This window comes from Humiphilus diazotrophicus, from assembly GCF_059726315.1.
The window spans coordinates 4,480,172-4,537,842 of sequence record NZ_AP040870.1; the positions used below are offsets into that span (position 1 = coordinate 4,480,172).

Here is a 57,671-nt window from a genome sequence, read left to right on the forward strand (position 1 = left end):
TAGCCTTGCTGCAACATGCTATCCATGAAGGGAAGCAGTTCCTTGGCCTGCAACATCGGCTCACCGCCAGTGAACTCAATCAGGCGTACCGGCGCAAATTTGCGGATCTCTGCTTCAATCTCTTCGGGGCTCATTTTGTGCCCGCCGGAGAAGGTGTATTCCGAATCGCACCAGGAGCAACGCAAGTTGCAGCCTGCCAGACGGACGAAGATACACGGCAGCCCGGCAAAGCTGGATTCTCCCTGGACGGACAGATAGATTTCGATCAGATGCACAGCGCTACTCGAAGTACTTCGCGGTGGTCGTATCGGTCTCGTAGATGGTGCAGTCCTTGATTGTGACCCGGCCTTTGGTCATTTCTTCGAGCTGCTTCCTGGTTTCATCGTAGAAATAACGTGCCAGGTTTTCCGCCGACGGATTGATGACGGTAAAGGGCTCGAGATCGTTCAGCATCTGGTGGTCGATGCGATCGATGGCAGGGCGCATCACCTGCTTCAGAAGCTTGAAGTCCAGCAGCAGACCTGCTGCGTCCAGTTCTGTTCCGTGCAGGGTTACGCAAACTTTGTAATTGTGTCCGTGCGGGTTTTCGCACTTGCCGCGATAGTTCCGCAGGTAGTGTCCTGAGGAAAATCCGGCTTCAACGGTGACTTCGTACATGTTTTGTATTGGATCCTAAAGGGAAATCGCCCTGGAGCTTTTTAGATTTCAATGTGGGCCGAGGGGGGCGAAGGTCAATGTGATCGCTCCTCAAAAACGTTCACACTTCGCAATTTCTGAATCGACCAGCCTAAAACCTGAAATGCTCTAAATCTAATTGTAGCGTCTTTAGGCTGGAGCTTCAGAGCCGACGGCGGCTTTGCTTCCGACGTTCCTCCGCCCGGCGGTCTACTTGCTCGAACATCGAGGTCAAAACGCCTATCAGCGCCATTAATAACGCTCCTACCAGCAGCATCAGGCCGGTCGTGCGCCATAGGGACACATTTCCCGGAAGGCTGGAAAGAATAGAGTTCGGGATAAACGTCATCCCACAGGAGAGCAGGGCAAAGACAAAGAGTGTTGCGGCTAGAACATAGAGATTACGGGACATAGGGGAACATTCTGGCCTTCTTTCCTATGCTACCCTGCCTTTCCATCTTCCATCCAGATATTCCCGAGAAAGGAAACTTCGAGTGCCGTAGCGGATTTCTCAGCCCTCTTTTCGTTCCTTGGAGAAGAATTCCTCTACTTCCACGATGTCCCGGGTCATCCGGTAGGGCGGCAAGCTCTCCAGAAAAACGCGTCCATAGTGCTTCTGCCTGATACGAGGATCGAGCAGCATCAGAACACCGCGATCCTCCAAAGAACGGATGAGGCGTCCAAAACCCTGCTTCAGCGTAATGACGGCGTTAGGAATCTGATACTCGAAGAAGGGCTTCCCGCCTGCTTCTTCGATAGTACGCATCCGTGCCGCGACTACCGGATCGTTGGGGACGGCAAAGGGCAGGCGGTCGATAATGACGCAGCTCAGTGCCTCTCCCTGGACGTCCACCCCCTGCCAGAAGCTGGAAGTCCCAAAGAGAACGGCATTGGGCGTCTGACGAAACTCTTCAATCAGTGCCTGGCGAGGAGCGGTTCCGTGCAGCAGGATCGGGTAATCGAGCTGAGGCAGAAGCCGTTCATAGAGATCGCGCATCTGCTGGTAGCTGGTAAATAAGCAGAAGGCACGTCCTTTGGTGATGTCCAGAACGCGCAGGATGCGATTGGCGGCCTCCTCCTGAAATCTGGGATCCCTTGGGTCCGGCATCTCCGGTGGCAAATAAAGAAGTGCCTGTTCCTCGTAGCGAAAATGTGAGGGCACCACTAATTCTTTGCCATTGTTCATCCCCAGCCGCTTGCGGATGTGCTCAAAACCTCCCTGAACGGTCAAGGTGGCAGAGGTGAGGACTACCGAAGGGAAATTCTCAAAGAGCAGCTCCTTGAGTAACCCTGAGACATCGATTGGCGTAGCTTGCAGAAAGGTATTCCGGGTGGACTGGCGCAGACCTCCAGCCGGACGGCGCTCCAGCCAGAAGACAGTGTTGTGGCTGTCCGCCTCCATCAGAAACTTCAGTTGCTCGCGCATTTCGGTGGCGCGCTTTTTCAGTCCTGTAGCTTCCTCGATGTGCTTGAGCCTCTCAAGCTCCCCTTCCAGACGATGCAGTGTGTTAAGCACTCCAAGGTATGTGTCTCCGCGGGTTTCCAGAAAGCCTTCGCGGTCTTCGAAGGGCATCCGCCCATCATGGGTCAAGGGAAGAGCGGCAAAGAACATTCTGGAGCGCTCTCGCAGCAGCTCGGTAACGCCGTGGATGCCGCTGGAGAAGGATTCCTTTGCTCTCAGCGATATTTCGGTGTCGCGAGCCAGCTCCTCAAAGCGGATATTGCTCAGAGAGAGTCCGAAATAGCTGGAGGCTACGTCCTCCAGTTCATGTGCCTCGTCGAAGACCACTGCAGCGGCTTCCGGCAGAATGCCCACATCGGGAGCGCCTTTTGCCTGTAGCTTGATTGCCAGGTCAGCAAAAAACAGGTGGTGATTGACGATGATGATGTCGCTTTCCTGGGCCCTGCGGCGCATCTCCGTGATGAAACAACGCTCGTAATCCGGACAATTGGATCCCATGCAGGCTTCGCTGCGGGCGTCGAGCTTGGCCCAAAGCTGGCTGTTTTCAGGGAGAACTTTTATCTCGGCTCTATCGCCGGATTCTGTCGTCTTCTCCCATTCCTCGATTACATGGAATTGCTCAACTTCCTCCAAACCACTCAGAATCGGTTGATTACGCAAGGAATAGAGCTTATTGCGGCACAGATAATTGCTGCGGCCCTTCATATAGCAGACATGCAGAGGGCCCAGCAGCGACTCCAAAAAGGGCACATCTCGGAAAAAGAGCTGTTCCTGAAGGTTCTTCGTTCCTGTGGAGACGATGACTCTTCGTCCCGTGCGCAAGGCTGGCAGCAGATACGCAAGAGTTTTTCCCGTACCCGTTCCTGCTTCGACGATTAGATGATGGCCTTCTTCGAAAGCGTGTTCGACAGCGCGAGCCATCTCCAGCTGTCCCTTGCGGAACTCATAGAGCAGCTCAGAGCGGGCGAGGATACCTCCCGGGCTGAAGAAGTCGTAAAGAGAAGGCAGCGAAGCTGCAGAAACAATCGAGTCGGACACAGAGGGTTCCCGGGACTAGTTCCTATAATAGATAAGGCTGCAGAATTTTAGAGTAGCCGACCAGGAGAAGAATTGGCAAAGACAGCTAAGAAGACAGGAACCCCGGCGAGGGCTGGAAAGGATACCTCTGGGCTGCCGCTAATTGCCATTGTTGGCCGGCCGAACGTTGGTAAGTCTACCCTTTTCAATCGCTTAACAGGTTCGAGACGTTCAATCGTAGGTGATGAGCCCGGTATTACCCGGGATCGTATTTATGGCGAAATCGAGTGGGCCGGACGTCATGCGCGTCTGGTGGATACCGGCGGTATTATTCCGGATGACCCAGAACTGATCCCGGGAGAGATCTACCGTCAGGCCCAGATTGCATTGGAAGAGGCCGATGCCATCGTGATGGTCGTGGATGGTCGTTCGGAACTTGCCTCCCCAGACATCGATTTGGCCAGAATTTTGATTCGGAGCGGCAAGCCTGCTTTTCTTGCCGTGAACAAAGTCGAAGTCAAGCATCAGGAAGCGGAAGCTGAGAATTTCCGGCGCTTAGGCATAAAAGAAATTCAGGCCGTTTCTGCCGAGCATGGTTTGGGCATCGGAGAGCTGCTCGAAAAAGTTTTTGCCGTGCTCCCGGAAGTGCAAGTAGAGCCTGAACCGGAGGTCTTCGAAGAAGAGGTTGAGCAGGAGGAAGCTGCTCCCCTACACCGCACTCATGGCGAATACGAGCAGGCCGAAACCAAGATTGCCATTATCGGTCGTCCGAATGTTGGCAAATCCACTCTGCTGAACGCTCTGACGGGAACGTCGAGGGCTATCGTCTCTCCGATTGCCGGAACAACTCGCGACGCCGTCGATGAGGCGATTGAATACGAAGGTACGCAGTTTCGTTTTGTCGATACAGCCGGTATTCGTCGCAAGGGCAAGACGACCATGATGGCGGAGAAGCTATCAGTCGTGATGGCGCGGCGGCATCTTGAGGCAGCAGACGTTGCTCTGCTGATTATCGATGCGACGGAGGGTGTCACCTCCTCCGATGCAACAATCGGCGGTTATGCCCATGAGAGCGGACGCAGTGTCGTCATTGTGGTGAATAAGTGGGATGCGGTTACGACCGGAAGAACAGATGGACGTCCTCCTGCTGATCGGGAGATCTATGAACGTCAGGTTCGCAATGTTCTGAAGTATCTCGCCTATGCTCCGCTGGTGTTTATCTCTGCAGCAGAAGGGAAGAACATGCAACGCGTTTTGGAGGCTGTGAAGCGGGTTGCGGTCGAGAGACGAAAACGCGTCTCTACAGGACAGATGAATCGCTTCTTGGAGAAAGTCGATTTCCAGCGTGCTCCGGTACCGATGTCGAAGCGTATTCGTATCTTCTACATGACTCAGGCTGCCGTGGCACCGCCGACCTTTGTTTTATTCACGGATCGTTCCGTTAAGCTGCACTTTGCTTTTGAGCGCTTTCTGGAAAATCAAATTCGCGATTCCTTCGGTTTTGAAGGCGCTCCTATCTGGTTCAAGGTAAAAGCGCGCGGAGAGTAACTCCGCGCGTTACTTTTACTATCCCAATAACGGCGGAGCAATATCCGGTGGCGGCGTCGGCGGCAAAGAAGTTTCTGCTGTCGTGGCTGCCGGAGCCGGAGAACCATAGACGATAGTTGTTACTTCTGGATAGCGGGTCGAAAGCCATGTAAGCGCATACGTCTGCTTGAAGATTCCTCCCAATCCTAATCCTGCGGCAATTCCACCCAAATAGAGCACAAGCCAGATTCCAGCAGCCATAACCGCATAGGCAATAAACAGGAGTTGTCCTCCTGAACCAGTGCTCCACAACGAGTGGTATAGAACTGCACCTATCAGGACGCCCAGAACTGCCAGGATCACCATCGGAATCAAAACGACTAGAGTGGCAGCCCACTGGAAGGCCGTTCCCAACAACATGCGCAAAAGGACGTAGAGCGAGGTCTCGCCCGGCTCGCTACGAAATAGGCTAAAGAGTCGCCGGAAGCAGGTCTCAATCGGAGCATCGGTAAGGCCCATTGGTGGCAGCATCAAATCGCGAACGAGGGCATCCGTCACGTAGGCGAATATTCCCAATCCCATCATGATTGCGAACAGGGGGAAGAAGATGCTGAGGACTTTAGCAGCCGATTCCGGTTGCGAAGGATCGATGCCTCGCATTATGTGTATGCCCCAGGGAACAAGTGGGCCGGCAACGACGGTAGCTACGAGCAGCACTCCGACTGATAGGAGAATCGTCAGTCCGAAATAGCGCCAGGATTGACGTCCATATTTTCTCCAGCCTTCTCTGCAACTGCCGTGCCCATAAAGCACCCAGTCCATCACGACAAATCGCAAGCGGCAGATGAAGTACAGCAGAAGAGTAGAGACTATCAACACACCAATCCCGCATATCACGGCTATCGTGCCAATGAACACCTGAGGATTGAAGCTACCGCTGGGTAGTGCCTGGTCTCCCCTGTGTTGGGGCATGCCTCCCATTACGAACATCTGAATGATCTGCATGGGAATAGCAATGATCATGCTGAAGTAGCTGACCTCTGCGAATCCGGCAAGAATCGTCTGTTTCAGAAATTTGCCCAAGAAAAACGGCTTTGTCAGAAGAGAAAAAGTTCGTCTAAAAGCTGGACCAATAGCATCGACCGCCGTGATGCGATGTGAGCTGGATGGAATGGATGCCATAACTTTCCTTTGCCTTGAAGAGTAAAGGATTGGCTGAGGGAGAGGAAGAGGAAACAAGGGAGGGCGATGATCAGATGCCGAATCTCGTTACCCCATCCTTCCGGTTACAGCTGAATCGGAAGAATGGGGGACCCGAGAGCACTGCTGTATCGAAAGGTACTTATTTAGCCGTCAATGGATCAGCCGGAATCGTCCAGCCGACTTTTTCTCCACGGTTCTGTTCTTTCAACCAAGTCAACAACGGCTGGAAGTACTCAACCATGGCCGAGGCATCGGCTTTATCTTCGCCGGTCATAGCCTTGAGTGCTTCAGGCCATGGTTTTGACTGCCCTAATTCCAGCATGGCATTCAGCTTTGCACCGGCTTCCTTTGAACCAAAGAAGGAACAGCGATTCAGCGGTCCTGTGTAACCGGAGGCCTTGCACATCGCACGATAGAACTGGAACTGATAGATACGCGCCAGGAAGTAGCGTACATATGGAGTGTTCCCCGGGATGTGATACTTCGCGCCTGGATCGAAGTCAGCTTCCGAACGTGCGACCGGAGGAGCAACGCCCTGATACTTCTCGCGCAACTGCCACCAGGCCTTGTTGTAGTCCTCCGGCTTGACCTGTCCGGAGAAGACCTCCCAACGCCACTTATCGATTAGCAAGCCGAAAGGCAGGAAGGCTATCTTGTCCATTGCCGTACGCAGCAATAGCGGGATATCTGCTTCTGCCGGTGGGATCGTGTCGATCAATCCGAGCTTCTTCAGATACTCGGGAGTGATCGCAAGTGCAATGGAGTCTCCGATAGCTTCGTGGAATCCGTCATTCGCACCATTGCGGAAGAGGAAAGGTTGATGGCGATACGCCATTTGATAGTAGTTGTGCCCTAATTCATGGTGAACAGTTACGAAATCGTCTGCCGTGATGTGAATGCACATCTTGAGGCGGACATCCATGTCGTTGTCCACATCCCAAGCCGATGCGTGGCAAACCACATCGCGATCGCGTGGGCGGGTGATCATTGACCGCTCCCAGAAGGTATCCGGCAGTTGTTGGAATCCGAGGGAGTGGAAGAATCCTTCGCCGTAGCGCACCATCTGCTTGGCATCGGTATTACGAGCAGCGAGTACTTTGCCGAGATCGTAGGTTGCAGGTGCAGCAGGAGGAGCCACGATGTCGTAGACATTGCCCCACTCCTGAGCCCACATATTACCGAGAAGATGTGCCGGAATCATTCCATCAGGACGTTGTGCGGCAGCACCATATTTTTGAATCAGACGATGGCGGACATAGGTGTGCAGTTCCAGATAAAGAGGTTCGACTTGTTTCCAAAGCCGCTCGATATCGGCAGAGAAAGCATCGGGCGGCATGTCGTATCCTGCACGCCATAGCGCTCCCGTGTCGGCAAATCCAAGCTCGCGTGCACCTTGATTCGACAGTTCGACAAAACGCGAGTACTGCGGACGCATCGGGGTGCCAACTTTATGCCAGCCGGTCCAGAGATCTTCGAGCTCTTTGGGATCGCGGCTCTTGGCCATACGAACGTCGATTTCATCGATCCCTATGCATTTGCTCTTGTCGCTGTCCGGGCAGTACTTGCCGCGTCCGTAACTGGCATCGAGATTCGCTGCAACCTGAGTCAATTCGGAGCGCAACTTCGGATCGGAAGGCGCGGGCATCGAAAGTCCCAGCTTGAGCAGCAAAAACTTGCGGGCCAGATCGGGAGGCAATTGCAGCCCTTCAAACTGCTTGGACTCGTTTACCAATTCCGTTTGCCGGGCAATCAGACGCTCGTTCTCTTTCGCTGCCACCAAAATGGAATCGTCCGTAATATAGGTGGCCTGTACCCAGGCCGCACGTGCAGCCAAGTTCGCGAGGTCAAGCAGTTCGGCTTCTGCCCGGTCCACAAAAGCCTGGGCATCCTGAACGGTAGGTTTTCCTATGTGAGACATGGGAGGCTTTGGCTCCTGTTGTGCATAAATATTCGAGGCGGAAAGGAGCGCCGCGGTAGTGAGGATTAGGAGTGACCGTTTCTTCATTGCGAAGGCAGTGTAACCCAGCGGGAGGGGAATTTGCCTTCAATCCCTACTAAATTGGGCGAAGTTCATTATTTGAGGATGAAAGCGCCGCCCCTTTTATCGATAAGGACATGGGGAGGCACTTTTCTCCTCGCTGTCTTAAGCATTTGCCTAACCGACGGTCTGCAACTTGTAGGGACTGCTGTAGTGCGTTCCCCACTGTACGAGGTCGGAATTTAGGAATCGGATGTTGTGCGCAGCGGGATCGTACTCGATAAGCATGTAGGCATTGGCATCGTAGCGTGTCGATGCGACAGTGTAGTGCTGTGGTCCATAGCTATTCTTGAAATCGATCCATCGATGCACGTGTCCCGAGAGGACCAGAGGAATGCTCTCCTTGTATTTCTGCAGCAAGGAATAGACCCCATATTGACCGAATTCAGCCGATTTCACAGCCATGAGCGGATAGTGCAGGAAGACAAAGGTGGGCCGTTGCTGGCGTAGCTCAGCCTCAAACCAGTTCAGCTGTTCCTCTCCAAAGGAGCCGGAGGACTTGTTGTATTCGGGCGAATTTTTGTCCCAGGTGGCTCCCAGAAAATTGTTCAGGTGAACAAACTTCACGCCCCGGTAATCGACGGAATAGTAGGGCCTGGTATTGAGCTTTGCCTGAAAGAGTTTATGGCTCATTTCGCGCGAGACATTGGGGACACCGTAATCATGGTTTCCGAAGCCGACATGTATGGGCATCTTGAATCCATCGGTGATGGCCTTTGCTTTATCAATGCGGGTGGTATGGCTGAAATAAAAGTCGTAGTCCGTCGAGGGATAGTTATGAAAATAGTCGCCGATTACGAAGACCTGTTCTAGGGCTGGATTCAAGCTGTTAAGCAGATCTCGGGCTGAAGTCAGCCTCTCTGAGGAATGAAGAATGCTCTCTGTGTCTTCGGGACTGTTCTCCGGTCCTTTATAAAGTTCGTCGATGATGTGCGTGTCTGCGATTGCGCCGAAACGGACGACTTGAGTCGAGGCAGATAAAGCACCTTCCGCCCAAAGCTGGCGAAGCAGTGTTGATCCGGTAGCGAGCGCGGCGAGGCGTCCAAATTCACGTCGAGTAAAGTTCATCGTCTAAAACATCCTGGCAATCGGAGATGCTATGAAGTGTAGTCCAACTGGACTACAGAAAGATGAACGCAGAATAGAAAAGCTTGCGCGGCAGCTGCACTAGATCCAGGGCCAAGACGAACGAGGAAATCTTGGCATAAAGCTGATTTAAAAAGATTTACCTGGGCTTGCCGAGATCCACAAAAAACCTGATACAATCGATCTTGTTGTTCCTTCCACGCAGGCGCGTAGCTCAGTTGGTTAGAGCGCTACCTTGACACGGTAGAGGTCGTTGGTTCGAATCCAATCGTGCCTACCATTCCCAAGAGATGATTTCCTCGATAAGTTATCGAAGCTAATCTACTATTCCTCCTCTTCCGTCTTTGTCTTAGAATTCCTGGCATTTTTCAATCGAGGCATTTCTGCCTATGGCGATACCGCGTAGCTATATCCACGAGCCATGAAGCCCGAAGCCGCTTTTCGCCGAAGAAAGCAGCACTTAAAGCATTTCCCGAAATACTGTGAACTTTCCAAGTAGGGTGAAGAGCGGCTTTCTTTCCACCCCAGCAAACCAAAGACAAGTTTGCTAGGGACCCCGTCTTTGGCGGAAAGCCGCGCCAACTTCTATTGCTTCGGGCTACATCTTTTCGGGAAATGCTCTATGCCGATCTTTGATCGCACATGGTAACGCCGGAATTGCTGTAGCTCCATGATTTTCAAGCGCTAAGATAGGGAGTTCAACACAATTCATAGCGTCTATTGGAAGTTTGTCGATCATGAGCCTTTCCTCTTTTATCTGGGCCGTCGCGGATCTGCTGCGCGGCGACTATAAGCAGTCTGAATATGGAAAAGTGATTCTGCCTTTTACCGTGTTGCGCCGCTTGGACTGCGTGTTAGCAGGAACGAAACAAGCTGTTTTAAAGGAGCAGGAGGCACGGAAGAAATCGGGGATCAATCCGGAGCCATTCTTGCTACGAAAGGCGAAGCAAAGCTTCTATAACGTCTCCGAGATGGATCTGAAGACTCTCATGGGAGATCAGGACCATATCAAGGAGAACCTGTACAGCTATATCCAGGCTTTTTCTCCCTCGGTGCGGGAAATCTTCGAGCGCTTCGACTTCTATACGCAGGTTGACCGCCTGGATAAATGCAATCTGCTGTATCAGGTCGCCGAAAAGTTCGCTGGCATCGATCTGCACCCGGAGACGGTGAGCAACACCGAGATGGGAACGGTCTTCGAAGAGTTAATCCGGAAGTTCTCGGAAATCTCGAACGAAACAGCCGGAGAACACTTCACGCCTCGCGAAGTCATCCGCCTGATGGTCAACCTGCTCTTCGTCGAAGACGATGAAGTCCTGTCGAAGCCCGGAGTGGTTCGGAATATCTACGATCCGACAGCAGGCACCGGAGGCATGTTATCTGTTGCCGGAGAATATCTGGCGGAACATAACCCCCAGGCGCGCCTCACCATGTACGGACAGGAACTGAATGATGAGTCCTACGCCATCTGTAAAGCTGACATGCTCATCAAGGGACAGGATGTAAACAACATCGTTCCCGGGAATACTCTTTCCGAAGATGGACACCCGGGCGAAGTCTTCGACTATATGCTCTCCAATCCGCCCTTTGGCGTTGAGTGGAAGAAGGTCGAAAAGGTTGTTCGTAAAGAGCATGAGACGCAGGGCCATAACGGACGCTTTGGCCCGGGGCTTCCGCGAGTAAGTGATGGCTCCCTGCTCTTTCTTATGCACCTGCTCAGCAAGATGCGTCCGGCAGTGGAGGGCGGCAGCCGCTTCGGCATCGTTTTGAATGGCTCGCCTCTCTTCACAGGAGGCGCTGGCAGTGGGGAAAGTGAGATCCGCCGTTATGTTCTGGAGAACGACCTTGTCGAGGCCATCATCGGGCTGCCGACGGACATGTTCTATAACACCGGAATCTCGACCTATATCTGGATTCTCTCCAATCGCAAGCCTGCTCATCGCAAAGGTAAGGTGCAGTTGATCGACGCCAGCAGCTTCTGGCAGAAGATGCGTAAAAGTCTGGGCAGCAAGCGCAAGGAACTTAGCGAGGAGCACATAGACGAGATTACCCGGATCTTCGGTTCGTTCCGCAGGGTCACCAGAGACGGAGTTCCTATCAGCCGTATTTTCAAAAACGAAGAATTCGGCTATCGGACCATTACCGTCGAGCGTCCGCTACGGGATGAGAAGGGCAAGGTTGTCCTCTCGACGAAGGGGAAGAACAAAGGCGAGCCGCAGCCCGATCCAAGCTTACGCGACACAGAAAACGTGCCGCTCAAAGAAGAAGTAGAAGTGTACTTCGCGCGTGAGGTCTTGCCGCATGTACCCGACGCCTGGATCGATCATGACAAGACCAAGGTTGGGTACGAGATTCCCTTCAATCGTCACTTCTATGTCTTTAAGCCGCCTCGTCCTCTGGAAGAGATTGATGCCGAACTGAAGACTGTCACAAACCGCATTCTCGAAATGCTGGGAGGCTTGTCGGAATGAGTCCCAAACGGTCGCTTCCATCGAAGTCTTCCCAGGACGAAGAGTTTGCTGAAATCGTCCGTCTGATTGAAGCTGCGCGGCAGAAGGCGCTCAAGAGCGTCAACACCACACTGATCGATCTCTATTGGCAGATCGGAGAATACATCAGCCGCAAGATCGAAGCCTCTGAGTGGGGGGATGGAGTCGTTCCACAATTGGCCAGCTATATTGCCCGTACCCATCCCGGCCAACGGGGCTTTACTCGCCCGAACCTCTTTCGTATGCGCCAATTTTATGAGGCGTATCGAAATGAGCCAATCGTCTCGGCACTGCTGAGACAATTGCCTTGGACGCATCACCTCATCATCCTGGGACAGAGCAAGCAGCCGGAAGAACGGGAGTTTTATCTCCGGTTGGCGATTAAAGAACAGTGGTCGAGCCGCCAATTGGAGCGGCAGTTCAAGAGTGGGCTCTTTGAGCGAGTGATCTTGACCCCGCCAAAAGTCTCAGCGGCGCTGAGACAAAATCATCCCGAAGCAGTCAGCATCTTCAAGGATGCATATGCCGTCGAGTTCCTGGGCCTTCCAGCGATTCATTCGGAAAGAGATCTGCATCTTGGCTTACTGCATAAGCTCAAGGATTTTCTCCTGGAGCTTGGCAGGGACTTCTGTTTTGTTGCTTCCGAATATCCCTTGCAGGTTGGTGGAAGAGATTTTGCTCTGGATCTCTTGTTCTTTCATCGTGGGCTAAATTGTCTGGTAGCGATGGAGCTTAAAGTCGGACAATTCGAGCCGGAGCATCTCGGTAAGTTGGAGTTCTATCTGGAAGCTATAGATCGAAATGTGAAGAAGGAGCATGAAAAGCCTTCTATCGGTTTGCTTCTTTGCGCCAGCAAGGATGATGAAGTTGTGGAATATGCTCTTAGCCGTTCGCTGTCTCCAACCCTAATTGCGGAATATCAAACTCAGCTTCCAGATAAGAAGCTTCTTCAGGCTAAGCTTCATGAATTTTATCTCCAGAACACACCGAAAGAGGATCAGTAATGAGTTTTCCTAGATATTCAAAGTATAAAGATAGCGGTGTGGAGTGGTTGGGTGAGGTGCCGGAAAATTGGAAAATTATGAAGCTTCGATACCTTGCCGAGAAAATTGGGAGCGGAATTACTCCGCGCGGGGGCAGCGAAGTCTATAAAACAGAGGGGATCATTTTTCTCAGAAGTCAGAATATTTACGATGAAGGACTCCACCTTGACGATATCGTTTATATCACCCCTGAAGTTGATGAAGACATGTCCAATAGCAGGGTCAGGGGTGGAGATATTCTTCTAAATATAACTGGAGCTTCTCTAGGTAGGACATGTTTGGTACCAGATGAATTGGGTCCAGCAAATGTGAATCAGCATGTATGCATTATTCGTCTAGCATGTTTGAAAATGCGAAGTTACATTTCGTATGGAATGCAATCCAGTGTTGTTAAAGCTCAAATTGGTTCTCTACAAAATGGTGCAGCACGCGAAGGCCTCAATTATGAGCAAATTAGTCGATTTAGTTTGGCTATGCCTTCAGTGGATGAAGAGGCGCAGAAGATCGTTGATTTTCTATCGGTGGAGATCGGTAAAATTGATGCCCTGATCGAAGAACAGCAGCGGCTGATTGAATTGCTGAAAGAGAAGCGGCAGGCCGTCATCTCCCAAGCTGTCACCAAAGGGCTGAATCCCAATGTTCCGATGAAGGATTCTGGTATTGAGTGGTTGGGTGAAGTTCCTGTGCACTGGGATTTTTCTCGGCTGAAGGACTGCTGCTATGAGATCGTTGATTGCAAAAACAGGACTCCAGATGAGGATTTAGATGGAGAGTATTTTGTAGCCAGGACAACGTGTGTGAGAAATGGATCGTTTGATAGATCTGGTGGCTATCTTACGGATGAAAAGAGCTTCCTCGAGTGGACACAGAAGGGACGTCCTAAAGATGGGGATGTACTCTTTACCAGAGAGGCTCCTGTAGGTGAAGCGTGTTTGTCTCCTAAAGATTTAATGTTTTGTCTTGGGCAGAGAATGATGTATCTGCGCCCTAATCGGAATAAGATTCTGAGCGATTATCTCTTACATAGTATTTATGGTCCCCTTATTCGAGAGAAAATTGATTCCAAAGCAAAAGGAAGCACAGTTGGGCATCTGCGTGTTGGAGAGGTCGGAGAACTTCCTGTTCTTCTGCCACCGCTGAAAGAACAGTGTTCAATAGGAGATTATCTCTCGAAATCATTAAGTAAATGCTCAAATTTAATCAATGTAGCCAATCGGGCAGTTGAACTGCTGCAAGAACGCCGTACAGCCCTCATCTCGGCAGCCGTAACCGGAAAGATTGACGTACGCAATTACGGAAAGAAAGGTGCGGCATGAGTTTGCATAAGGAGATCAGCTTCGAAGAAGAGATTTGCGAGCATCTAGCGGATCATGACTGGCTCTATGTCGAAGGCGATACAGCTCACTACAACCGTGAATTAGCGCTGTACTCTCCAGATGTTCTAGCCTGGGTACAAGAGACACAGCCGCAGGCTTGGGAAGCACTTACTCGGAATCATGGCTCTAAAGCAGGTGAAGCCCTGTTGAGCCGCTTACGCGAACAGATGGATCTGCGCGGCACTTTGGATGTACTACGTCACGGCATCGAGATGATCGGGCTTCGCCAGAAGCTCCTCTTTGCGCAGTTCAAGCCAGCATTGGAGATGAATCCTGAGATCCTTGCTCGCTACACTGCGAATCGGTTGCGAGTGGTGCGTCAGGTCAGGTATTCCCTCCAGAATGAGAATTGTATCGATCTGGTCCTCTTCCTGAACGGGTTTCCGATGGCGACGGTGGAATTGAAGACAGACTTTACCCAATCTGTTGAAGACGCCATTGATCAATACCGCTTTGATCGGCTGCCCAATCCCAAAGGTCTGCCGCATGAGCCGCTGCTCTCCTTTCCATCCGGAGCTTTGGTTCACTTTGCTGTAAGCAATGCGGAAGTATGGATGACAACCAAGCTACAAGGAGTGGAGACACGCTTCCTTCCCTTCAATCAAGGGAATAGAGGCGCTGAGGGAAATCCTCCCAATCCAAAGGGTGGACATGCGACAGCTTATCTATGGGAAGAGATCTGGGCTCGCGATAGCTGGCTGGAGATTCTTGGCCGGTATCTTGTGGTGAAACGGGATAGCAAAAAGCAGATTCAAAATGTCATCTTCCCCCGCTTCCATCAACTGGACGCTACCCGCAAGTTAGTCGCCGATGTGAGTGAACATGGAGCAGGAGGCAGGTATCTTATCCAGCACTCCGCCGGTTCCGGCAAGACAAACTCCATCGCGTGGACTGCACATCTCCTGGCAGACTTACACGATGCGCAACGAGTCAAGGTCTTCGATTCTGTTCTGGTAATCTCGGATCGCAATGTTATCGATCAACAGCTTCAGGAGACTATCTTCGATTTCGAGCGCACCTCCGGCGTTGTCGCCTTGATCAAAGGAGAAAGCGCCAGTAAAAGCGGAGAACTGGCAGACGCGCTTTCTGGAGCTAAGAAGATCGTTGTTTGTACAATCCAGACCTTTCCTTTTGCCATTAAGGCCGTTCACGAATTAGCTGCAACGCAGGGCAAGCGTTTTGCCGTAATTGCCGATGAGGCGCATAGCTCCCAGACCGGAGAAGCGGCCTCCAAGTTGAAGACGGTTCTTTCCGCAGAAGAGTTGAAAGAAATTGCCGAAGGTGGCGAGGTTAGCACGGAAGATCTGCTAGCGGCGCAGATGGAGACCAGGGCAAAGGCTAGCGGTATTACCTACGTTGCTTTTACGGCTACGCCAAAAGCCAAAACGCTGGAGATCTTTGGGCGTCGTCCCAACCCCGAATTGCCTACCGGAGAAGGGAACAAGCCGGAGCCCTTTCATGTGTACTCCATGCGCCAAGCGATTGAAGAAAAGTTCATTCTCGACGTCTTGCAGAATTACATCTCCTACAAGCTGGCCTTCAAGCTCTCACATGAGGGAAAAGAAGTTGACGGGCACGAGGTTGAGCGCAGTGAGGCCATGAAGGGCATCATGCGTTGGGTGCGCCTGCATCCGTACAACATCTCTCAGAAGGTGCAAGTCGTTGTCGAGCACTTCCGGGAGAATGTCGAGCCTCTGCTCGCCGGTCATGCCAAGGCGATGGTGGTGGTAGGTAGCCGCCTGGAAGCTGTTCGTTGGCAACTGGCTATTGAGAAATACATCCGGTCAAATGGTTACAAGATCTCCACACTCGTGGCCTTCTCTGGCGAGGTAAAGGATTTGGAATCCGGGCAAGATCCTTTTACCGAGACGAGTGCTGCGCTGAATCCCCGTCTGCGTGGACGGGATATGCGGGAAGCCTTTGCTACCGATGAGTACCAGATTCTTCTGGTGGCCAACAAATTCCAGACCGGCTTCGATCAACCTTTGCTCTGTGGCATGTACGTCGATAAGCGGTTGGCGGGTATTCAGGCTGTGCAGACCTTATCTCGATTGAATCGAGCCTACTCCGGTAAGTTTGGAGTGAAGGACACGACTTTTGTCCTAGATTTCCAGAACGATCCGGCGGAGATTCTCTCTGCCTTCAAGACCTATTACGAGACAGCGGAACTGGAGAGCGTCACCGATCCGAATTTGGTCTTCGACCTGCGCTCCAAACTGGATGCTTCCGGCCATTACGACGATTTCGAAGTGAACCGCGTCGTAGAGGTGGAACTGAATCCGAAATCGAAGCAGAGTGAATTGATTGCCGCTCTCGATCCTGTACGCGAACGGCTGATTCGCCGTTATAAGCAAGCGCAGGAGAGACTCCGCGCAGCCAAGGCTCTTAAGGATAAACAGGCAGAGTCCGAAGCCCACGATGAGTTAGAAAGCCTCATTCTCTTTAAGAGGGACATGGGTTCCTTTCAGCGTGTCTACACCTTTCTGGCGCAGATCTTCGACTATGGGAATACCGATATCGAAAAGCGCTATATCTTCTTCAAGCGCTTGTTGCCTCTCCTGGAGTTTGGCCGCGAGCGGGAAGTCATCGACCTCTCGAAGGTCAAGCTGACGCACCATGCCTTGAAGAACAAAGGCAAGCAGCCGATGATCCTCAATCAAGGAGATCAGCCGAAGCTCCACCCGATGGTGGAAGTAGGTTCCGGTTCTGTCCAGGAAAAACAGAAAGCACTCCTTGCCGAGATCATTCAGCGAGTAAATACGCTCTTCGAAGGCGACGTTACAGATAACGATAAGCTCGTCTATGTAAATAACGTGATTAAAGGGAAGTTGCTGGAGTCCGATGTCCTGGTGCAACAGGCAACGAATAATACCAAAGAACAATTCTCGAACTCTCCGGACTTAGCATCGGAAATCATGAACGCGATTATCGATGCGTTTGAGGCTCATACTCTGATGAGTAAGCAAGCTTTGGATTCCGATAAGGTTCGCAACGAACTCAAAGATGTCCTTCTTGGACCTGCTCAACTGTATGAAGCGTTGCGAGCACGTGGAGAGGCTGCAAGACCAGGAGATCTGCAGGGATAATGGAGCAGCACTTATAGAACTAGGGGTCTGAGAATTATGAAAGACGTTGCTGAGTCAAATGGTGATTTTCAAAGCGTGGTTACTGTTGCTGCGGGATATCTCGGAATCACTTGGCTCCTGCTAAAAACCACATTGATTCAGACTGAGGTAGCACGAATTTATTCGTTCTGCGTGTACGGCATACTTGTTCAATGCGCATTCGCTGCCATATTTCAGGCACAGCAGAAGGCCCGGTGTAAGCAACTCAATTTCAGTCTTTCGAGATTTCCCTTTGTGAAGGCTAAAGATGATGTCGTATTGACGATTCTGAATTGTGTCATGACTATGATCTTGTACTGCATACCATTAATGGCTTGGGCCGGATGGATGGCAGCAACACATCCCAACGCCAAGATACATCCATTCTCTTTCTGAAATCCGCAATCTTGTCGGTGTGCTTCTGTAGCGGAACTACTCTTGTGGATCGTGGCGTCTCGGCTTGGCTTCCCAGCTCAAGAAAGCCCCGACGTTTTTCTGGAAAAGGAAATAAAACGAAATATATAAGGGAGAAGCCGAATATCAATTGTGGGCTCTGTCTTTTATCATTCTTCCAGGCTTAAATAAAGAGAGTAGTGAACTCTCCTTCTCAACTCATTAACCAAATCTTCTTCCAATCTGATGGTTCCTTTTCTTTTCTGTATGTATTTCGTTTGAAACTTTTTATTGACTTTTAACTTCGTTTTATGTCACCTTGACCTAGAAGTGGTTCCTGCTCTCCTCTTTACCCGCCCTTGAGTAGCAGTCCCTGGCAATAGAGGCAGGAACAGTGGTTCTGTTGTCTCGGCTCGCACACAAATTAAGGGAGGCGTTTCATGAAAAGGCTCAGCATTTTTCTGCTGGCATTTCTGTCTATTTCGTTTTCCCCCACGCTACTCATAGCTCAGCGAACCACAACCAACATTTCAGGTGTGGTTTCCGATCCGAGTGGAGCAGTGATTCCAGGGGCACAAATCACTATTGTTGCTGTTTCAACTGGTGTGTCCGCCGCAGTGCGTTCGAATGCGCAAGGTTTCTATATCCTCCCCAACGTCGAGGCAGGGAACTACAGATTACGAGTAGAGGTTCCCGGATTTCAAAGATACGAACAGACCGGAATTGTTATTCAAGTCGGCCAGCCTAGAGTTGTTGATGTCGCGATGAGGATTGGTTCTGCAGGTCAGCAGGTTACCGTTTCAAGCGCACCCGCACTAGTAGATACAACTAGCCAGACCGTAAGTTTCGCCATCACTCCACAATTTACCGAGCAGATTCCACTGAATGGCCGCAATGTCATTCAACTGCTATCTCTCGCTCCCGATACCAGCGATCGCAGTGCAGGGGCAAATAACTATTCCAGTCAGGGAGCGACTCGTCCTGAGACCAGGGATTCTGGCTTTGTTACGGCAAGTGGGGAAGCTCGGGAGAATACGACTACTTATTATCTGGATGGGGGATTGAACGAAGATACCTATACGGATGTTGCGAATGTCTTTCCTAATCCCGATGCCGTAGAGGAATTCACTGCCGACACAAATTCATACAATGCCAAGTTTGGCGGACGTGGTGGAGCCGTTGTGAATGCTGTAACGAAGGGCGGCACGAATCGGCTGCATGGAACTGTCTTCGAGTACTTGCGAAATGGTTATGTGAATGCCAGGAACTACTTTTCTACAGAATCGGATACCTTAAAGCGCAATCAGTTCGGCTTCAGTCTTGGCGGACCCGCATTGAAAGACAGAACCTTCTGGTTCGGTTCTTTTCAACGAACAACATATCGGTATGGCAGCAATTCCAATATCGCTTTCGGTCCGACTGCCGCCGAACTGAATGGAGACTGGTCCGCCGCTGTTACTCCCGATACACAATTGACGAATCCTCTTACTGGCCAGAGCTTTGTGGGGAATAAGGTCTCGCCCTCACTCTACAATCCGATTTCTCTCAAGCTCCTTAAGCTTGTTCCCGCCGGAGATCCTGTAACCGGACAGTTCAACTATCTCTCGAAAGAGCTGCAGAATGACAATCAGTACGTTGCTCGTGTAGATCATCACATAGGCGATAAAGCGTCCATTTCCGGCACTTATTTGTGGGACAAGCTGGAAAGCCCCAACTTAGCCGATCCCAAAAATATCGCTACAGGCGGAGGGAATCAGGCTTGGACGAGCCATCATGCAGCGCTTAATCTCTCCTATCGTTTCAGTAATAATCTGCTCTCCAGCTTGAGTACTACCTTTAGTCGCGTAATTCTCAAGTACTCCGGTTCGGCACAATTCCCCAATCTGGCTGATCTGGGAGCTAACTATCCGGTGTGGGATCCCAAGGGAGTGCATGAGGTGGGATTTGCCATAGGCGGCTGGTTTTCTGCTTATTGGATCGGTGCCCAGGATGCTACGCGCAACCAGGAAGACATCGTCAATAACTGGACCTATATCAAGGGCCGCCATACCCTGGATTTCGGTGGAGAGGTCCCTTTCTTTCAAAGTTATCTGTATCAGGCCTACGTCTCTTCCGGATATCAGGGATGGTGGTGCGCTAACTCGGGTTATGCTCCGCTGGATTTCATGCTTGGAGCAAATTGCTTTTATGAACAGTATGCTCCATCGTATGTGGCCCCAAAGGGGAAAGGTCCGTCCCTTTATGCCAATGACGCGTGGAGAATCTCCCCTCGTGTCACCATGAATCTTGGTGTGCGTTGGGAACCCTGGCTTCCCTGGCCGGACAGCAGTGCTGGAAAGATCGGAGGGCAAATCAATCTGGCGGCTTACAACTCCGGAATTCATTCCACACGATATCCCAACTTACCCGCTGGCTTCCTCGTTCGCGGAGATAAAGGTGTTCCCGACGGACTATCGCAAGTCGGATGGAAGTTAGTGGATCCTCGCATCGGAATTGCGTGGGATGTTCGTGGAAATGGGAAGATGAGTCTGCGGGCCGGTTTTGGTATCTATCATGATCAGCCGTTCGGGCGGATCTACAACCAGATGACGAGTACGGAACCATTTACCGAGGGGACGGTGATCACGCAAACAAATGTGAGCGCTTATGATCCCTATTCAGCACCTCCGTATAACGGCTCTATCCCTGTTCTCGATAATCCTCCGCCTTCGAGCACAGTTTTTTCTCTGCCGCTCACAAATGCAGTCGGCTTTGCCCCGAACTTCAAAGCTCCAGCAACCATGCAATGGAATCTCACTTTAGAGCAGCAATTACCGCAGGGAATTCTCTTGAGGACGGGATATGAAGCTTCTGAAAGCTATCACATGTTCAACTCCCGCGATGTAAATGCTGCAACGAACTTTATTCGGCCCATGACAGCCGGTGGATATGGCGGAACCGTCATTGTCGACGAGAGCATGGGAACATCCAGCTATAACGCACTTGTTGTCTCTGTAGAGAAGCGGATGACTGGAGGTTGGTCTTTCTTAGGGGGCTATCGCTGGGCGAAATGTATGGATCTTGCAGGTTCAGATGCAAGTTTTGCCTTCAATGAATTTACAGATGCCAAACGTCCTTATCTTGATCGAGGCCTATGTGATTCCGATCTCTCTCACCAATTTAAGTTTGCCTCTGTATGGCAGGTTCCCACGATCTCTGCTCTCGGCTTTACAGGGCGCCACATTCTAGGTGGCTGGACAATGAGCGGTATCTTCTCGCGGCGCGGGGGCTTTCCCTTTTCCATTATGGCTAGTGGAGATGCTAATCAAGATGGGACGGTCAAGGATCGTGCAAACCTGATTGGCGATCCCTATCTGCATGGGGGACGCTCACAGTCTCAGAAGCTGCAGGAGTGGTTCAATACGTCGGCCTTTCAAACCCCGGACAACGCCGATGGCAATACTTCCAGAAACTTTCTCCGTGGCCCGGCGTCAGTGAACCTGGACTATGCACTCATCAAATCGATTGCGATACCCTTCGGACCACTCGCGGAAAAACAGAAGATCGACTTTCGCGCAGAGGCTTTTAACCTTCTGAATCATCCGAACTTCGGAAACCCCGACGGCGCAATTGCCGATGGCGTACTCTTCGGCACTATCCATTCGGCAAGTTCTCCTCGCATTCTCCAGTTCGCTTTGAAGTACGTTTTTTAGACGCGCCACGAGCAAGGCTGATGCGGCGGCCGAATACTCCTCTAGATTCCTGTGGAACTGTCCTGACGAGCGTTTCCGTAAGACATCCTGTAAAGATAGTGGGGACTAGCGGAGGAATCGATAAGGAAGTAAATCGAGAGAGAGGAAGGTCATCGGTATGTCGGTGACTCATCATAGATGGGTCACCGACTATGTTTTGTTTCGGACAACAAAGTCTATTGTTTGTCCCTATCCAATTGCGAGCACTATTGCACGGTAACGGTTACGTTCGTCGATGTAGTGATCTTGGAGTTGGAAGTATCCGTTCCCGTAATAGTGAAGGTATAGGTTCCCGCCGTCGTTGCTGGAGTGCGCGTTGGTGTTGGAGGCGTATTGGAGCCACCCCCTCCGCCTCCGCCACAACCAACTGCTCCGACCGTGGCGATGGCCACGAGAAGAAGCAACATCGAAATCCAGCGTCGACGCCCACGAGATATTCCAAACATCAGAACAAGCGCCAGGGCAGGCCCTCCGCTAATCTTCCACAGATTCAGCCTTGATGGCACGGCCAGGGAAGCTGTAGATGCTGCAGTAGTATTTACGGTCAATGTTGTGGTTTTGCTACCGCCGGCAGTGAGCGTGATGCTTGATGGATTCAGCGTGCAGGTGGGTAGGCTCTGCGCGCCAGTTGGCGAATTGGAGAGTGCACAGCTCAGGGTCATGGTGCCGGAGTAGGCACTGCCCGCCGAGAACGTTACAGTTCCTGTTGCGGCGCCTCCTGGAGATACGGGAGCCGGTGCTGGCACCGAAGCCGATACTGGAGATACGTTAACGCTCGCTGTTCCGTTCGCGATTGCATATGTCGGATCTCCAGAATATGTTGCCGTTAAGGTGTTGGCTCCACTGCTCAAGGTTCCCGCAGGGATCTCGAATGTCGTTCCCCCATTCGAGAGATCTTGCTGTTTGCTGTAGCTTCCAACAGCGAGCGTAATAGTCCCCGTAGGAGCAGCTAATCCATTGCCGCCAGTCACCGTTACAGCAACATTTAGTACCTGTTGATCCGTGATGGCTGAAGCCGAAGGCTTTACTGTGACCGTGGCAGTTGCTGTGCCGATTGGAGGAACAACCACGGTAACTACAGAGCTCCCAGTTCCAGCAGTGTAATTGTCGGTGCTTGCTGCATCAGGAGTGTAGCTAGCAGTGAGAGTGTTACTTCCAAGCGGAAGTTTTCCGGCTGCAAGCGTAAATGTTGTAGCTCCAGCGGCAAGCGTTTGTACCTGCTGATAGCTGCCGCTAGACAAGGTCACTGTACCGGTGGGCGCCGGATTGTTTGTTCCGGTACTCGCGGTTACTGCAACTGTGACGTTGAGAGCTTGCGCTGTCGTTATGCTTTGTGCGCTGGGTGTGACTGTTACTACCGGTAGATTGGTTTGCGCGGTTAAACCTGTCGTGCCAGAAACACTCAGATTGTAATTGCTATCGCCGGAAAAGCGGGCTACCGCAAGGTGTGTCCCTTTGCCTATCGGTGTGATTTCGTTTGCGGACCCCGTTACCGTGTGCGTTATTTGTGTGGCTAATACAGTTACGGTATTGGTGCTTGGGTTGATCTCAGCCAAGTCCGGAATCCCATCGCGATTAAAGTCCGCTACGGCTATACTTCCGGCGGAGCCCCCTGCCGTGGGTCGTATGGAAGCAGCAAAGGTGCCGTCTCCTTTACCGAGCAGAATCGCAATAGTGTTATTTGCTCCGTTAGATGAGTTGTTGTTGGCTACTGCAATATCGGTATTTCCGTCAGCGTTGAAATCGCCAATAGCAATGGCGGAAATATAGCTATCGACGGTGGGGTTGGTTGCGGCTGTAAACGTTCCGTCACCGTTTCCGAGCAAGATTGAAAGTCCGTCGTAATAACTTAACGCGACCAGATCTGGCTTCCCATCATTGTTAAAGTCACCGGTAATCATGGCCGTAGCGCTATTAGGTATTGAGGTGCTCGTGCCTAGGGCTGCGAATGTTCCGTCACCATTTCCCATAAGGATAGTAACGGTACTTTGGGGATAATTGTTATTAGCTACGGCGAGGTCGGGAATTCCATCTGAATTGAAATCCCCCATGGTCATGCTCGTGGGATTGTTACTAGCCAGTTGAGATGTGCCTCCTGTGGCAAATGTTCCATCACCATTGCCTTGGAAAACCTTCAACGAACTGTTTGGACTGTCATTGCTTAGCAAGACCAGATCTGTGATGCCATCCCGGTTGAAGTCTCCTGAGAAGATGTTTGAGGGGTAGTATCCGACCTGAGGACTCAGCGGGCTTGGTGTAAAGGTCCCGTCACCGTTTCCAAGGAGGGTGGTTAACGAACCGTAGTAGGAAGCGCCATTAACAACGGCCAGGTCTACAATTCCATCTCTGTTGAAATCTCCGGGAATTAGCGACTTCGCGCCGGCTCCGACGAGTGGATTCGATCCGTTGTTGGTAAAGGTCCCGTCTCCATTACCAAGCAGGATCGTCAGGGTACTGCTGTTTGCATTCGAAATGGCCATATCGGTTATGCCATCTCCATTGAAGTCGGCCGTGGCCAAAAGAGATGGATTGGAACCGGTTGCGGATGACAGAGGGCCTGCCCATCCTAAAGTAGTCTTGTCGCCGGATAGGCTAGCTGTCTTTAATATGGCATTTGCGTTATTGGTATCTAGGAAAGATACCGTTCCTGTAGGCGTCGCCAGTCCTTGACCGGACACCGTGGATGTCAGGGTAAAATGTCCCGCGGTTCCGCTCTGGGCAATCGTTGTGGATGAGGCCGCAGCTCCTGCGACTTGCAGGTCGGACGCATCGGAAGAGCTGGATCCCTTGGTTGCTGTACCCAGGAAGACAGCTTTATAGCTGTGACTTCCCATCCCGGGCGTGAGTTTCAGAACCGCTATTCCTCCGATTGTCAGCTGTGCAGAACCCAACAGATGTGAATCCTCGCAGTATGTGGCTTTTGCATCGCAGAAATTGACTAGTCCGGAGGTCACGGGTGTTGATCCGGCACTGGTTTTTGCTGTCAGAATAGCTGCTCCACCAGCGGCAATAGATGTGACAGGTGCCCCATCTGCAGAAATAGTCAAGGTTGTCGAAGTGGAAGTCGGTGCACTCCCAATGTTTATGGTGAGAGGCAACGTTGATTTAAGACTTCCAGCTGTTCCCGTTATGGTTGCTGTTGTTGTTCCCGTAGCTGCAGTATCGCTAGCAGTGAGGGTCAAGACACTCGATCCCGTAGTCGTGTCTGTGCTCCAGGATGCCGTGACTCCGTCCGGCAATCCAGAAATGGCTAGCTTTACTGCTCCACTGAAGTTGTACTGTGGATTCACCGAGATAGTGGAGGCCTCGGTACTGCCGGGCGCAAGGTTTAGCACACTTGGCGAACTCGACAGCGTGAAGCCTGGAGCATTGATCGTTAACGACAAATTGTTCGTTGCAACGATACTCCCTGCAGTTCCTGTGATCGTCACTGTTGAAGTTCCGGGAGTCGCATTGTTACTGGCTGTCAAGGTTAACGTGCTGGATCCTGTGGTTGGGTTTGGGGAGAAGGATGCTGTGACCCCACTAGGCAAGCCGGAAGCCGTAAGGTTTACGCTGCCGCTAAATCCATACTGACCATTTACATATATGGTAGATGTTCCAGAGTTTCCCTGAATCAAGGAAAGCGTGGAAGTGGTGTTGTAGAGAGTAAAACTTTGCGAGTAGACACCTAATGTAAGGGTGGTAGTGGAACTGAGAGCCCCGGAAGTTCCCGTGATCGTTAGCGGGTATTGTCCAAGAGCCGTGGTGCTGCTGACGTTCAGTGTTAGTACGCTGTTGTCGGTCGTGGGGTTCTTGCTCCAGGATGCGGTTACTCCACTCGGAAGGTTGCTAACAGCTAGATCAACGCTTCCATTAAAGCCATACTGAGAATTGACATATACATAGGCTGTATTTGAGCCTCCTTGTCCAATATTCACAGATGACCAACTGGAGATTGTGAAGTTTTGCGCATGTACTCCGACTGTAAAGTTAGCTGTGACGCTAAGCGAACCAGAGGTGGCTGTGAGCGTTACGGGGTAGTTCCCTATAACGGCTGAATTCGTTGCTGTCAGAGTAAGGATGGTACGATCGGTCGCGGGGTTTGGGGCAAACGATGCCGTGACTCCGCTAGGTAAACCTGTCAAGCTGAAGTTCACACTTCCTTTAAACCCATACATCGGATTTATGTAGATAGAGGAGCTGCTGGAGCTACCTTGTCCGACATCCATGGTGTAGGGGGTGGTAAACGTGAAACTTTGTGCATGGATGCTCAGCGTAAATGTAGATGTTGCCGTGAGCGAGCCAGATGTTCCTGTGATGGTAACCGGATACTGTCCAATAGTCGTAGATGCGGCTACATTGAGCGTAAGCGTCGTTGACCCGGAAGCCGGGTTCTGGACCCATGAAGAGGTGACTCCGGCAGGCAGCCCGGATAAAGAAAGAGTTACTTTGTCTTTAAAACCATATCGAGAATCAATAGAGACGTACAGATTCTGAGAGCTGTCTTGTCCTGCATCTACTGTTGTGTATGTTGAGATTGTGAAACTCGGAGCATGAACATTCAAGGTCAGGTCTGTTGAGACCGAGGTAGTTCCAGCTTTGCCGGAAAGCGTTATAGGATACTGGCCGGCGGCGGCAGTGTTTGCCGCCGTCAAGGTGAGCATGCTGTATTGTTTTGTCGGGTTTGTCTCCCAAGTAGCGGTAACTCCTGTAGGTAGACCTGTTACCGAGAGCGTTACGCTATCCTCAAATCCATATTTAGGGCTGATGTAGATGTAGGAAGTGCTGGTGTTGCCTTGGCCAATATCCACGCTCGACGGAGCGGATATTGTGAAAGTTGGGGCATAGACGCCTAAAGTGAAGGTGGTGCTTGCTGTGAGAGATCCGGATGTTCCTGTAACGGTTACAGTCGAACTTCCTGTTGTAGCCGAGGTGCTCGCTGCCAATGTAAGTGTGCTGTTCCCTTTGGTGGGATTAGGACTTAGTAGCGCAGTCACACCGCTTGGCAGTCCCGTAACGGAGAGAGTTACGGCATCGCTAAAGCCATATTGAGGATAGATATAGAATGATCCCGACGCTGTCTTACCGATACCTAGGTCGATACTGCTCTGTCCGGAGATGGTGAAGCTGGGTCCTGTGACCGTAAGGGAAATAGTTCTGGTTACATTGAGAGAACCAGAAGTTCCAGTGATCGTTACGGTCGCCGTTCCAGGCGTAGCAGTGCTGCTTGCCGTGAGGGTTAAGACGCTACTGCTTGTCGCCGGATTTGTCCCCCAAGATGCGGTCACTCCGTTAGGTAGCCCCGTTGCGGCCAGGGTTACGTTTCCATTGAAGCCGTACCAGGGCGTTATCGTAACAACGGTAGTAGTGGATTGTCCCTGGCTAATCCCCAGCATTGTGGGGCTGGTCGTCAGTGAAAAGCTTGGCGCGTGAATCGAAATTGTAAAACTTGTCGTTTCTGTTAAGGTACCCGAGGTTCCGGATATGGTAACAGTGGCGTTGCCGGCTGTTGCCGAGTTGCTCGCCGTTAGTGTTAAAACGCTGCTTCCGTTGGTAGGATTCGTCCCCCAGCTTGCGGTTACTCCGTCAGGTAAGGTGGATGTAATAGCCAGGGTCACGTTGTCAGAGAATCCACCCGCACCGGTCACCGTAATGGTATTTGTTGCTGAAGATCCCTGGCCAATGTTCAGGGTTGTCTTGGAAGGGGAAAGCCAGAAGCCGAGCTTTTGTGGCCCCGCAAGCGCATCGATGAAGGCCTGCCCTGTCGGGCTGCCCCAGCCTGTTGTCAGATCATAGCCGGTTGTTGCGCTGTACCAGACGGTTTGTGTGCTGGTTTTATTATTTCCGCTGGTGATGTCGTGAAAATAATCGGTATAGTGGGCGCCTAAACCGAAAGAGTAGATTGAGGGATTAATAAATCCCAATCCGCTGCCTGCGGGAACAGTGCCGGCTTCGATTGCTTGCTGGTTGACCAGAGCCATGAACCCTGCCCAGCGTGGAGCTGCGAAGCTTGTTCCTGCCCATCCTCCTGAACACCCATACTGGTCGCAGTTGTAGTTGTCATAGTCGCCCTCCATCGCCACATCCGGCTCGTTGCGTAATGTGGACGAACCTCCATTTGCGGTAGTTGCCACGCCAGATTGCCAACTGGGGATTGCGATTCCATCTGGGCTAATGCCCCCACCAGTACCGTGTGACTGGGAATTCCAGACCGTTTCGGACTTCCAGCCACTCCCAGCTCCGTTTGTCGTCAAGTGTGTTCCGCCAACCGTAGTTACATAGGCATCTTCTGCAGGGAAAAAGTATGGACTAATTGTTGCGTCCAGGGCTCCATCGTCGCCAGAAGCGACAAAGACACTTTGCCCCTGCGCTGCCATTTGCTGGAAGAAGGTATCTACCGTCTGGTGATCGTCGGGGATCCATCCCCAGGAGATGCTTAACTGTTTGCAGACATTCTCCGTCGCCATTTTGTTAAGAATGGTGGCATCGTTAGTCCCGATATAGACACGGACTTCACTCAGTCCTGGAGCCATGCCAATTGCTTGAACAATATCTAGAACCTGTTCTCCATCGTCGCCTGACGGGCCACTCGTACTTCCGTTCAACAGGACGTTATTGATTGGGACATTGTTACTTTGTCCTGCGTTTGTGAAGGTTCTTGTTACCTCAGAAAGGTTGTAGCCGCCAAATTCCAGAAGTCCTACAGATTGTCCGATTCCGGTTAATGTGGTACCGCCGTAATAGGCCGCTCGCATATCACTGCCGAGATAAGATCCTCCAGGTCCAGATCCTATGCTGTCCGTCATACTCTGAACTGCGAGTGGTTTTGCGACCATCGGGTGTGGTAGCGAAAAATTGTTCAATCCGGAGATGTGCTCGATTGCTACGTTCAGGTTGAGGGAAGGTTCTCTGTCTGGTGAGTAGAATTCACGGTCTTCGGTGGGATGTTTGTATACACCCAATCGAAGATTGAAAGCTTGGTTGATCTGCGCGGCCGTTCCGGTCACGGATACCACTCTGCGATTTTCTGCTAAATCCGTTACGGTCAAGCCATTTGCTTGAGCAAAAGAGACGACTGCCTGATAATCAGCATCCGTAGGGCCAAATCGTTCGGTGAATTGCTGCACGGTGAGAAAATGGCGGTAGTCAGGGCTGGAGGGATCATACAGTCTCGTTAGCAGATCCTTTAATTCCGCTTGGTTCCGCAAGGGGAGAACAATGGCTAAATTCAGCTGCTGAGTTTCCGGGAGTGTGCCTACCATTGCAGCTTTGCCGCTGGTCACCGCTGGACGTACGTGGTTGTGTAAAACCTGAGGTACCTGCTGTGCCTGTACAGTACTTGCTCCGGTACACATCAGCAGAACGAGGCAAATACGGGTGAGAAGCTGAGATATGTACCGATATCTAGGAATAGAACGATGGACGGGGCTAGATGTGGTCATCAAACTGTAATCAGGGCAGGACAGTAGAACCATGGAAGCTTACTCCAAAACTATGGTGGATGGAATCACCAGCTATTTGCTATGCACTCAACTAAAAGCGGATATGAAAGGTCCGGTGCTAATGGGGGTCGGGAGATTTCGTTTGTATCCGAATAATCTAAATTGTCGGGTCATTTTAGCACGGAACAGGAGCAAATCGAACTTATAAATGTCTTATAGATCTGTCGACTAATGGCTGTTCTAAACAGATTCTTGGCAGATATTCTCTCTCTAGTTTATGAACAGATACCTTTTGGATTGGATTGTTGGCATTTTCTCCATCTCAGGTGTCTCATATTGGTGCACATTGTTAGCTGATTTATAACTATTGTTCTGCCTCTGAATTTCTTTTCCAGTTATATGAAATTCAATGCACAGCTCTCGACGTAACACATCTCCTTCGGATCTGCTTAAAGAAATTTGTAGCTTTTATTGGTATTTCCAGTATTGGCATTCTTATCCTGAGATTTTTCCCGATATCGAGTTTTCCCTTATTGTCCAATCTTGCGAATATCGGCCAGATTATTCATTTTTAAAGGCTTAGGTGTATTGCTACCCCCAGATGGGCCAAGGAACATACCACCAAATAAGTAGATACAGTTTGGGCTTAGCTGAAGATAATCGGGATCAACAACCATTTGTTATTTGGCTAATGCTTAACATCATAATCATGGGTTCGGATAAAGCCGGATCCAGATTCTGTTAATACGTTCAGAAGAATCATGCTTGTCGTGTATGTGAATTTGACGTAGGGGCCAGCAAAGAAACCGGCACGTTTCGTTTCCTCCTGTTCTCACATTGCCAGTGCAAGGACCGGAGAAGCGTTACCTATGCAACTCATATACTCGAAGTGTGCTCGTAAGCTTGTCGCCATTGCTTATCTATTGACTGGTTTATTTTTCTGCGGAATTGCCACATCCCGCCAGGCACTTGCCTCTGCCTCGACGCCAACTATCATTCTTACTGCATATAACGCTGACGGGACGAATACAGGTACAGGTCGCCTGGGGCGAAACATATCTGTCGTGGCAACAGTAAGAAATGCTACCAATACTTCAGTGATCTGGAGCCTTCAAGGTGCGGGTACCCTTTTGTCAAGCGGAACCTATTCTGCCCCAGCTACGATGCCTTCCAACCCAACAGTGGTGGTTACTGCGACATCAGTCGAAAACACGGCTGTTAGCGCTTCCTATACTTTTACCTTGATCAACCCGATTCCGGTAGTGAATGGAACTTCTCCGACGGCACTGAACACCGCAGCCACCACCTCTGTCACTCTTTCAGGCTCCGGTTTTCTGCCGACCACCGCTATCCTGGCTAATGGTTCTGCAGTGCCAGCAACCTATCAGTCCGGCAGCACTATGACTATTCAGCTTACGGAATCTGGGACTGCGACAGGTCTGGTCACTCTTGTTGCGCAGAATGGAGCTCCTGGCGGTGGAACAAGCTCGGCTATTCAGCTGAATATTGCAACACCGGTTATCAAGCTCACAGCATATACAGGAGACGGAACAAATACTGGCACTGCGCGCATCGGCGGCAGCGTCTCTCTCGTGCCGACGGTTACTGGAACAGGAAACAGCTCGCTCTCATGGAGCGTTTCGGGAGCAGGATCGGTTTCTACATCCGGGCGGTACACTGCACCAGGCGCAATGCCTGCAAATCCTTCGGTGACCGTGAAGGCGACATTGGTATCTAATCCGGCAATTAGCAGCTTCTATAGCTTCTCACTGATAAATGCAGCTCCGACGATTACGAGCTCCTACCCCACGGCCGTGAAAACCAATACGACAACAACAGTCTCACTGAGTGGCACCGGATTTGCATCGGGAAGCCAAGTTTATGTGAATAACACGGCGGTTCCGACGACCTACACATCGTTTTCTCAGGTTAGCTTTCCTCTATCGATAGCTGATAATGCCACTGGCGCCTCTGTTTCTGTTGTCGTTGTGAATCCTATCCCCGGTGGGGGGACCAGCAATGTCTTAACTCTGCCGATCACGCCAAAGACGATTCAGTTGGATGGATATAGTGATGAGGGCGTCGATGTTACCACGCTTCGTTTAGGGCTGAGCATGCAGTTCTATGTTTCCATTACTAACGGAACTGGGGATGCTACAGCAAACTGGACACTTTCAGGTGGCGGGACACTGTCGAATAACGGTCTCTATCAGGCTCCAGTTGCTATGCCTGCCAGCTCCACTGTGGTGATAACCGCAGCTCTCAAGTCGAATCCGGCTGTAGTCGCCAAGTATCAATTGTCGTTGCTAAATCCAGTGCCTGTGATCAATAACACGAATCCGACTCAGCTTGCGGCAGGAACAACCACTAACGTTACGATCAATGGAAACGGATTTGTTACTGGGACTTCAATTTCAGTGAATGGAACGGCGGTCGCTACGAAACTGCTATCGGATTCGTCTGTTCAGGTTCAGATCACTCCGGCGAGTGGAGCGACATCGGTGACGATTGTTGCCAAGAACCCGGATCCCGGAACGGCAACCGGTTCGAATTTCTCAATTCCGGTAGGTAAACCAGCAACCGTTGCAGCGACCATTGGCTCGACTGCGGGAATTCAGATTCCTCTAAACTTCCTTGGTTTCTCTCATGAGTGGGGCGATGCTGAGAATGTGCTTGGTTCAAGCATGTATGGCGTCAATACTATCTATCGCCAGCTACTCAAGAACTTGATGAACGGTGCGTCTTATCCTTTCTTTATCCGTATTGGCGGAGGTAGCACTGATTCCACCGTTGACCCCACGGTCAAGACGATTCCTCCCTTTGCAGAATTGGCGAATGCCATGGGTGTGAAATTCTCGTTGGGCGTAAATCTTGGCTCGGAGGATGTTCAGTTGGCCGTTCGTCAAGCTACTGCCTATGTGGCGCAGATGCCTTCGGGTTCGATCAATGCCATCGAAATAGGTAACGAGCCGGACGATTATGTGTATGGTGGGCGAAGGCCGAGCACTTACACCTTTACCGATTATCTGGCGGACTTTTCCACCTGGAGGACGAATATTCTCCCTCTTCTCCCTAGCGGGACGAAGTTGATGGGACCTTCGTGGTCGGAAAGCAAGACAGTTCCGAATTTGCCAGCTTTCGAGACGACAGAATCTCCAAATGTGTCGGTCATCAGCTACCACTACTATGCCGGGCATCAGTACGGAGGAACTCAGTTTGCCTCTGACTTCCTTTTGACGCCCGGTGCGGCAACACAGGGCGCGACGCTCGTGGGGCCATATATCGCGGCAACACACAAAAATGGAGAGCAGTTCAGAATCGGCGAGATGAACTCGATTGACACAGGTGGCGTTCCGGGAATCAGTGACGCCTTTGGTTCGGCACTCTGGGCCGTCGATACGATGTTCGAGTTTGCCAAGATCGGTGTCGATGGCGTGAACTTCCATGGGGCGAGCGCGTGCACCTACTGTGCATTCACCTTTGGTAGGGCGAGCGTCGGATCGAACTCAATCTATACCCTGCAGCAGGTCAATCCGCTGTACTATGGAATGCTCTTTTTCCAGAAGGCGGCGGGAAACAAGGCGAAGCTGCTTCCTGTCTCACTGAGCACTACGGTGAATGTGAAGGTCTGGGCCACAGTTGATCAGAACAATGTGGTTCGCGTTGTGATCGTCAATAAGGACAAGAGTTTCACCGGAAATGTGGCAGTCTCGATTGCTGGATACGCTTCGGCTAGTGTCGTGCGGTTGCTTGCACCTAGCTATGATTCTTCGACTGGAGTCTCAATCGGGGGACAAACCTTCGATGGCAGTATCGATGGTACTCCGGTCGGCAGTCCCGATAATGAGACAATCGGTTCTTCGAATGGCGTCTTCAATGTACCGGTTCAGCCAACGAGTGCTGTGTTGTTGACACTTAGTAATTAGATGGTGGGCTAAAAAAGATGGGGGAGATCGTCTCTCCCCCATTGTCAATTAGCTGAATGCTGTATTCTTATTTTCCCTTCAGCTATTTCTTTTCTGTAGAAGGTTTGTATGTACCCTCTGTTGTTCCTTGGCGAATCCAGTCTTCCGTGAACGAGACCGTTTTAATTGTCTGCCTCCGGAAGGTGAATGCAACGTGAATCCGTCCGTCGCTGGTTTGTGTCACGGAAGGATAAGAGTACTCTTCGCGGCCTGGCTCTTTGGGCCGCTGTTCTATGAGCCCGTAGCTCGAACGTCCATTTTCAATGTCGCGCACGTATTTCCATGTTTGTCCCCCATCTTCTGAGAGCGCAATGGATAGCGGCTTCCGTAAGCCCTGAACACGTCTTTCTCCCTCAAGGTGTGCCTGCGAGTTATCAAAGACAATAACGATATGGCCATTGCGAAGAGCAAAAGCCTGTACCGAGGCATTGTTGTTAGGGAGCACTGTTGCTTCAGGTTTCGTCCAATGGCACGCATCTTCCGATGTGCTCTTATAAATCCAGTCAGAAGAGCGGCTGCGGAAAAATGCCACAAGGCGATTGGGCGCGACAGGAACCACCGTCGGTTGTACTCTGGCTTGGCTCTCCGTTACGACACATTCTGTCCAAGCTTTTCCGTTATCCGACGAAAGCTTCATTGCCGAGTAATTGGTTTCCGCTCCGACTCCGATGCCCTTGCTGGTCACATACGTCATCGGCATTAACCACCTGTGATCGGGGAGAACCATGAGCGGATGCCGTGTGTAAGAACCACCCTTCTCAAATAAGACATGTGGTGCCGACCAGGTTTTGCCGTGGTCGGTAGATATCACCTCTAGCACTTTGGAATTGTCTTCTCCGGCTCCTGCTCCCTGGGTCGTGTGGTAAATATGCAAGGTCCCGTCTGGAGCCTCAAAGAGCACGGGATTTTGGAACGACTCTCCTTCGCGTTGGTCGACCAGAAGAGGCTTCGTCCATTGATGCGAGCCTTTCGCCAAACGCGAGACTACAATGCCAACACCCGATTGGCCCTCCCATGTTCCCGAAAACCAAACGCACAGCAGATCTCCATTTTTAAGCTGGAGCAGGTTTGCGGCATGGGAGCTGGGGAAGAGAATCGGCAAATAAGCTTCTTCGTAGCCTTCCTGCTTATTCTGTCTTTCGACTCCATCTGCAAGGTGCACGATTGCAGGGTCGAGCAAAGGTCGGGGATTGGAATTCGGTGCCGCCGAAGACTGAAAGGCGAGAGTAGCCAGAAGAGCCAGTTGAACGAGCATGCTTTACTCCGATATTGGACATGTACGGTACGAACGGAACATGTTGCCTCTTGTATTCGTTGGAATCTAGAGGCGCGACCATACTACGGCAGAAATCAGAAATATTCAATATTAATTACCGTATTTAGTTGAAAATGAAAATTAAACAGACAAGGAGTCAGCCTCTTGGGAAGGCCATTTCAGCACCCGGAAAGTTTTGGCGACCTTCCTGGGGCGGGCAGTCGGCACATTTCATGATATGGGGGCTACCGATTCTGCTCTTTGAAGAGACCTCACACATTTCGCAGGTACATCGAAAATGTTGGATAAGAGCGTTTGGGGGAGTTCAAGCACGAGGGAAAGTTCTCACCACTTTTGTTAATTGACATCTTCGTTATTCCTTGGAAGTTTGATGACCACGGTCCGGACTCGTCTCGCGTCTGTTTCAGGGTGCTACACTGCGGCCTCTACCGGTTATCGTCTGTTCTGTGCACTGATACAAAATTAAAGTAACCGAATCAGTTATCGATTAACTAAAAATAATTCGAAAATTACATCTATGTTGTAAAAATTATATTGACAATGCAATATTGACTCTTCTAACTTTCTTTCCGACACAAATTAGCTCGCGTAAAAGACACAAACGAGAGACATAAGTGAAAGCGTCTCCGCCCAGCCCTAAAGGCGCTTTCTCGTCTGGTGTGCTGTTGTGTTCAGAAGTGAGTGGAAAAGCGTCTAGGAGAAGATGGTAGCGAAAACCAGGAAGCTGATCTCTATGGGATTCTTGAGCCCGCTGTTAGGCGCATCTCAGTTGATCTCGGCGCAATTCTCCCGCCTCTTCCAAGGTGCGATACGGGGTGAAACTGTAACAGCTACAAATACCGTGTGAGGTAATTCACGAACATTATCTTAGATAAGGTTGAGTGTTTTCGGTTTATCCCTAGCCACATGGGTTTGCAGGGGTTTGTCCAAATTCTAAAGTTGTTTGTCCTCCTTACACAGGCGCCGTTCGTTTTAGCGGCGCCTTTTTTTGAGCGTCGGCCTAGTGTGACTCTTCTTGTGTGCTAGAAGATAGGGAGTCCATGTAATCTGGAGCTATCAAATCGTAAATCTAGGACAATGTATCTATCGTGGATACTTTTTCTAGAAGCAGTTGTGACTGCGATATGGAATACCTGACTCTGACAAAAAGTTGCCCCAATGTTGGCCGTTCAGTTTATATCTTTGCGGCAAATACTCCTGACGGCCCATGTCTCTTCTATTGGAAATGCTAATGAAGTGCTTCGAAAAAAAGAATGAGACCTCGCCGAAGCGGTCTGCTAAATTTAGCGAGGTTTAGAAGACATGTCATTTCGCTTCTCGATGCGCAACGACGCCGAACCAAGGGGAGATTTCCATGTTTGCAAAGCAGTTTGAAGAGGGAGAGATATTCCACTGTGCGGGGAATAAATTCGCCATGTTGCTTCCTCGGGACAATACCCGCGCCTGCGAGGTGGTTTTACAGACCGTCAGGCCTGGGGCGTCGACACCGCCAAACACGCACGAGACCTTTATGCAGATATATCTGATTTGGAGCGGCAAGGCAGTAATGCATGTCGGGAGTGAGTCTCGAGAGTTATCTGCTCCGGCAGTTGCATACGTTCCGAAGCAGGCCGAGCATTGGATCGAGAATCTTTCCTCGGATCAGGAGCTGCAGTACTTGTACATCAGCGTATGGCCGGATGGCATTCCCTCCGAAGAGTTCGACGGCGGATGGAAGAAGGTTTATTCCGGCATTATCGATGAATATGTCAACCGCGGTTATCCGGTGCACGCCGCGAAGTAGTTCTTGGGTTCATAGCATCTCCGCAGAGATAGATATCGCAGCCAGATAAGATCAGGCAGTTCACGGTAATGCGGGGATGCTGTACAGGGTAAAGGAAGCATAATGCGTATCAGCGATGTAGTAATCAGCGTAATCGCGAATCCCTTTTGTGAGATGGTGACGGCCGGTATCAAGGGCGGCAAGGCTGCTCACGATATTGTCCTGATCCAAATCAAAACCGATGAGGGAGTCGAGGGCAACGCTTTTGCCTGGGGCGGTCGGAGTGGCCAGGGTACGGCACATCTGATTGGAAGCATCATCCGTCCTTTATTGATAGGCGAAGATCCTCTTAATCGCGAGCTGTTGTGGCAGCGAATTCGTCAGATGGATCGCTGGTGGGGATTCCTTCCGATCTATGCTCATGGTCCTATCGATGTGGCGCTATGGGATCTTGGGGCCAAAGCAGCAGGACTGCCGCTCTATCGTTTCCTGGGTGCTTATAGAACCAAGCTGCCGGCCTATGCCAGCTCTTTGATTTTGCCTACGGTAGAGCAATTCGTTCAGCAGGCGCGTGATTACAAGGCTCAGGGCTATCGTGCATACAAGATTCATCCCTGGGGCGATCCCATACGAGACGTCGAAGCCTACCGGGCGCTACGAAGCGAACTGGGCTCCGAGATGGTACTGATGACCGATCCCGTTGCCGGATACAACCATGAGCAGGCCATTCGGATTGGACGAGAATTGGAAAAGCTCAACTATCACTGGTTCGAAGAGCCTCTGTCCGATTACGACGTGTATGGATATCAAGAGCTTTGCAGAGTCCTGGAGATTCCTATCGCCGGGGTTGAGTCGACACCGGGTGGGCTATTCGGCACCACGCAGTACATTACGCAACGAGCGGTAGATATCGTACGTAGCGATGTGTCCTGGAAGGGTGGCGTTACGGGGCTGATGAAGACTGCGGCTCTGTGCGAGGCCTTTGGTATTAATTGCGAGGTTCACACCACGACGAATGCGCTCCTCGATATGGCGAACTTGCACGTGAGCTGCGCAATCAAAAATTGTGAGTATTTCGAGATCTTGATTCCTCAGGAGCCGTTTTGCTTCGGTGTAAAGAATCCAATTCGCATCGACGGCGAGGGATTCGTTCATGTGCCTGATGGTCCTGGATTGGGTGTTGAGTTGGATTGGGATCTACTCGATAACAACCTGATCTGCAAGATCTAGAGCTGCGACTTTACAACTGCCCCGAAACTCCAAAGCATGGTCTTCTTCGCCGGGGACCATGCTCTTTTTTTCAAGGATTCTTGTCCCTATTCGTCTCCGGAAGCGCCTCGCTCCGCTCTTATCTCTGAGATGCTCTTTCCGGAAAGGCCTTTAACGACTCTGCTGGCAAATTTCTGGATTGCTATCGGAAGCATGGCTGTCTTCGGAAGAGCCAGGGCGAGATCCCGATACATGCGAAAATTGCGAATTTTGAGGACCTGAATCATAGAGCCCTGCGAACCGGCGACACTGCAGTAGGGCAAAACTCCTGCTCCCAGACCCGCCCGGACCATGGCCTTTACAACTTCGATATTTTCCAGTTCCATCGTGATTCGTGGTTTTACGCCGACGGAATCAAGGTGCTTATCTACCAGAGATTGCATAGACGAACCCTGGAAGAATCCAATCAGGGGCACGTCATTCAAATCCTTCGGATCTAGTACCTTTTTGGCTGCCAATGGGTGAGTCGTGCTCACCACGTAAACCAGTTCCTCTTTAAGGATCGGAAGAATCTCAATCGAAAGATTCGGCTGAACCGGCTGCATGACCACAGCAAGATCGATCTTCTGATCGTGCACGGACTGGGCGAGCATTTCACTCGATCCGGTAGTGACAATCAATTCAATCTGCGGGTACTTGTGCTGGTATGCCGCGAGGATTGTGGGCAGCAAGTAGGTGAGAGTTGTCGCTCCGGAGCCAAGACGGACTGTTCCGCGTTGCAGCTCATTGAGCTCGCGTACAGCCATATCCGCGTTCTTGATTTCCTGAAAGATTCTGTCAACGTACTGCAGCAACAAACGGCCGGCCTCGTTCAGGTAGACACGTTTGCCGGTGCGCAGGAAGAGTGTACATCCCAAATCTTCTTCAAGCTGTTTGATGTGCAGGCTGATCGTCGACTGAGACAGGTGTAGCTCTTCGCTGGCTCGAGTGAAGCCACCGACCTTTGCTGCTTCTCGGAATACTCTAAGCTGCTGAAGATCCATCGAAGTAATCAATTATATCGAACGAATTTATGAATTGTCCCGATATATATCCGCAGTGATAGAGTGTCGATTCGTGTGGAAGTACCAGGCTCGTCGGCAAGCGGATGTCAATAAAGATATCCATGATTCGAGCAAATTTGCAATGTAGAGAAGAACTCGCTAATAAACAGTAGTGTCCCCGAATATAGGAAGCGTAAACATGATTTCTCGATTTGCTGCTCTTGCTTTACTTTTGATTTCTGTACCTGGATTTGCTGCTCCTCGTATTTTGACTGGTGCACATCCTTCGCCGAGAGAACAATATGCCGCCGATTGTCTGCGTAAAGCAACGGCGCAATTGGCTGGAAATGAGAGCATCCTCCTGGCTCAACGAAGCGATTCTCTTTTGAGCCGCTTCAATAAACAGCTACCCGCGCTTCCTTCGAGCACTGGGGAGTCCTTCAGTATTCATCGTTTTGGCAATACCCTCGTTGTAGCAGGATCGGATGCCAGTGGCGTACTCTACGGGGCTCTTGAACTTGCCGGTCGAATTCGTGAGGTGCACAAGCTGCCTGCTGCGATCAGCGTTGAAGACCGTCCCAAACTGAAACTCCGTGGTGTTGCTCTCGGTATGCAGAAGCCGGAGATCACCTATGACGGAGCAGAGTACGACTATCTCTACGCGCCAAAAGATTTTCCCTTCTTCTACGACAAGGCATACTGGACGAAGTATCTCGATCTGATTGCCGAAGAGCGCTACAACGCGCTATTCCTGTGGAACGGTCATCCCTTCACTTCTCTATTGAAGCTGCCGAAGTATCCTGAAGCACAAGAGCTTCCGACAGAGCAGCTCGAGAAGAATATCGAGATGTACCGCTGGCTCACTACAGAAGCCGACAGGCGCGGTATCTGGGTCCTGCAGGGGTTCTACAATATTCATCTTTCCCATACCTTCGCGCGTGCACATGGCATTCCGAACCACTTGTCGGCGCCCACTCCACTTGCTTCCGAATACACGAAGTACTGCATTTCGGAATTTATTCGTAACTATCCCAGCGTCGGATTGATGATGACTCTCGGCGAAGCCATGGGACCACATTATGGTCCTGAATGGTTGACGAAGACGATTATTCCCGGCGTGAAGGATGGAGTTGCCCAGCTCTCGAAGGAAGTTGGACACCCGGTTCCGGAGCCTCCGATTGTTGTTCGCGCCCATGCTACCGATATCAATGAAGCGATGGCTCAGGCGAAGCCTCTCTATTCCAACATCGATACGATGTTCAAGTGGAATGGGGAGTCGTTAACCTGGACCAACGTTCGTGGTCCTATTCGCGAGAAGTTCGAACATCTGGTTTCGATCTCGAATATTCAAGTGGCTAACGTTCATATTCTTTCGAATCTGGAGCCTTTTCGCTGGGGTGATCCGACTTTCGTCCGGGAGACACTTCTCAACTTCCAACAGATCGGGATTAGTGGCCTTCATCTTTATCCTCTGCGCTATTGGGATTGGCCGGTTGCAGCAGACAAGACAAGTCCTTTGCTTGAGCAGACCGATCGTGATTGGATCTGGTACGAATCTTGGGCTCGCTACGCATGGGACCCCAATCGTGATCCAGAGAAAGAACGTGCTTTCTGGACCGATCGATTTGCAGAGCGGTTTGGAAGTAAGGAAGCAGCGGGGCATTTGCTGAATGCCTATGAATACTCTGGAATCTGCGCTCCGAAATTACTTCCTCGCATTGGTATCACGGAAGGAAATCGTCAGATTCTTGCACTGGGCATGACTATGCCTCAGCTCATCGATGCTCGTCGTTTCGGTCCTGCCGAGACGCTCTGGACTGGCGACGCTCCGGAAGGGGAGCGACTAATTGACTATGTGGCCAAAGAGTTTCACCATCAGCCGCACCAGGGGGAGACTCCAATTGGTGTAGTCGATGAAGTGGCCGATGCTTCAGGGAAGGCAGTTGCTGAGGCTGAAGCTGCTGCGGCAGGCATCCAGTCAAATACAGAAGAATACAAGCGCATCTTGAATGACATGCGCGCAATCCATGCGCTCATGCTCTTCTATAAAGCAAAGACTCACGCCGCCGAGCAGGTAATGCTCTTTGGATACGACAGAGATTTCTCTCGGCTAGCGAAGGCTGAAGCGCTGCTTACGGAATCCATACAACATTTCAGCACTCTCACCAAACTGACAGACACCACCTATCGCAATGCCGCTGGAATGCAGACCTCTCAGCGCCAGATTCCTGTTCGCGGTAGTGCAAAGACAAATCACTGGAGAGATCTGCTACCGGTCTACGAGAAGGAGCTTGCAACTTTCCGGTCCAGAGTTGAGATGCTTCGAACCAGTTCGGCAAAGGGGGCTGTGGGGAACGCTCCAGCCGCAGAAAAGCCTGCTGACCGTCTGCCTGAAGTCGATTTCAAATTGTTGCCAGGAGCCGGAGAAGTCTTCTCTTTGGCTGAAGGGCAGTCTCTCTATAGCGACAAGAACGATGTCAGTATTGTCAAAGTTCTTCCGGAGTTGAATGGCCTGAAAGGGATTCGTATCTCTGCAGATCGCTCTAAGCCAATACATTTCAACCTGAGTAAGCCAGCACAGATTCTTGTCGGATTTTTGAAGCCGAACTCCCGCCAGACCTCTAACTTTGCCGGTGAAGCAGAGCAATGGAATCTTCTGATCCCGAATGCTGTGACTTCGAATGCAAAGGCAAATGCTCAGATCAGCATTTTGACAAAGTCATTCCCGGCAGGGGAGAACGACCTGGACCTTGGTAAAGGCGCCTATGTCGTTCTGGGTTTTATTCCGGACGACTTTCATGTGACTCCACACTTTGATCTCTCCATGAGCTCAGATGGTGGACAACCCAATCTCGATTGGTTGTTTGAATAAGCGCAGCATTTCCGATCGAGAGAGCAGCGCTCTTCCGTTGCTCTCTCGAATCCATCGGGGACATCGATGATACCGAACGGATTTATGTATTGTTCCGATATGCCGCTTGAGTGCTAGAGTTCGATTCGTATGCAGGGATCAGGGGATCAAGAATTATTTGGGCTGATACGGGAAAAGCTCTTTACCCCCGTTGTTGGCGACATATTGGATAAAGAGCATTATTGGCATCAGTTTCTTCCGCAACCGATCAAGCCGCTCAATCCCAGTTATCGTATCGTTGGACGGGCCTTTCCCGTACAGATTGCAGATGCTACCGGTCCGCAAGCTCGTCCTTTCGGACGACTTACAGAAGCGCTCGACTCGATTCGTCCCGGTGAGGTTTACATTGCTACCGGTGGTTCAATGAACTGCGCTTCCTGGGGAGAGATCCTCACTGCAACAGCCCGTACACGCGGTGGTGTTGGAGCAATCCTAGATGGATTTCATCGGGATACTCCAAAGGTGCTGGAACAGAATTGGCCAGTCTTTAGCCGGGGAAGCTTTGCGCAGGATGCAGGTGTTCGGTCGAGCGTAGTCGATTTTCGCTGCACTGTTGAGATTGGTGGCGTTTTGATTGAGCCTGGAGATTTGGTCTTTGCGGATATCGATGGAGTTCTGGTGATTCCGCAGAAGGTCGAAGAAAAGATTATCCGCCTGGCTTTGGAAAAGGCATCCGGTGAGAAGCTAGTCCGCAAAGAAATAGAGGCCGGTTCCTCGAGTACGTCAGTATTCGACAAGTACGGAATCCTCTGAGGAGCCGTACTATGGCGGAATGCTTCCAAATTGATCTGGGCGACAACGTTGCAACACTTCTTCAGGATGCAGATGCCGGTACTTTGCTTGTTCGCGGCGGAGGAGCGGTTCGAGAGCTTCAACTGGAGCAGTCGATCAAGATAGGTCACAAGATTGCTCTCTGTGATATTCCTGCCGGAAGCCCCGTGGTGAAGTACGGTATCACTATAGGGGAAGCGACCTGCTTTATTGAGCAGGGCCAGTGGGTGCATCTGCATAACTGCCGTAGCCTCTACGATGCTGGTTCCTCGAAGCTCGACGTTGAGACCGGATCTCGCGAGGAGACTCCCTATGAGTGAGATGGCCTGGCAGGGATATCTCCGGAAAGATGGCCGTAAAGGCGTTCGTAATCTGCTTCTGGTGATTTATACCGTGCAGTGCGCGCAGTTTGTGGCGCATGAAATTGCACGCGGAGAGCCGGAGACAGACGTAATCGGCTTTCCCGGTTGCTATGACAATCCTTATGCTATCCGGTTGATGCTCGCACTTGCCCGGCATCCGAATGTCGGCGGAGTATTGGCTGTCGGTCTGGGTTGTGAGTACACCCAGCCAGGACGTATCGCGGATGTCGTTCGCCAATCCGGTAGACCGGCTGAGTCGTTCTACATCCAGGATCATGGCGGAACAACCAGCAGCATTGCTTATGGAAAGCAGTTGCTGGCCTCCTTGCGTAGCCAGACGGCCAATGTCCCGCGTGTGCCGATGGGTTGGAGCGATCTGGTCGTTGGTTGTGAGTGTGGTGGTTCTGACGGGACCTCTGGTCTTGCGGGAAATCCTGTTGTCGGTCGATTTTACGATTTGCTGGTTGACCGTGGTGGAACGGCGATCTTTGAAGAGACGGTAGAGATGATCGGCCTGCGAGAGGTCCTTTCTCAAAGAGGGAAAACGCCTGTAGTGCAGCAACAGCTTCGTGAAACATACGACAAGGCTGAACGTTATTGCCGCTCTGTCCGTCAGTACTCCGTCTCTCCTGGAAACTTCGCCGGAGGATTGACGACCATCGAAGAAAAGAGCATGGGGGCGGTTGCCAAGAGTGGATCGCGGAAGATTGAAGGTGTAATTCGTGTAGCGCAACAGCCAAGCCACCCCGGCTTATGGCTGCTTGACTCCGTACCGGACGAGAACTTCATGCAGTTCGGTTACACGAATCCGAATGACACGGAAGGAATCATGGACCTGATTTCTGCCGGAGCTCAGATCGTGTTATTCGTCACCGGACGTGGAAGTGTTATCGGTGCTCCCGTTGCACCTCTAGTCAAGATCACTGGCAATTCCAAGACTTTTCAGAACATGCAACAAGATATCGATTTCAATGCAGGCTGCGTTCTGGATGGATCGAAGAGCTTGGATCAGGCTGCTCTGTCTCTGTCTCAGTTAGTGCAAGATGTCGCCTGTGGGGACAGGACTAGGCCTGAATTATTAGGGCATCGCGAATATTTCGTTATGTACAAACATCAAGAAGCACCATCATTACAGGAAGGTTGTCGTGTTTAAGAAGCAAATGGCGGCACATGAGGCATTTTCGTTGAAGGGTAAATTAGCCATTGTGACTGGAGGCGGAACTGGCCTCGGATATGCAATGGCGTCGTGCTTCATTGCAGCTGGAGCCCGGGTCATCATCACTGGAAGGCGCAAGGATGTGCTGGAAGAGGCTGTAGCCAAGCTTGGACCTTCTGCCATGGCTGAGTGCTTTGACGTAACCGAGACGGGGAAGGCAGCTGCTTTCATGCAAAGAGTTGAGAGCAAGTATGGAGTGCCAACCATCCTGGTGAATAACGCAGGAACTCACGTCAAGAAAAATCTTGCAGAAACCACCATCGATGACTTTCACGGAATCATGGCCACTCATGTGGAAGGTGCCTTTGCGCTAACGCAAGCAACTGCTCCCTTGATGAGGAAGGCCGGAGAGGGAAGCGTCATCTTTACCGCCTCCATGAGTTCGCTGATTGGCATGCCTCTGATCGTCGCTTATTCGGCAGCAAAGTCTGCATATTTGGGAATGGTTCGTTCTCTTGCGAGCGAACTCGGTCCGGACAATATCCGTGTAAATGCAATTGCTCCAGGGTGGATTGAGACCCCCATGCTGCGAAAGGCGCTTGGTGGAGATGCTGAGCGATCGAACAAAATTCTTTCTCGTACACCACAACGCTGCTTTGGAGATCCTGAGAATATTGGCTGGGCGGCTGTTTTCCTTAGTACTCCTGCAGCCTCCTTCATCAATGGTGTCGTCTTGCCTGTCGATGGGGGCGCAAGCATAGGATTCTAGTTCTACAAGGTACGACTGTAGTGCCAGCTGGAGAATTACATGGGCAAACGACGGTGGTGGATTGCAACGCTGCTTTTCCTTTCGACGCTGCTGAACTATTTTGACCGTCAGATCTTGTCCTTGGTCAGCCCGGTACTGCGCGTACAGTTTTCGCTTACGGCAAGTCAGTATTCCCATATACTGACCGCCTTCCTTCTTGGCTATACCTCCATGCAGCTAGTCGCTGGGTGGATCGTTGATCGCGTCGGGGCAAAGATTGGCCTGATACTGGCTATGGTCTGGTGGTCTGCGGCAGGATTAGCGGCGGCCACCTCACGCAGCACCTGGGAACTGCAACTTTTCCTCTTCCTAATGGGAGTGGGAGAAGCAGCAAATTGGCCAACAGCGGTTAAGGCAATCCGCGAGTGGTTTCCTCCCGCAAAACGAGCCGTCGCCGTCGGATTCTTCAATGCGGGCTCTTCTGCCGGTGCGGTGATAGCTCCTCTTGCCGTTGCGACAATTACCTTGCATTATTCCTGGCGGGTAGCATTTATCGTATGCGGGGTACTTGGCTTTCTGTGGCTTGTGCCATGGAAGTTTGCTTATTCAAAACCTCCAATCCAGGAAGAAGAGCGTGCGCAGATACGTATCTCTCCACTTGCTCTTTTGCGAACTCCTCAAGCCTGGGGTGTGATACTTGCTCGCTTCTTCGCCGATTCTATCTGGTTCTTCTACATATTTTGGCTACCCGATTATTTGAGCCATGTGCAATCCATGTCGCTCAGCCAAATTGGTGTCACCGCATGGGCTCCCTTCCTTGCGGCTGGAATCGGTAATTTTGCCGGAGGAGCGGCATCCGGCTATTTGATTCGCAAGCAGCGTTCTGTGGTATCTTCACGACTCATCGTAATGGGGGCTAGTGCGCTTGTGATGGCTGGAGGCGCAGCGGTTCATCTGTGCCATCAACCGGCGACTGCACTGATTCTGATTAGCGTAGTCGTGTTTGCTTACAGCGCTTGGGCCGCAAACGTGCTGACTTTACCCAGTGATCTTTTCCCCTCGAACGTAGTGGCCACTGTTGTGGGCGCTTCGGGAACCTGTGCCGGTCTTGGTGGAATGCTGACGACTCTGCTGACAGGGAAAATTATCGATCACTACTCTTACGGTCCGGTGTTCTGGGGGCTAGGTTGCCTTCCAGTGTTGGCTCTGGGCTGTAGCTTGTTAACGCTATGCCGGCCGAGGACGCCAGATGGTTCTCCGGCAAATTCAATCCCACATTCTGTGTGCATTGATTCCGCAGAATAAGGGCGATCTAGAATCTGTAGAAAGCAAGAAAGTAATTATGACCTCAACAAATATTCGTGATATTAACTTCTATCGTGCAAAATCGAATCGCTCAATTCCAATTGCAGATGCAACGCACCAAATCAGTGAGATATCGTTTTTCGTTGCAAGAATCACTCTTGAGAACGGTGTTTCCGGAGATTCATACCTTCTGAGTTTCCACTATTCTCCCGGTGCAATGGCAGGCGCACTGAAAGATGTGAAGAAGCTTGCGATGGGAGCCGATGCGAGCCGTCCGGGCGAATTCCTCCAAAAATATAACCAGGAAGCTGAATACTTTGGTCAATCAGGCATTCATCGCTGGGCTTCTGGTCTGGTAGACATTGCCATGTGGGATGCTTGGGCCAAGACCATCGGTCAGCCGGTGTGGAAGCTCTTTGGCGTGTATAACTCCAGGGTGCCTCTGTATGGTAGTGGGGGATGGCTTTCCTATTCCGTTGAAGAGTTGCTGGCGGAAGTGGTCGCTTATAAGAAAAGAGGCTTCCGTGCAGTCAAGGTAAAGGTCGGGCTGCCAGATCTGGAGCAGGATATTGAACGGCTCACGAAGGTGCGGGAAGCTGTCGGGTCATCCGTAAACGTGATGATGGATGCGAATCAAGGCATGGATCTGGCCACTGCTCTTCGTCTTGCAGATGCCGTGAGACCATTGCGGATTACCTGGTTTGAAGAGCCCTTATCTCACACGGACTTTACCGGCTATCAACAACTGCGTCAACACGCCGGAATCTCCCTGGCAATGGGAGAGAGAGAGTTCGATCTGGTTGCACTCAAGGAACTGATTCATAGGAATGCTTTGGATCTGTGGCAGCCTGACGTGTTGCGTCTTGGCTCCATTGAGGCATGGAGAGATTCGGCTGCTTTAGCCGCAGCTCACCATATCCCCGTACTACCTCATTATTATAAGGAGTACGATGTTCCCCTCTTGCTGACCGTGCCCAATGCCTTCGGCGCTGAGAGCTTCGATTGGATCGATGATCTGATTACACATCCGATTCAAATGCGGGGAGGATTTGCTTATCCTAATGAAGGCCCCGGTTGGGGATTTACCTTTAAGGATGAGTTTCTGGATCCCTTGGCCGAATAACGCAGCAGTTCGTTGGCTGCTCAAAGAGTGGAAAATAAATGGCTGGATCTCGGAGGTCAGGCAGATGCCGATTCCTGAGATTCAGCCTTTCGTTTCTTTGCACGACTTTATTCCTTGTCGGGCATGCGTGTACATACCTCACCGTTGCCTTTAGCAGGAGAAATCTGCTTCTCTACGAGATAAGTTTCAATCGCGCAGTGAAGGATTCTCTGTGTTATCCGATAAGACGTAATAGTAGAGGTTGATGGCTTATTCTTGCGAAGTTACTCCCATTCGGGGGTATGCGCAACATATAAAGCTTATATCGCTTGCTATGTAGCCATTTATATTAAATACTTATCATGTAAGTTTCTTCTAATGGCGTACTCTGTTGTCGTGTTAAGTTCGTTATCCCTCCCGCTATAAGCATAAAGCACAAAATATATATGTAACGGACTGTAACAAACTGTAAAGAATTGTAAAGCGTTTAGTTTGAGTCTCGATAATAAGCGCGTTTTTACTGCAAAATCCTTAGTCGAAGAACCACCAATATCGAACGTTTTGCGTTTGTCTGCGTCTAACTATTAGTGCCAGCATTGAGCATTTGAGTTTAGAAGATAGGCAAGCTCTACGACTATGGAGTCGCAATTAAATATTTCTGAATTTACAGACTTCGATACGACCTACCGTACCCATCGGCCCCGTATCTTTCGATATATTTTTCTCTCTTTGCGTGATCGCGATGCTGCTGAAACACTCACGCAAGACTGCTTTCTGCGGGCCTACAGAGCACGTCACACCTTCCGTGGCGATGCCAAGCTGAGTACCTGGCTAATGAAAATCGCACGGAATCTTATTCGGGATCACCTTCGGAATCGGCGGACAATTTTTTGGAAGACGATCTATGTAAACTCCGTGGAACTAGTCGATGTGAGCGACAGAATTCCGGATAAGCATATGTCCCCCGAACAGGCGCTGCTGCTTGATGCAAAGATGCAAGCCGTGCGGCAAATTCTTCCTCGGCTTTCTCCTCAACAGCGAGCGGTATTTCTGTTACGTTTCCGCGATGAGTTGGATTTGCACGAGATTGCCGAATACACTGGACTAAAAGAGGGCACGATAAAATCACATCTTTACCGTGCCTTGCGTTTTGTTCGCGAGAATATCGAGCAAAATTAAGCAGAACCTGCGTTACTATATCTTGCCCGGAATTGGAGATGTGCAAATTTTTCTAATACACCTGCAGAGGTTTCGTTCTTACTGACTATTGTTACGGGTTGATATGAGTTCTCTGACAAACGAAGATGCTGTCGTTGGAGAAGAAAGAAATGAATTAGGTCGTTCTCTGCGAGAACAACCTAATTCATTTCGACTGCATGCAGATTCCGTCACTGCGAACGATGGCTTTGATTGCTAAGCCGGGAAAAAGTATAAGAAAAATTAAAGAAGAAGTTCCTTCCCGGTTCTGGCAGTCGAATACCGTTTGTATAAGGATTGCGTGTATACGAGAGGAATTCAGAATACTCTCTGGCAAGCAAATTGTTTATACCGCCCTCCAGGTGGAAACTGGCTGTGCGATATCCCAGTCTTGTGTTGAAGACAGAATATCCTGCCGTGGACAGTTCCTTTTCATCCAGATCGACATGATCTTGTCGGCCGGTAATAACGGCTGATACCTGAGAGTAGAGATTGCGCCGTTTATAGCGAAGATCAAGTTGCGACTTCATTGGAGGAACTTGAAAAAGGTTACTACTGAAGATGTTGTTCTTCGGTTGAGGAACTTTGGTCCCACGCGTATAAGACAGTGTTCCGAATGCAGTAAGGCCCTTGGCTATGGGTGCATTGCCTGAGAGCTCTCCTCCCCATTGGTATGCCTGCACATTGGTATAGCTCTGTGCCGTTGTGGAGAGGACCCCGGATATCACTTGTTGACGCTGGGCCGCGTACAGGGTGATGTAGTTGTCAAGACGGCTGAAGAATAAGAGCGGGCTTAAGGCGAACCCTTCTCTTCTTGTTGTGACACCTAGATCAAATTCGGTGTTTCGTGGATGCGTCAGAAGCGGATTTCCAACCCAACCGCTCCCTCTTGATGAGTCGCTGAGGAAGAACCGTTCCTGTGGGTCGGCGAAACGAATGTTGCTGCCGATTCCTGTAAAGAAGGATGTTGAGGGAGTCGCTTGCCAGGAGAGCTTTACATTTCCCGAAAGGCCGGAATCATCTGCTGTAGTTGCAGCTGTCCGATGATAAGCCTGGTAGAGTATCGAAGGTGCTTTCGATGCATCTGTATGGGAATGGTCATAGCGGCCTCCACCCGTGAGCAGGAGATTCGTGCCAAAAGCATGACGATAGGAGATGTAACCGCCATGCACGAATTCTGTTACTCCGGGAAGAGAACGAGAGTATGACGTCATCGGCATGCCTTTCATCGACATGATCATGTAACCGTTAGAGTTCCAATGCCGCCGATAAAATTCGTAGCCGATGGTGAATCCCTGTGCGAGATCTGCATCTACACGGATTCCACTTGTAAAAGATACAACCTGTGCGCTCATGGAGAGCGGAAGATTGCCGGAGCTTGAACGAAGACGGTTGTCCATCAGGTGGTTGACTTTGTCGAGATATCCCATCTCATGAATGTCATGTACCCATCCGCGTCTACGCAGATGGTCATAGCGAGCAACGAAGCGGTCGGTGTTATCGAAGATGCCATCCATCATCATATATGGGTAGAGTAGGTTGCCGCTTTGCTGACGTGTGTAGCCGATTTCACCGCGTTGGTCTCGGCCTGGTTCAAAGGCAAGCTTGGTCCATATGCTATGAGTCCGAAAGGCCTGTAGATCCTGATTGTTGTTCCGGTAATTTCCTAGCTCGCTTACTTTCCTGCCATTCCCGTCACGATAAAACTCCGAAGTTCGATACGAATAACCTGCCAGGAAATGAACGCCATTATTCCCGAACTGGACGGTACTGGAGGGATTGTAGTAGCCATAGGAGCCTGTTGCGACATTGGAGCTAAAGAAAAGTCCATTTCCGTCTGGAGCCTTGGTCAGAACTTTAACGTAGCCCCCTAATGCTCCCTGCGTTGAGATATCGAAGGGGCCTTTTACCACATCTACATGGTCTACTTCGGAAAGATCGACATGATAGGCCGCCGGATCCATCTGTCCGGTGCATGCTCCATATAGCCTTGCTCCGTCAAATGTCGTCGCGATGTTGTCATGGAATAAGCCTCGGATCGCGATATCGTTGGCGATACCTGCTTTGCGTACCTTCTGTACCCCCGGAAGCTCGTCCGTTGCATCGCCTAGATCGCGTGCGGCCGATTCGCGGATTTCTCTAGAACTAAGTCCGTCATTGACAGGGCCACTATCGACATTTATCTGCTGGACGATTGACGCAATGCCTAGCACCAAGGTTTGCTTTGTTTGTTCTGTGCCGCCTAGCGTAATGGTTCGAACTAATTCCGAGAAGCCGGCTTGATGGACCGTAAGTGTATAGTGTCCGGCAGACAGATGCTGGAAAGAATAGTGTCCATGAGAGTCTGTTAGAACCGTCCAGCTCTGGTCCTGCTCAACCGAATGAATACTGACAGTTGCTCCTGACAAAAATGCTCCGGAGCGGTCGGAAAGAATACCGCTAATGCTTGCGTTATGTTCGGAGCTTTGTGCGGGCAGGTCAGCCGGGAGTTGGAGAAGACCAGCAAAGATAACGATTGCAGACACGAGTCTGCGAGGGAAACTCATACGTTCTCCTGAGAGGTGCGTTTGGGGATGGACGCATCACTGCGCTGTATAGCTGAGGCTGGAGCCTTCCCGCAAAGATGTAGACCGGGTACAAGAGCTTAAGCAACTTTCGGCCAAGGAAAGCTGCAACTCTCTATTGCTGGCGAGTCTATCCCTATGCGGAAAATATTCCAGTCAGTGCGAGTGCAAGTCTTATGTAAGGGGGGAAGCTGGCGGGCCTCGCTTTTGACGGCAACGGATTTGTGCGATTCGCCATTTCGATTCCGTTTGGACTGCAATAGAAGGATGGCTGATTAACTCAGCAAAGATCCCTCCTGTTGTCGGAACAGCCCACGTCCTGCTATGGGAAAAGGCTGTGGTCCCTGGACGGTAGGGGCACTTTTCCGTTACGGCGCGAAAGTGCGGACTTTGGTCGAGAAGTTGTGCGTACCAGCTGCGGCTCATTGCGCAATGATGCTTCCCGTGTCGACGACAACAAGGTGGCAAACTGGCTTCTCCGTCGCCGTCACGCAGAAATAGCGGAGCGATAGCTGGGAGGCTGACGATAGCCAGCAACAGGATGGAGAGTAGCTTACGCAATGGTGTACTTGATTTCGGTTGAGGGGAGTTGCCGAAAACAGACCGTGGCGACTCTATGTCTTTAAATATCTCATAGGTTTTTACCAGAAACGAGTGGCCAGGATCGCGGGATGCCCGGTCTCCCCACGAATCACGTCGGTCGAAATCACGACCTCCAGGTTTTTGTGAGCCAGACCGCCAGAGGTCAAGGAGTCAAGTTTCTTCATCTCTTGGGGGTTTGTGACAAACTCTCCTGCCGCAAGGGTCCCGAAGACAGAAAGCCCTGCAATCGTGACTACCATCTGATCCGTTTTGGGATCTGTGACTCTGACGATTAATGCGTAATCCTTCGACACCTCCAGATAAGGCATCGAATAGTTTAAGGACCAATCATTATTATTAGGATGTTCATGGTCGCGAATGGTTACTACCCAGGGGCTCGTGCGTTCTACCGAGAAACGTAGATTGTTTACCAGCCGCTCAGTCCAATCGTTATTCATTAAGCCGATGAGTACCGCAGGTCCATTCTGCAGATCGGTAAAGGTTGTGCGCGATTGTGACTCGATACGGTAAGATCTTTGATTCGCCTGCATCAGCCCAGCAATTTTTGCCAGAGTGATTGCGTCGTCCATCAAGATGATTTGATTGTCGAGACTGTGGTAATCCGCCAAGTTAATAGGTGTTTTGCTTATTAGCGGATCTGCGACGCTCTGGCGAGCTCCAGCTACATTGCCTACGCACAACAGTACTTGTCCGTGGGCGTCCAAGACCGGTTGCCAGAAGCTTTTCAACGGTTCGTATTTTTGCTGCTCTATATATAAGGTTAATCCTCCACCGATCACAAGCAGCATGAGTGCTAAAGAGATCAGCCAACGCCATTTGTGATGTTTCGGTGTGCTAAGCAGGCGTGGGCGGAACGGAATTTGCTCGCAGTTTGTTTCCTGTGGCCAGATTGGAAAGAGCGTTTCGGATCCGGATTCCCGGAATTGGGGGACATAGGATCCGGGCTGCAAATCTATCTTGAGCTCTGAGGAGGTACTTTCCCCTTGATAGTATTGTGCCAATCTTTTCCGTACTTCAGCAACCGCGCTACGAACGGCGTGATCGGTTGAAGTGTCGTAGTCGGCAGCCCGACCGAAGACTTCAACTCCAATTGTTCGTTCTTTTAAGAGACCTTCGTTGCCGTCCAGTGCGCGTTCAACAATGAATCTCAACACGGCAGCATAGCGTTTACTGTTTCGAAAAGCCGGACTGGAAAGAATTCGTTCGAGCTGGTCGCGTACTGTTTGCCGCTCCTCCTCACAGCAAGGAACAAAAGCCGCTTGTCTCGTATGTGGTGTTGCTGAAACTTCCTGTATCGTGTGACTTTCTCTCATACGCTACACCTTCCAGCCTCGGAGGAGAGTCTATTGTTTCCGGTAGTGAATAGGCAAGAGATTAGTCCCTGGGAAATGTTTACAGGTAAATCTGTTAAATAGCGGTCATACATAATTCCTAAACGGGCATCGACTGTCATATGTTGAATTAAAAGGCTTTAGCTGCGTCATATGACAGTCCGTGTCTGCTATGAAAAAGCCCATAAATGATTTTTTGTAGCATCAACAAATCCCTGCTATGAATTTTGGGATTAGTACCGGTTTGGGTATTTGACATCGATGAATAAATCGTTTTTCTAAAGCGCTTTTCTCTTGACATCCATGAATTCGGCTACCTATAGTCCTTGCCGCACACCAATCTGTTCTCTGGGCGTCGGCAGTAGTGTCCCAGAGAAAGTGTGTATCTCAACTTCGGTTAGATAGGTTGCATCAGGAGGCAGTGTGTGACTATAGACAAGCTTTCCAACAAAGTACTCGCTATGCTGCTAGGCAGGCATGCAAGTAGACCTAGAGAAGAGCATTCCGACACTCGATCTCGGCAGTCGGCATTTTGGAGGATGGGGGCGATCGTAGCGGTCTTAGCTATTCTTGGCAGTTCCCATATTCTTCAGGGACAAGTTACGGCTACCCTTACCGGAACGGTTGAAGACCAATCCGGAGGAGTGGTGCCCGGTGCTCAGGTAACTTTGATCAATGAAGCCACCAAGGATAATCGTGTTGTTACGACCAATGATGTCGGGAGCTACACCTTCACCGCGGTGTTTCCAGGTGCTTACAGTGTCAAAGTAGAAGCGAAAAACTTCGCAGGTAAAGAGCTGACCGGCATCGTTTTGCACGGCGGAGACCAGATCAAGGTTCCGACATTTGTTCTAGCTGTTGGATCCGCAAAGGAGTCTGTAACGGTTCAGACAGCTCCACAAATCATTACCACGGACGGAGGGCAGCGTGCTGCTGTTCTCGAATCGAAGGATATCGAGAATTTGGCTCTTGTAGGCCGTGATACGACAGAGTTGTTGAAAGTGTTACCGGGAGTAACAACAACCTCTGGCGGTCTGACCAACGCCGGATCCAGTTACACCACCGTCAATGTTACGGCCGCTACCAGCGGTCTCGGGAATGGCTTAAGTGTTAACGGTGTGCCGAATCGTGGTGGTTCAGCACTTTTGCTGGACAACGTGAGCATTATCGATCCGGGCAACATGGCAGGTGCTCTAGCGACCATCGATCCTGAAATGACTCAGGAGATGACGGTGCAAGCATCCAACTTCGGTGCCGAAGCTCAGTTTGGACCTGTCGTCATTAGCGCGATTAGCAAATCGGGAGGCGCAAGCTATCACGGTTCTGCCTACTTCTATGCGCGCAACGATGCATTGAACGCCAACGATTGGCAATCCAACAGGCAAAATGTTAAGAAAGCTGGTGCCCACTACTACTACCCAGGAGGAACATTCGGCGGGCCAGTTCCGAAGACCAACAAGAAGCTTCTTTTCTGGGGTGGCTATGAGCGGCTACTCCAAAACCAGGGCAATGCCAATAGTTTGAGATCCTATATTCCAACCCCTGCAATGATGGCCGGGAATTTTACAAGCAGCGATCCTGAGAATGCCAAACTTTGTCCCGGTGGCTTCTCTTCTACAGTATCGGGCAAGTGGTGCAACGATCTGAGTGGAACCATTTTGCCGGATGGAAGCACAGTAACCAACGGTCATATACCTGCGGCATTTCTTGATCCGGGTGCAAAGGCGCTTGCCAGCTTCTGGCCCAAAGCCAATGCCGATCCCAATACTACCCCTGGCGGATACAACTACTATCAGCCGATTATCAACGTCAACAATGGTTGGATCTTCCGCACACGCATGGATTACAACCTGAGTGACAATACAAAGTTCTATGTTTCCTATCAACAGGGCTATACATCTCAGCTTGCACAGGGAAATGGAGCCCATATCTACTGGACTCCGGGAAATTCAATTCCGTATCCTGGTGGCGGCCTGAATAGCATTGTCCGCAGTAAGTCACTAGCTGGACACTTTATTCACATCTTTAACGCTACTACCACGAATGAATTCATCGCTAGCTGGGCTTTTGCTGATCTTCCGACAGGGCCTAACAGCACTACCGCAGCAAATAAGTCCACTCTGAGCTATCCGTCGAGCTACGGATCTGTTTACAACAAGTCAAAGCTGATTCCTTCTTACTCATCGGCTGGCAACTATACCTTCCCTGATTTTTCGCAGGCGGATATCTTTGAACCTGCAGGAAAATACATCGTCCGTAAGGAAGTTCCGGCATTCGTTGACAATCTGACTGTTGCTTGGCGTAACCATACTTTCAAGGCGGGTGGGTTTACTCAAAATACCAGCAACTTGCAAGGCAATTTCAACACGAATTTGAGTGGAAACATCAGCAACTACGGTGGTCAGAAAACGAACATCATCACCAACACCCTGGTCGGTTCTCCACAAAATCCAGTTGCGAACTTCATCATGGGGAACGTGACCGGATATAACGAAAGCGATTCCGCTCCTGTCAGCGACATGGCTTACCAAGTCCTGTCCTTCTATGCGTCGGATTCTTGGAAAGCTATGCCTCGTTTGACACTGGACCTCGGTGCGCGTGTCGAGCATGTCGGACACTGGTATGATCGGCAGGGTACCGGTATGGCAGTCTTCTTCCCTGACAGAGTCGCCTCGGATTATGCCGCCGGCAAAATCAATCCTGGCTTCTACTGGCACGGAATCGATCCTGGAATACCTCTAAGCGGACAACCGAATCGCCTCGCATTTGTGTCTCCACGCTTCGGTCTCTCGTACGATGTTTTTGGAACTGGCAAGACAATGCTTCGCGGTGGTTGGGGCGTTTATCGTTTTATGGGGCAATACAATGACTACTCCGCCGCGTTAACTACGGCGCAGATTGTGCATAACTATAATCTTCCTTCTGACAAGTCGGTGTTGTTGTCCCAAATTGGGCGGTTAACTCCCGCAAAGTGTACCACTCCTCCATGTCAGACAATCACGGGAGGGCAAACAGGACTAAACCCAACGGATTATGGAGTTCCGTTGACCTATGCTTACAACTTCACCGTTGATCAGCAACTGAAGTGGAATACTCTCTTGGAGGTTGCCTACGTAGGTAGCAGCAGCAGCCAGATTAATGACTACAGCGAAACTATTGAGGGCAGCAACTTCACTTCTCTTGCCGATCAGAACAAGGCTCCGCTCGGCGCGTTCTTTAAGCCAGATCCGGTTACTGGTGTCACTGCCCAAAACCCAGAGCAGATTGATACTAATCTCGATGGAACGAAAAACGGCAACAGTGCCTCCGATTACCGGCCTTTTGGATATGCATACGGAACAGCTAACGTAATTGTGCCCAAGTCGCAGAGTTACACAAACTATAATGGCTTGCAGATTAGCTGGATGAAACGAACGGGGAAGCTTATCTACAACGTCAACGGGACCTGGTCCAAAACTTTAGGTACCGGTTTGCAGAAGAATCCGTTCGATATTCACGACAACTACGGTGTGGAAGCTATTGATCGCCCATATGTACTCAATGCCTCCTACATGTATCAAGTCGGGAATGTTTATCACGGCAATCCTATAGTTAAGGGATTGATTAATGGTTGGTCAATCTCGGGTATTTCGACCTGGCAGGCAGGCGGGAACCTGCTCGCTTTACTTGGAAACGGGAAACCCGACTTTGGCATGAGCCTGAGCTATGAGAACATTCCTCAACAATATCTGACTGCGAAATCGGTAAACTCCACTCTCGGTACTAACACCTATTATGGTACGGACGCGACTATAGCAATTCAGCCGGTTCTTACCTGCAACCCTAATAGCGGACTAGCGAAGTATCAACGTGTTCAGCTAAAGTGCTTCGCCGCGCCTGCAATTGGAGCCTATGGTGGGAAGAACTATCCTTATATGAGCATGGGATCTTACTTTAACAATGACCTGGCTCTCCGTAAGGCGTTCAAAGTGCACGAAGGGCACCAGGTTGAGTTCCGTGCCTCCGCCTTCAATTGGCTGAATCACCCATTACCGCAATTTAGTTCTCAAGACCAGATAACCCTCCGGTACCTTGTGGACTACAACACCAAGGCAATGCGCTTGAACACCTCCTCGATCTCAAAGACATGGGGCTTCATGGATTCAAAAACAGCAAACCCATATCAGAGAGTTATCGAGCTGGATGTAAAGTATTCCTTCTAGCGATAAGCCAAACCACCATGCCGGGATGGAGCCAACAAGCTCCATCCCGGCATGTTCTTAGAAGCTCCAGCCGGGCATACTCAAAATAGACAAATTCAAATTGCAGTGGTTCTCCCCTGAAGTGACAGCGTATACTTCCAGCGAATATCCAATGTTGCGGCAAACACCAGTATCCATTTGTTCTATCCAGAGCGTGCTGGGAGTTCTTCTCCTGAGCTGCCTGCCTATGTTTCTTTGTGCGCAACAAAGGGGTGGTCACACAGAAGCGAATAGTACTTCAAATCTGCAGCAGTACTATGATGAGGCACAACGCTTTCAGCAATCGGGCAATCTCGAACAGGCGGCAGAAAAGTACCGCGAATTTTTGGCAGACGTTCTGGGCGAACTGGCGGTTGGCCGTGCGCACCTGGGAAACTACTCCAAAGCTGCTTCGCTTTTCGACGACGCTCTTGCCTTGTCTCCGGATTCTCCGAACCTGCGTATTGCGTATGCACAGGCTGCATTGACTCTTGGGGATATTCCTCATGCAGAGGCATTAGCAAGAAGGTTTATCCACGATTATCCTTCCGATCGCAAAAGACTTGCACAGGCACACCAGATTCTTGGGCAGGCATATAGAAAAAACAGCCGGGATAAGGATGCCAGGAAAGAGTTGGAAGCAGCAGTCGCTCTCGACCCTACTTTTGAGAATGGATACGCCCTCGGTGTCACCTGTCTTGATATCGGAGATGGCGCTTGCGCAACGCAAGTCTTCTCTGAGATGGAGAAGTCATTCGGCGATACACCGGCAATTCACATGTATTTTGGCCGGGCCTATGGCGATTCGGACTTTCAACAGAATGCCATCGCAGAATTTAAGAAAGTAATTCAAAAAGATCCCAAATATCCCGCAGCACATTATTGCTTGGCTGCTACATATATATCGGTTGGAGATGATGCCAAGGTTCAATTGGCGGATGCGGAAGCGGAGCTGAAGAAAGAGCTGGCTATTTCTCCGAACGATTTTCTTACTTACGCTGCTTTGGGCAAAGTGTCGATGATTCAGCACAACTACGCCGAGGCGGAAAAGTATCTAAAGAAGGCCACAGAACTCAATCCCGATAGCCCTGATGCGTTTCTCTATTTGGGGCAGATGTATGTGGATCTGGGGCGCACAGACGATGCAGAAAGTTCTCTTCGGCAGAGTATCCGACTCACAAAGGACGAATCCCGCAATCGCTACCAAGTCCAGAAGGCCCATTATCTGCTTGGCCGAATATTGATGAAGAAGGGGAATCCTCAGGAAGCACATGAGGAGATGCAATCTGCCCAAGCTCTGATGAAGCATGTTCTCTCGCAAGACAGACAGCGTATGGCAGATTTTCTCGATAAGCCTGGTTCGTCGGCAAGTAGGGATCCTCGTTTGGCATTAAAAGCCTCTTCTGCAGATTCCGATGTTTCTTCCGATCCGGAGACGATACAAAAACTGGAAGCCTTTGAGCATCGGGTTACCCCTGCAGTTGCCGATAGCTACAACAACCTAGGGGCGATAGCTGCCATCGCCCAGAATTACCCGGCAGCACTGGAGAGCTTTAAACAGGCCGCACGTTGGAATCC

At 50.8% G+C, this 57,671-nt stretch carries 32 protein-coding genes and 1 tRNA gene (2 of these 33 running past the window's edge); 21 read left to right on the forward strand and 12 right to left on the reverse strand.

Going from position 1 to position 57,671, the window contains the following annotated elements; genetic code table 11:
• From AC6I7T_RS19005 to yoaA, 4 genes are all read right to left on the reverse strand, one after another.
• Positions 1-275, reverse strand: the 5' end (the start) of a protein-coding gene (locus tag AC6I7T_RS19005) for a radical SAM protein (protein ID WP_497789060.1). 406 nt of this gene lie to the left of the window's left edge; the window shows 275 of its 681 coding nt (coding positions 1-275); the start codon lies at positions 273-275; its stop codon lies off the left edge, out of view.
• 4 nt (positions 276-279) lie between these two features.
• On the reverse strand, positions 280-657 hold the full coding sequence (queD, locus tag AC6I7T_RS19010) for a 6-carboxytetrahydropterin synthase QueD (RefSeq protein WP_497789062.1): 378 nt from the start codon (positions 655-657) through the stop codon (positions 280-282).
• A gap of 181 nt (positions 658-838) precedes the next feature.
• Positions 839-1,087 (reverse strand): hypothetical protein, encoded by a 249-nt coding sequence (locus AC6I7T_RS19015; protein ID WP_497789063.1) that lies wholly within the window; start codon positions 1,085-1,087, stop codon positions 839-841.
• Between the two features lie 99 nt (positions 1,088-1,186).
• Positions 1,187-3,175: a DNA repair helicase YoaA gene (gene yoaA / locus AC6I7T_RS19020; RefSeq protein ID WP_497789064.1), complete on the reverse strand. Its 1,989-nt coding sequence runs from the start codon at positions 3,173-3,175 to the stop codon at positions 1,187-1,189.
• A 72-nt stretch (positions 3,176-3,247) separates the two neighbouring features.
• Between yoaA and der the strand changes: the two genes are divergently transcribed.
• Positions 3,248-4,702 carry a ribosome biogenesis GTPase Der gene (der, locus tag AC6I7T_RS19025; RefSeq protein WP_497789066.1) on the forward strand — a complete coding sequence of 485 codons (1,455 nt, stop codon included), beginning with the start codon at positions 3,248-3,250 and terminating at the stop codon, positions 4,700-4,702.
• Between the two features lie 18 nt (positions 4,703-4,720).
• Here the strand turns inward: der and AC6I7T_RS19030 are convergent, their stop codons facing one another.
• The 3 genes from AC6I7T_RS19030 to AC6I7T_RS19040 all read right to left on the reverse strand — a co-directional run bounded on the left by AC6I7T_RS19030 (position 4,721) and on the right by AC6I7T_RS19040 (position 8,990).
• The gene (locus AC6I7T_RS19030) at positions 4,721-5,863 is read right to left on the reverse strand and encodes a DUF7544 domain-containing protein (RefSeq protein ID WP_497789067.1); all 1,143 of its coding nucleotides are present in this window, start codon (positions 5,861-5,863) and stop codon (positions 4,721-4,723) included.
• Between the two features lie 160 nt (positions 5,864-6,023).
• Complete coding sequence (locus AC6I7T_RS19035) at positions 6,024-7,802, reverse strand: M2 family metallopeptidase (RefSeq protein WP_497789068.1); 1,779 nt, start codon at positions 7,800-7,802, stop codon at positions 6,024-6,026.
• A 237-nt stretch (positions 7,803-8,039) separates the two neighbouring features.
• Positions 8,040-8,990, reverse strand: coding sequence for a metallophosphoesterase family protein (locus tag AC6I7T_RS19040; protein WP_497789069.1), 951 nt, complete (start codon positions 8,988-8,990; stop codon positions 8,040-8,042).
• Between the two features lie 221 nt (positions 8,991-9,211).
• On the opposite strand from AC6I7T_RS19040, the gene AC6I7T_RS19045 reads away from it, so the two are divergent.
• The 7 genes from AC6I7T_RS19045 to AC6I7T_RS19075 all read left to right on the forward strand — a co-directional run bounded on the left by AC6I7T_RS19045 (position 9,212) and on the right by AC6I7T_RS19075 (position 21,105).
• Positions 9,212-9,288, forward strand: a tRNA-Val gene (locus tag AC6I7T_RS19045).
• 457 nt (positions 9,289-9,745) lie between these two features.
• Positions 9,746-11,479 (forward strand): type I restriction-modification system subunit M, encoded by a 1,734-nt coding sequence (locus AC6I7T_RS19050; RefSeq protein WP_497789070.1) that lies wholly within the window; start codon positions 9,746-9,748, stop codon positions 11,477-11,479.
• Positions 11,476-12,501, forward strand: coding sequence for a PDDEXK nuclease domain-containing protein (locus tag AC6I7T_RS19055; RefSeq protein WP_497789071.1), 1,026 nt, complete (start codon positions 11,476-11,478; stop codon positions 12,499-12,501). The genes AC6I7T_RS19050 and AC6I7T_RS19055 overlap by 4 nt, the downstream gene beginning before the upstream one ends.
• A complete protein-coding gene (locus AC6I7T_RS19060) occupies positions 12,501-13,856 on the forward strand; it encodes a restriction endonuclease subunit S (RefSeq protein ID WP_497789073.1) in 1,356 nt (451 codons plus the stop codon). The genes AC6I7T_RS19055 and AC6I7T_RS19060 overlap by 1 nt, the downstream gene beginning before the upstream one ends.
• Complete coding sequence (locus AC6I7T_RS19065; protein WP_497789074.1) at positions 13,853-17,002, forward strand: type I restriction endonuclease subunit R; 3,150 nt, start codon at positions 13,853-13,855, stop codon at positions 17,000-17,002. Before AC6I7T_RS19060 ends, AC6I7T_RS19065 begins: the two co-directional genes overlap by 4 nt.
• Positions 17,003-17,038: 36 nt before the next feature.
• Complete coding sequence (locus AC6I7T_RS19070) at positions 17,039-17,416, forward strand: hypothetical protein (RefSeq protein ID WP_497789076.1); 378 nt, start codon at positions 17,039-17,041, stop codon at positions 17,414-17,416.
• A 437-nt stretch (positions 17,417-17,853) separates the two neighbouring features.
• Positions 17,854-21,105 (forward strand): TonB-dependent receptor, encoded by a 3,252-nt coding sequence (locus AC6I7T_RS19075; RefSeq protein ID WP_497789077.1) that lies wholly within the window; start codon positions 17,854-17,856, stop codon positions 21,103-21,105.
• A gap of 245 nt (positions 21,106-21,350) precedes the next feature.
• On the opposite strand, the gene AC6I7T_RS19080 is transcribed toward AC6I7T_RS19075, so the two are convergent.
• Positions 21,351-28,568 (reverse strand): FG-GAP-like repeat-containing protein, encoded by a 7,218-nt coding sequence (locus AC6I7T_RS19080; protein WP_497789078.1) that lies wholly within the window; start codon positions 28,566-28,568, stop codon positions 21,351-21,353.
• Positions 28,569-29,437: 869 nt separating this feature from the next.
• On the opposite strand from AC6I7T_RS19080, the gene AC6I7T_RS19085 reads away from it, so the two are divergent.
• Complete coding sequence (locus tag AC6I7T_RS19085) at positions 29,438-32,494, forward strand: glycosyl hydrolase family protein (protein ID WP_497789079.1); 3,057 nt, start codon at positions 29,438-29,440, stop codon at positions 32,492-32,494.
• Positions 32,495-32,576: 82 nt separating this feature from the next.
• Here AC6I7T_RS19085 and AC6I7T_RS19090 read toward each other — a convergent pair whose 3' ends face one another.
• Positions 32,577-33,788 (reverse strand): sialidase family protein, encoded by a 1,212-nt coding sequence (locus AC6I7T_RS19090; RefSeq protein ID WP_497789080.1) that lies wholly within the window; start codon positions 33,786-33,788, stop codon positions 32,577-32,579.
• A 1,375-nt stretch (positions 33,789-35,163) separates the two neighbouring features.
• On the opposite strand from AC6I7T_RS19090, the gene AC6I7T_RS19095 reads away from it, so the two are divergent.
• Both AC6I7T_RS19095 and AC6I7T_RS19100 read left to right on the forward strand, forming a co-directional pair.
• Positions 35,164-35,592, forward strand: a complete 429-nt coding sequence (locus AC6I7T_RS19095; RefSeq protein WP_497789081.1) for a cupin domain-containing protein — start codon at positions 35,164-35,166, stop codon at positions 35,590-35,592.
• A gap of 102 nt (positions 35,593-35,694) precedes the next feature.
• Entirely contained in the window at positions 35,695-36,801 is a 1,107-nt protein-coding gene (locus tag AC6I7T_RS19100) for an enolase C-terminal domain-like protein (protein ID WP_497789082.1), read from the forward strand.
• Positions 36,802-36,887: 86 nt separating this feature from the next.
• Here the strand turns inward: AC6I7T_RS19100 and AC6I7T_RS19105 are convergent, their stop codons facing one another.
• Entirely contained in the window at positions 36,888-37,823 is a 936-nt protein-coding gene (locus AC6I7T_RS19105) for a LysR family transcriptional regulator (protein WP_497789083.1), read from the reverse strand.
• A 199-nt stretch (positions 37,824-38,022) separates the two neighbouring features.
• Here AC6I7T_RS19105 and AC6I7T_RS19110 point away from each other — a divergent pair, with 199 nt between their 5' ends.
• The 8 genes from AC6I7T_RS19110 (at position 38,023) to AC6I7T_RS19145 (ending at position 47,357) form a co-directional block, all read left to right on the forward strand.
• Positions 38,023-40,695 (forward strand): hypothetical protein, encoded by a 2,673-nt coding sequence (locus AC6I7T_RS19110; RefSeq protein ID WP_497789084.1) that lies wholly within the window; start codon positions 38,023-38,025, stop codon positions 40,693-40,695.
• A gap of 129 nt (positions 40,696-40,824) precedes the next feature.
• On the forward strand, positions 40,825-41,487 hold the full coding sequence (locus AC6I7T_RS19115) for an RraA family protein (RefSeq protein ID WP_497789085.1): 663 nt from the start codon (positions 40,825-40,827) through the stop codon (positions 41,485-41,487).
• Between the two features lie 11 nt (positions 41,488-41,498).
• The gene (locus tag AC6I7T_RS19120) at positions 41,499-41,825 is read left to right on the forward strand and encodes a UxaA family hydrolase (protein WP_497789086.1); all 327 of its coding nucleotides are present in this window, start codon (positions 41,499-41,501) and stop codon (positions 41,823-41,825) included.
• Entirely contained in the window at positions 41,818-43,020 is a 1,203-nt protein-coding gene (locus tag AC6I7T_RS19125; protein ID WP_497789087.1) for a UxaA family hydrolase, read from the forward strand. Before AC6I7T_RS19120 ends, AC6I7T_RS19125 begins: the two co-directional genes overlap by 8 nt.
• Entirely contained in the window at positions 43,013-43,792 is a 780-nt protein-coding gene (locus AC6I7T_RS19130) for an SDR family NAD(P)-dependent oxidoreductase (RefSeq protein ID WP_497789088.1), read from the forward strand. The genes AC6I7T_RS19125 and AC6I7T_RS19130 overlap by 8 nt, the downstream gene beginning before the upstream one ends.
• Before the next feature lie 39 nt (positions 43,793-43,831).
• On the forward strand, positions 43,832-45,076 hold the full coding sequence (locus AC6I7T_RS19135; RefSeq protein WP_497789090.1) for an MFS transporter: 1,245 nt from the start codon (positions 43,832-43,834) through the stop codon (positions 45,074-45,076).
• A 37-nt stretch (positions 45,077-45,113) separates the two neighbouring features.
• Complete coding sequence (locus AC6I7T_RS19140; RefSeq protein ID WP_497789092.1) at positions 45,114-46,199, forward strand: mandelate racemase/muconate lactonizing enzyme family protein; 1,086 nt, start codon at positions 45,114-45,116, stop codon at positions 46,197-46,199.
• A gap of 615 nt (positions 46,200-46,814) precedes the next feature.
• Positions 46,815-47,357, forward strand: coding sequence for an RNA polymerase sigma factor (locus tag AC6I7T_RS19145; protein WP_497789093.1), 543 nt, complete (start codon positions 46,815-46,817; stop codon positions 47,355-47,357).
• A 209-nt stretch (positions 47,358-47,566) separates the two neighbouring features.
• Here the strand turns inward: AC6I7T_RS19145 and AC6I7T_RS19150 are convergent, their stop codons facing one another.
• Together AC6I7T_RS19150 and AC6I7T_RS19155 are read right to left on the reverse strand one after the other, a co-directional pair.
• On the reverse strand, positions 47,567-49,921 hold the full coding sequence (locus AC6I7T_RS19150; RefSeq protein ID WP_497789095.1) for a TonB-dependent receptor: 2,355 nt from the start codon (positions 49,919-49,921) through the stop codon (positions 47,567-47,569).
• A 659-nt stretch (positions 49,922-50,580) separates the two neighbouring features.
• Positions 50,581-51,855 (reverse strand): hypothetical protein, encoded by a 1,275-nt coding sequence (locus AC6I7T_RS19155; protein WP_497789096.1) that lies wholly within the window; start codon positions 51,853-51,855, stop codon positions 50,581-50,583.
• A gap of 443 nt (positions 51,856-52,298) precedes the next feature.
• Between AC6I7T_RS19155 and AC6I7T_RS19160 the strand changes: the two genes are divergently transcribed.
• Together AC6I7T_RS19160 and AC6I7T_RS19165 are read left to right on the forward strand one after the other, a co-directional pair.
• Positions 52,299-56,075, forward strand: coding sequence for an outer membrane beta-barrel protein (locus tag AC6I7T_RS19160; RefSeq protein WP_497789098.1), 3,777 nt, complete (start codon positions 52,299-52,301; stop codon positions 56,073-56,075).
• Between the two features lie 226 nt (positions 56,076-56,301).
• On the forward strand, positions 56,302-57,671 hold the 5' portion of the coding sequence (locus tag AC6I7T_RS19165; protein WP_497789099.1) for a tetratricopeptide repeat protein. 658 nt of this gene lie beyond the right edge of the window; 1,370 of the gene's 2,028 nt are visible here — the first part of the coding sequence; the start codon lies at positions 56,302-56,304; its stop codon lies off the right edge, out of view.

What these genes read in the sequence shown, in the direction of transcription:
- AC6I7T_RS19065 (WP_497789074.1), top strand. Translation starts at nt 13,853, where the DNA reads ATGAGTTTGCATAAGGAGATCAGCTTCGAAGAAGAGATTTGCGAGCAT.
- AC6I7T_RS19120 (WP_497789086.1), top strand. Translation starts at nt 41,499, where the DNA reads ATGGCGGAATGCTTCCAAATTGATCTGGGCGACAACGTTGCAACACTT.
- AC6I7T_RS19110 (WP_497789084.1), top strand. Translation starts at nt 38,023, where the DNA reads ATGATTTCTCGATTTGCTGCTCTTGCTTTACTTTTGATTTCTGTACCT.
- AC6I7T_RS19145 (WP_497789093.1), top strand. Translation starts at nt 46,815, where the DNA reads ATGGAGTCGCAATTAAATATTTCTGAATTTACAGACTTCGATACGACC.
- AC6I7T_RS19060 (WP_497789073.1), top strand. Translation starts at nt 12,501, where the DNA reads ATGAGTTTTCCTAGATATTCAAAGTATAAAGATAGCGGTGTGGAGTGG.
- AC6I7T_RS19155 (WP_497789096.1), bottom strand. Translation starts at nt 51,855, where the DNA reads ATGAGAGAAAGTCACACGATACAGGAAGTTTCAGCAACACCACATACG.
- AC6I7T_RS19080 (WP_497789078.1), bottom strand. Translation starts at nt 28,568, where the DNA reads ATGACCACATCTAGCCCCGTCCATCGTTCTATTCCTAGATATCGGTAC.
- AC6I7T_RS19055 (WP_497789071.1), top strand. Translation starts at nt 11,476, where the DNA reads ATGAGTCCCAAACGGTCGCTTCCATCGAAGTCTTCCCAGGACGAAGAG.
- AC6I7T_RS19140 (WP_497789092.1), top strand. Translation starts at nt 45,114, where the DNA reads ATGACCTCAACAAATATTCGTGATATTAACTTCTATCGTGCAAAATCG.
- AC6I7T_RS19090 (WP_497789080.1), bottom strand. Translation starts at nt 33,788, where the DNA reads ATGCTCGTTCAACTGGCTCTTCTGGCTACTCTCGCCTTTCAGTCTTCG.
- AC6I7T_RS19095 (WP_497789081.1), top strand. Translation starts at nt 35,164, where the DNA reads ATGTTTGCAAAGCAGTTTGAAGAGGGAGAGATATTCCACTGTGCGGGG.
- AC6I7T_RS19115 (WP_497789085.1), top strand. Translation starts at nt 40,825, where the DNA reads ATGCAGGGATCAGGGGATCAAGAATTATTTGGGCTGATACGGGAAAAG.
- AC6I7T_RS19040 (WP_497789069.1), bottom strand. Translation starts at nt 8,990, where the DNA reads ATGAACTTTACTCGACGTGAATTTGGACGCCTCGCCGCGCTCGCTACC.
- AC6I7T_RS19085 (WP_497789079.1), top strand. Translation starts at nt 29,438, where the DNA reads ATGCAACTCATATACTCGAAGTGTGCTCGTAAGCTTGTCGCCATTGCT.
- AC6I7T_RS19050 (WP_497789070.1), top strand. Translation starts at nt 9,746, where the DNA reads ATGAGCCTTTCCTCTTTTATCTGGGCCGTCGCGGATCTGCTGCGCGGC.
- AC6I7T_RS19100 (WP_497789082.1), top strand. Translation starts at nt 35,695, where the DNA reads ATGCGTATCAGCGATGTAGTAATCAGCGTAATCGCGAATCCCTTTTGT.
- AC6I7T_RS19035 (WP_497789068.1), bottom strand. Translation starts at nt 7,802, where the DNA reads ATGTCTCACATAGGAAAACCTACCGTTCAGGATGCCCAGGCTTTTGTG.
- AC6I7T_RS19135 (WP_497789090.1), top strand. Translation starts at nt 43,832, where the DNA reads ATGGGCAAACGACGGTGGTGGATTGCAACGCTGCTTTTCCTTTCGACG.
- AC6I7T_RS19075 (WP_497789077.1), top strand. Translation starts at nt 17,854, where the DNA reads ATGAAAAGGCTCAGCATTTTTCTGCTGGCATTTCTGTCTATTTCGTTT.
- AC6I7T_RS19105 (WP_497789083.1), bottom strand. Translation starts at nt 37,823, where the DNA reads ATGGATCTTCAGCAGCTTAGAGTATTCCGAGAAGCAGCAAAGGTCGGT.
- AC6I7T_RS19150 (WP_497789095.1), bottom strand. Translation starts at nt 49,921, where the DNA reads ATGAGTTTCCCTCGCAGACTCGTGTCTGCAATCGTTATCTTTGCTGGT.
- AC6I7T_RS19030 (WP_497789067.1), bottom strand. Translation starts at nt 5,863, where the DNA reads ATGGCATCCATTCCATCCAGCTCACATCGCATCACGGCGGTCGATGCT.
- AC6I7T_RS19070 (WP_497789076.1), top strand. Translation starts at nt 17,039, where the DNA reads ATGAAAGACGTTGCTGAGTCAAATGGTGATTTTCAAAGCGTGGTTACT.
- AC6I7T_RS19015 (WP_497789063.1), bottom strand. Translation starts at nt 1,087, where the DNA reads ATGTCCCGTAATCTCTATGTTCTAGCCGCAACACTCTTTGTCTTTGCC.
- queD (WP_497789062.1), bottom strand. Translation starts at nt 657, where the DNA reads ATGTACGAAGTCACCGTTGAAGCCGGATTTTCCTCAGGACACTACCTG.
- AC6I7T_RS19125 (WP_497789087.1), top strand. Translation starts at nt 41,818, where the DNA reads ATGAGTGAGATGGCCTGGCAGGGATATCTCCGGAAAGATGGCCGTAAA.